Annotated in this window: 56 protein-coding genes and 1 tRNA gene (1 of these 57 only partly in view); 34 read left to right on the top strand and 23 right to left on the bottom strand. The window is 61.5% G+C overall.

Annotated elements, in window-relative coordinates:
* The 3 genes from secA to FHT29_RS16320 all read left to right on the top strand — a co-directional run.
* Positions 1-2,256, top strand: partial view of a preprotein translocase subunit SecA gene (gene secA, locus FHT29_RS16330; protein ID WP_037196663.1) — the 3' portion only. 465 nt of this gene lie to the left of the window's left edge; only the last 2,256 of its 2,721 coding nucleotides appear in the window; the start codon falls outside the window, past its left edge; it ends in the stop codon at positions 2,254-2,256.
* Positions 2,257-2,428: 172 nt separating this feature from the next.
* On the top strand, positions 2,429-3,847 hold the full coding sequence (locus FHT29_RS16325) for a lipopolysaccharide biosynthesis protein (protein WP_047554338.1): 1,419 nt from the start codon (positions 2,429-2,431) through the stop codon (positions 3,845-3,847).
* 2 nt (positions 3,848-3,849) lie between these two features.
* Positions 3,850-5,121, top strand: coding sequence for a GNAT family N-acetyltransferase (locus FHT29_RS16320; RefSeq protein ID WP_037196670.1), 1,272 nt, complete (start codon positions 3,850-3,852; stop codon positions 5,119-5,121).
* Between the two features lie 82 nt (positions 5,122-5,203).
* Here FHT29_RS16320 and FHT29_RS16315 read toward each other — a convergent pair whose 3' ends face one another.
* Positions 5,204-6,850 (bottom strand): AMP-binding protein, encoded by a 1,647-nt coding sequence (locus tag FHT29_RS16315; protein ID WP_168599853.1) that lies wholly within the window; start codon positions 6,848-6,850, stop codon positions 5,204-5,206.
* Positions 6,851-6,954: 104 nt separating this feature from the next.
* Positions 6,955-7,908: a signal peptidase I gene (gene lepB, locus FHT29_RS16310; RefSeq protein WP_047553451.1), complete on the bottom strand. Its 954-nt coding sequence runs from the start codon at positions 7,906-7,908 to the stop codon at positions 6,955-6,957.
* Between the two features lie 243 nt (positions 7,909-8,151).
* On the opposite strand from lepB, the gene FHT29_RS16305 reads away from it, so the two are divergent.
* Together FHT29_RS16305 and FHT29_RS16300 are read left to right on the top strand one after the other, a co-directional pair.
* Positions 8,152-9,132, top strand: coding sequence for an aldo/keto reductase (locus FHT29_RS16305; protein ID WP_037196674.1), 981 nt, complete (start codon positions 8,152-8,154; stop codon positions 9,130-9,132).
* 251 nt (positions 9,133-9,383) lie between these two features.
* Positions 9,384-10,178, top strand: coding sequence for a methyltransferase domain-containing protein (locus FHT29_RS16300; protein ID WP_047553454.1), 795 nt, complete (start codon positions 9,384-9,386; stop codon positions 10,176-10,178).
* Between the two features lie 64 nt (positions 10,179-10,242).
* Here the strand turns inward: FHT29_RS16300 and FHT29_RS16295 are convergent, their stop codons facing one another.
* A complete protein-coding gene (locus FHT29_RS16295; protein WP_047553457.1) occupies positions 10,243-10,830 on the bottom strand; it encodes a TetR/AcrR family transcriptional regulator in 588 nt (195 codons plus the stop codon).
* A 233-nt stretch (positions 10,831-11,063) separates the two neighbouring features.
* Here FHT29_RS16295 and FHT29_RS16290 point away from each other — a divergent pair, with 233 nt between their 5' ends.
* The 4 genes from FHT29_RS16290 (at position 11,064) to FHT29_RS16275 (ending at position 14,258) form a co-directional block, all read left to right on the top strand.
* Complete coding sequence (locus FHT29_RS16290) at positions 11,064-12,362, top strand: MFS transporter (protein ID WP_047553461.1); 1,299 nt, start codon at positions 11,064-11,066, stop codon at positions 12,360-12,362.
* A gap of 142 nt (positions 12,363-12,504) precedes the next feature.
* Positions 12,505-12,589 (top strand) — tRNA-Leu (locus FHT29_RS16285).
* Positions 12,590-13,134: 545 nt separating this feature from the next.
* Entirely contained in the window at positions 13,135-13,728 is a 594-nt protein-coding gene (locus FHT29_RS16280; protein ID WP_037196680.1) for a YqaA family protein, read from the top strand.
* A 17-nt stretch (positions 13,729-13,745) separates the two neighbouring features.
* Positions 13,746-14,258: a disulfide bond formation protein B gene (locus FHT29_RS16275; RefSeq protein ID WP_047553464.1), complete on the top strand. Its 513-nt coding sequence runs from the start codon at positions 13,746-13,748 to the stop codon at positions 14,256-14,258.
* Between the two features lie 68 nt (positions 14,259-14,326).
* Here FHT29_RS16275 and FHT29_RS16270 read toward each other — a convergent pair whose 3' ends face one another.
* Together FHT29_RS16270 and FHT29_RS16265 are read right to left on the bottom strand one after the other, a co-directional pair.
* Positions 14,327-14,884: an HNH endonuclease gene (locus tag FHT29_RS16270; protein ID WP_037196682.1), complete on the bottom strand. Its 558-nt coding sequence runs from the start codon at positions 14,882-14,884 to the stop codon at positions 14,327-14,329.
* A gap of 110 nt (positions 14,885-14,994) precedes the next feature.
* Positions 14,995-15,639: a DNA-3-methyladenine glycosylase gene (locus FHT29_RS16265; RefSeq protein ID WP_047553467.1), complete on the bottom strand. Its 645-nt coding sequence runs from the start codon at positions 15,637-15,639 to the stop codon at positions 14,995-14,997.
* A 43-nt stretch (positions 15,640-15,682) separates the two neighbouring features.
* Between FHT29_RS16265 and gluQRS the strand changes: the two genes are divergently transcribed.
* Entirely contained in the window at positions 15,683-16,564 is an 882-nt protein-coding gene (gluQRS, locus tag FHT29_RS16260) for a tRNA glutamyl-Q(34) synthetase GluQRS (protein ID WP_168599852.1), read from the top strand.
* Here gluQRS and FHT29_RS16255 read toward each other — a convergent pair.
* Complete coding sequence (locus FHT29_RS16255; protein ID WP_037196685.1) at positions 16,529-17,449, bottom strand: YihY/virulence factor BrkB family protein; 921 nt, start codon at positions 17,447-17,449, stop codon at positions 16,529-16,531. The genes gluQRS and FHT29_RS16255 overlap by 36 nt on opposite strands.
* A 98-nt stretch (positions 17,450-17,547) precedes the next feature.
* Here FHT29_RS16255 and FHT29_RS16250 point away from each other — a divergent pair, with 98 nt between their 5' ends.
* The 6 genes from FHT29_RS16250 to FHT29_RS16225 all read left to right on the top strand — a co-directional run bounded on the left by FHT29_RS16250 (position 17,548) and on the right by FHT29_RS16225 (position 22,228).
* Complete coding sequence (locus tag FHT29_RS16250) at positions 17,548-18,381, top strand: SDR family oxidoreductase (RefSeq protein ID WP_168599858.1); 834 nt, start codon at positions 17,548-17,550, stop codon at positions 18,379-18,381.
* A 121-nt stretch (positions 18,382-18,502) separates the two neighbouring features.
* Entirely contained in the window at positions 18,503-18,706 is a 204-nt protein-coding gene (locus tag FHT29_RS16245; RefSeq protein WP_037196687.1) for a twin transmembrane helix small protein, read from the top strand.
* A gap of 13 nt (positions 18,707-18,719) precedes the next feature.
* Positions 18,720-19,298 carry a cob(I)yrinic acid a,c-diamide adenosyltransferase gene (locus FHT29_RS16240; RefSeq protein ID WP_047553474.1) on the top strand — a complete coding sequence of 193 codons (579 nt, stop codon included), beginning with the start codon at positions 18,720-18,722 and terminating at the stop codon, positions 19,296-19,298.
* Positions 19,299-19,495: 197 nt separating this feature from the next.
* On the top strand, positions 19,496-20,245 hold the full coding sequence (locus FHT29_RS16235) for an electron transfer flavoprotein subunit beta/FixA family protein (RefSeq protein ID WP_047553476.1): 750 nt from the start codon (positions 19,496-19,498) through the stop codon (positions 20,243-20,245).
* Positions 20,246-20,272: 27 nt separating this feature from the next.
* Complete coding sequence (locus tag FHT29_RS16230; RefSeq protein WP_037196690.1) at positions 20,273-21,202, top strand: electron transfer flavoprotein subunit alpha/FixB family protein; 930 nt, start codon at positions 20,273-20,275, stop codon at positions 21,200-21,202.
* Between the two features lie 147 nt (positions 21,203-21,349).
* Entirely contained in the window at positions 21,350-22,228 is an 879-nt protein-coding gene (locus FHT29_RS16225; protein WP_034511539.1) for a 3-hydroxybutyryl-CoA dehydrogenase, read from the top strand.
* Positions 22,229-22,389: 161 nt separating this feature from the next.
* On the opposite strand, the gene FHT29_RS16220 is transcribed toward FHT29_RS16225, so the two are convergent.
* The gene (locus FHT29_RS16220) at positions 22,390-23,055 is read right to left on the bottom strand and encodes a TlpA disulfide reductase family protein (RefSeq protein WP_047553479.1); all 666 of its coding nucleotides are present in this window, start codon (positions 23,053-23,055) and stop codon (positions 22,390-22,392) included.
* A gap of 23 nt (positions 23,056-23,078) precedes the next feature.
* Between FHT29_RS16220 and argH the strand changes: the two genes are divergently transcribed.
* From argH to FHT29_RS16200, 4 genes are all read left to right on the top strand, one after another.
* Positions 23,079-24,479, top strand: a complete 1,401-nt coding sequence (gene argH, locus FHT29_RS16215; protein ID WP_047553481.1) for an argininosuccinate lyase — start codon at positions 23,079-23,081, stop codon at positions 24,477-24,479.
* 99 nt (positions 24,480-24,578) lie between these two features.
* Positions 24,579-24,770 (top strand): lipoprotein, encoded by a 192-nt coding sequence (locus FHT29_RS16210; protein WP_037196915.1) that lies wholly within the window; start codon positions 24,579-24,581, stop codon positions 24,768-24,770.
* 13 nt (positions 24,771-24,783) lie between these two features.
* Positions 24,784-26,055, top strand: coding sequence for a diaminopimelate decarboxylase (gene lysA, locus FHT29_RS16205; protein ID WP_168599851.1), 1,272 nt, complete (start codon positions 24,784-24,786; stop codon positions 26,053-26,055).
* A gap of 247 nt (positions 26,056-26,302) precedes the next feature.
* A complete protein-coding gene (locus FHT29_RS16200) occupies positions 26,303-29,047 on the top strand; it encodes a TIGR02302 family protein (RefSeq protein WP_168599850.1) in 2,745 nt (914 codons plus the stop codon).
* A 15-nt stretch (positions 29,048-29,062) separates the two neighbouring features.
* Here the strand turns inward: FHT29_RS16200 and FHT29_RS16195 are convergent, their stop codons facing one another.
* From FHT29_RS16195 to FHT29_RS16185, 3 genes are all read right to left on the bottom strand, one after another.
* On the bottom strand, positions 29,063-29,422 hold the full coding sequence (locus tag FHT29_RS16195) for a response regulator (protein WP_037196697.1): 360 nt from the start codon (positions 29,420-29,422) through the stop codon (positions 29,063-29,065).
* Positions 29,423-29,580: 158 nt separating this feature from the next.
* Positions 29,581-30,129, bottom strand: a complete 549-nt coding sequence (hpt, locus tag FHT29_RS16190; protein WP_037196699.1) for a hypoxanthine phosphoribosyltransferase — start codon at positions 30,127-30,129, stop codon at positions 29,581-29,583.
* Between the two features lie 199 nt (positions 30,130-30,328).
* Positions 30,329-30,997 (bottom strand): hypothetical protein, encoded by a 669-nt coding sequence (locus FHT29_RS16185; RefSeq protein WP_047637903.1) that lies wholly within the window; start codon positions 30,995-30,997, stop codon positions 30,329-30,331.
* 210 nt (positions 30,998-31,207) lie between these two features.
* On the opposite strand from FHT29_RS16185, the gene ftsE reads away from it, so the two are divergent.
* From ftsE to FHT29_RS16165, 4 genes are all read left to right on the top strand, one after another.
* Positions 31,208-31,867: a cell division ATP-binding protein FtsE gene (gene ftsE / locus FHT29_RS16180; RefSeq protein ID WP_034511554.1), complete on the top strand. Its 660-nt coding sequence runs from the start codon at positions 31,208-31,210 to the stop codon at positions 31,865-31,867.
* Positions 31,860-32,906 (top strand): ABC transporter permease, encoded by a 1,047-nt coding sequence (locus FHT29_RS16175; protein ID WP_037196701.1) that lies wholly within the window; start codon positions 31,860-31,862, stop codon positions 32,904-32,906. The genes ftsE and FHT29_RS16175 overlap by 8 nt, the downstream gene beginning before the upstream one ends.
* Positions 32,907-33,020: 114 nt before the next feature.
* Complete coding sequence (locus FHT29_RS16170; protein WP_047554341.1) at positions 33,021-33,698, top strand: YdcF family protein; 678 nt, start codon at positions 33,021-33,023, stop codon at positions 33,696-33,698.
* 98 nt (positions 33,699-33,796) lie between these two features.
* Entirely contained in the window at positions 33,797-34,600 is an 804-nt protein-coding gene (locus FHT29_RS16165; RefSeq protein WP_168599849.1) for a 1-acyl-sn-glycerol-3-phosphate acyltransferase, read from the top strand.
* Between the two features lie 36 nt (positions 34,601-34,636).
* Here the strand turns inward: FHT29_RS16165 and FHT29_RS16160 are convergent, their stop codons facing one another.
* The gene (locus FHT29_RS16160; protein WP_092573227.1) at positions 34,637-35,170 is read right to left on the bottom strand and encodes a gamma-glutamylcyclotransferase; all 534 of its coding nucleotides are present in this window, start codon (positions 35,168-35,170) and stop codon (positions 34,637-34,639) included.
* A gap of 50 nt (positions 35,171-35,220) precedes the next feature.
* Between FHT29_RS16160 and FHT29_RS16155 the strand changes: the two genes are divergently transcribed.
* Positions 35,221-36,234, top strand: a complete 1,014-nt coding sequence (locus FHT29_RS16155) for a DUF2125 domain-containing protein (RefSeq protein ID WP_168599848.1) — start codon at positions 35,221-35,223, stop codon at positions 36,232-36,234.
* 39 nt (positions 36,235-36,273) lie between these two features.
* On the opposite strand, the gene FHT29_RS16150 is transcribed toward FHT29_RS16155, so the two are convergent.
* The 3 genes from FHT29_RS16150 to FHT29_RS16140 form a co-directional block, all read right to left on the bottom strand.
* Positions 36,274-37,203 (bottom strand): prephenate/arogenate dehydrogenase family protein, encoded by a 930-nt coding sequence (locus FHT29_RS16150; RefSeq protein WP_168599847.1) that lies wholly within the window; start codon positions 37,201-37,203, stop codon positions 36,274-36,276.
* Positions 37,200-38,309, bottom strand: coding sequence for a histidinol-phosphate transaminase (hisC, locus tag FHT29_RS16145; RefSeq protein ID WP_168599846.1), 1,110 nt, complete (start codon positions 38,307-38,309; stop codon positions 37,200-37,202). Before hisC ends, FHT29_RS16150 begins: the two co-directional genes overlap by 4 nt.
* A 103-nt stretch (positions 38,310-38,412) precedes the next feature.
* Complete coding sequence (locus FHT29_RS16140) at positions 38,413-39,192, bottom strand: class I SAM-dependent methyltransferase (protein ID WP_037196708.1); 780 nt, start codon at positions 39,190-39,192, stop codon at positions 38,413-38,415.
* 53 nt (positions 39,193-39,245) lie between these two features.
* Between FHT29_RS16140 and gloB the strand changes: the two genes are divergently transcribed.
* The 3 genes from gloB to FHT29_RS16125 all read left to right on the top strand — a co-directional run bounded on the left by gloB (position 39,246) and on the right by FHT29_RS16125 (position 41,733).
* Positions 39,246-40,016 (top strand): hydroxyacylglutathione hydrolase, encoded by a 771-nt coding sequence (gloB, locus tag FHT29_RS16135; RefSeq protein ID WP_037196709.1) that lies wholly within the window; start codon positions 39,246-39,248, stop codon positions 40,014-40,016.
* The gene (locus FHT29_RS16130) at positions 40,016-40,441 is read left to right on the top strand and encodes a cupin domain-containing protein (RefSeq protein WP_037196710.1); all 426 of its coding nucleotides are present in this window, start codon (positions 40,016-40,018) and stop codon (positions 40,439-40,441) included. Before gloB ends, FHT29_RS16130 begins: the two co-directional genes overlap by 1 nt.
* A gap of 176 nt (positions 40,442-40,617) precedes the next feature.
* A complete protein-coding gene (locus tag FHT29_RS16125; RefSeq protein ID WP_210255466.1) occupies positions 40,618-41,733 on the top strand; it encodes an esterase in 1,116 nt (371 codons plus the stop codon).
* Between the two features lie 22 nt (positions 41,734-41,755).
* Here the strand turns inward: FHT29_RS16125 and FHT29_RS16120 are convergent, their stop codons facing one another.
* Both FHT29_RS16120 and FHT29_RS16115 read right to left on the bottom strand, forming a co-directional pair.
* Positions 41,756-42,655 (bottom strand): EamA family transporter, encoded by a 900-nt coding sequence (locus FHT29_RS16120; protein WP_047553504.1) that lies wholly within the window; start codon positions 42,653-42,655, stop codon positions 41,756-41,758.
* A gap of 141 nt (positions 42,656-42,796) precedes the next feature.
* A complete protein-coding gene (locus FHT29_RS16115; protein ID WP_047554345.1) occupies positions 42,797-43,573 on the bottom strand; it encodes a DUF3108 domain-containing protein in 777 nt (258 codons plus the stop codon).
* A 237-nt stretch (positions 43,574-43,810) separates the two neighbouring features.
* Between FHT29_RS16115 and rpmB the strand changes: the two genes are divergently transcribed.
* Positions 43,811-44,110, top strand: a complete 300-nt coding sequence (rpmB, locus tag FHT29_RS16110; RefSeq protein ID WP_037196918.1) for a 50S ribosomal protein L28 — start codon at positions 43,811-43,813, stop codon at positions 44,108-44,110.
* 114 nt (positions 44,111-44,224) lie between these two features.
* The gene (locus tag FHT29_RS16105; protein WP_037196717.1) at positions 44,225-44,860 is read left to right on the top strand and encodes a queuosine precursor transporter; all 636 of its coding nucleotides are present in this window, start codon (positions 44,225-44,227) and stop codon (positions 44,858-44,860) included.
* A gap of 29 nt (positions 44,861-44,889) precedes the next feature.
* Here the strand turns inward: FHT29_RS16105 and FHT29_RS16100 are convergent, their stop codons facing one another.
* The 4 genes from FHT29_RS16100 to FHT29_RS16085 all read right to left on the bottom strand — a co-directional run bounded on the left by FHT29_RS16100 (position 44,890) and on the right by FHT29_RS16085 (position 49,822).
* Positions 44,890-45,945 (bottom strand): esterase-like activity of phytase family protein, encoded by a 1,056-nt coding sequence (locus FHT29_RS16100; protein ID WP_047637891.1) that lies wholly within the window; start codon positions 45,943-45,945, stop codon positions 44,890-44,892.
* Positions 45,946-45,983: 38 nt separating this feature from the next.
* Entirely contained in the window at positions 45,984-47,885 is a 1,902-nt protein-coding gene (cobT, locus tag FHT29_RS16095) for a cobaltochelatase subunit CobT (RefSeq protein ID WP_168599845.1), read from the bottom strand.
* A gap of 17 nt (positions 47,886-47,902) precedes the next feature.
* On the bottom strand, positions 47,903-48,892 hold the full coding sequence (gene cobS / locus FHT29_RS16090) for a cobaltochelatase subunit CobS (RefSeq protein WP_034511583.1): 990 nt from the start codon (positions 48,890-48,892) through the stop codon (positions 47,903-47,905).
* A gap of 309 nt (positions 48,893-49,201) precedes the next feature.
* Positions 49,202-49,822 carry a J domain-containing protein gene (locus tag FHT29_RS16085; RefSeq protein ID WP_037196723.1) on the bottom strand — a complete coding sequence of 207 codons (621 nt, stop codon included), beginning with the start codon at positions 49,820-49,822 and terminating at the stop codon, positions 49,202-49,204.
* Positions 49,823-49,928: 106 nt separating this feature from the next.
* Between FHT29_RS16085 and FHT29_RS16080 the strand changes: the two genes are divergently transcribed.
* Positions 49,929-50,216, top strand: coding sequence for a BolA family protein (locus FHT29_RS16080; protein ID WP_037196724.1), 288 nt, complete (start codon positions 49,929-49,931; stop codon positions 50,214-50,216).
* A gap of 18 nt (positions 50,217-50,234) precedes the next feature.
* On the opposite strand, the gene FHT29_RS16075 is transcribed toward FHT29_RS16080, so the two are convergent.
* Genes FHT29_RS16075 through FHT29_RS16065 form a run of 3 tightly spaced genes read right to left on the bottom strand, consistent with a single transcriptional unit; the run spans position 50,235 to position 53,265 of the window.
* Entirely contained in the window at positions 50,235-51,545 is a 1,311-nt protein-coding gene (locus FHT29_RS16075) for an HlyC/CorC family transporter (RefSeq protein ID WP_047553509.1), read from the bottom strand.
* The gene (aroB, locus tag FHT29_RS16070) at positions 51,545-52,675 is read right to left on the bottom strand and encodes a 3-dehydroquinate synthase (RefSeq protein ID WP_047553515.1); all 1,131 of its coding nucleotides are present in this window, start codon (positions 52,673-52,675) and stop codon (positions 51,545-51,547) included. The genes FHT29_RS16075 and aroB overlap by 1 nt, the downstream gene beginning before the upstream one ends.
* Positions 52,672-53,265 carry a shikimate kinase gene (locus FHT29_RS16065; RefSeq protein ID WP_037196920.1) on the bottom strand — a complete coding sequence of 198 codons (594 nt, stop codon included), beginning with the start codon at positions 53,263-53,265 and terminating at the stop codon, positions 52,672-52,674. The genes aroB and FHT29_RS16065 overlap by 4 nt, the downstream gene beginning before the upstream one ends.
* Positions 53,266-53,423: 158 nt before the next feature.
* Between FHT29_RS16065 and FHT29_RS16060 the strand changes: the two genes are divergently transcribed.
* The 3 genes from FHT29_RS16060 (at position 53,424) to FHT29_RS16050 (ending at position 55,579) form a co-directional block, all read left to right on the top strand.
* Positions 53,424-53,591, top strand: a complete 168-nt coding sequence (locus FHT29_RS16060) for a hypothetical protein (protein ID WP_034511589.1) — start codon at positions 53,424-53,426, stop codon at positions 53,589-53,591.
* A 14-nt stretch (positions 53,592-53,605) separates the two neighbouring features.
* Positions 53,606-54,562, top strand: a complete 957-nt coding sequence (locus FHT29_RS16055) for a site-specific tyrosine recombinase XerD (protein ID WP_047554347.1) — start codon at positions 53,606-53,608, stop codon at positions 54,560-54,562.
* Between the two features lie 63 nt (positions 54,563-54,625).
* A complete protein-coding gene (locus tag FHT29_RS16050; protein WP_037196727.1) occupies positions 54,626-55,579 on the top strand; it encodes an acetyl-CoA carboxylase carboxyltransferase subunit alpha in 954 nt (317 codons plus the stop codon).
* The last annotated feature ends 13 nt before the right edge of the window (positions 55,580-55,592 follow it).

Here is a 55,592-nt window from a genome sequence, read left to right as displayed (position 1 = left end):
ACGGGCGTCATCGTCCACGGCATGTCCGACGACGAGCGGCGCGACGCCTATGCCTGCGACATCACCTACGGCACCAACAACGAGCTCGGCTTCGACTATCTTCGCGACAATATGAAATACGAGCGCGGGCAGATGGTCCAGCGCGGCCATCCCTTCGCCATCGTCGACGAAGTGGACTCCATCCTGATCGACGAAGCGCGCACGCCGTTGATCATTTCAGGCCCGCTCGACGACCGTTCCGATCTCTACACGACGATCGACGCCTTCATCCCGCGCCTTTCGAAGGAAGATTACGAAATCGACGAAAAGCAGCGCTCGGCCAACTTCTCCGAAGAAGGCACCGAGAAGCTGGAAAACATGCTGAGCGAGGCCGGCCTGCTCAAGGGTGAATCTCTTTATGACGTCGAGAACGTCGCGATCGTCCACCACATCAACAACGCGCTCAAGGCCCACAAGCTCTTCCAGCGCGACAAGGACTATATCGTGCGCAACGATGAAGTCGTCATCATCGACGAGTTCACCGGCCGCATGATGCCGGGCCGCCGCTATTCGGACGGCCAGCACCAGGCTCTGGAAGCCAAGGAACGGGTGCAGATCCAGCCGGAAAACCAGACGCTGGCGCAGATCACCTTCCAGAACTATTTCCGCATGTACGGCAAGCTCGCCGGTATGACCGGCACGGCGTCGACGGAAGCGGAAGAATTCGGCAACATCTACGGCCTCGACGTGATCGAAGTGCCGACCAACCTGCCGATCCAGCGTATCGACGAGGACGACGAGGTCTATCGTACGCATGAAGAGAAATTCAAGGCAATCATCGCCGAGATCCTGGATGCGCACAAGCGCGACCAGCCGGTGCTCGTCGGTACCACATCGATCGAAAAGTCGGAACTTCTCGCCGACCTCATGCGCAAGCAGGGCTTCAACAACTTCCAGGTCCTGAACGCCCGCTACCATGAGCAGGAAGCCTACATCGTCGCCCAGGCCGGCGTTCCCGGCGCGGTGACGATCGCCACCAACATGGCCGGCCGCGGCACCGACATCCAGCTCGGCGGCAACCTCGAAATGCGCGTCGAGCGCGACCTGCACGATGTCGAGCCCGGTCCGGAGCGCGACGCTGCGATCGCCAGGATCGCCGAGGAGATCCAAGTACTCAAGCAGCGGTCGATCGCCGCCGGCGGTCTCTACGTCATCGCCAGCGAGCGCCATGAAAGCCGCCGCATCGACAATCAGCTGCGTGGCCGTTCCGGCCGTCAGGGCGACCCCGGCCGCTCGAAATTCTACCTGTCGCTGCAGGATGACCTGATGCGCATCTTCGGCTCCGACCGCATGGACGGCATGCTGCAGAAGCTCGGCCTCAAGGAAGGCGAAGCCATCGTCCATCCCTGGATCAACAAGGCGCTGGAACGCGCCCAGAAGAAGGTCGAAGCCCGCAACTTCGACATCCGCAAGAACGTTCTGAAGTATGACGACGTGCTGAACGACCAGCGCAAGGTCATCTTCGAGCAGCGCGTCGAGCTGATGGACGCGACGGATCTCACCGAAACCGTCGGCGACATGCGCCACGACGTCATCGAGGATCTCGTCGCCAAGCATATTCCTGAACGCGCCTATGCCGAGCAGTGGGACGCCGATGGCCTGAAGGCGGCGGTCGCCAACTTTTTCGACATCGACCTCCCGATCCACGACTGGGTCAAGGAAGAGGGTATCGCCGAGGACGACATTCGCGCACGCCTGACGGAAATCACCGAAAAGGCGGCCACCGAAAAGGCTGAGCGTTTCGGCCCCGAGATCATGACCTATGTCGAGCGCTCCATCGTCCTGCAGACGCTGGACAATCTTTGGCGTGAGCATATCGTCAACCTCGACCATCTGCGTTCGGTCATCGGCTTCCGCGGCTATGCCCAGCGCGACCCGCTGCAGGAATACAAGGCCGAGGCTTTCGAGCTGTTCCAGGCACTCTTGAACAACCTGCGCCAGGCCGTGACAGCCCAGCTCTCACGCGTCGAGCTCGTGCAGCAGCCGGCCGAACCGCAGACCCCGCCGATGCAGGCACGCCATATCGACGCCACGACAGGCGAAGACGAGTTCGCGCCGTTTAGCCTCGCAAGCGAAAGCTTCGTGTCTCCGGAAAGTCGCGACCCGCAAAACCCGGCAACCTGGGGCCGCGTCGGCCGCAACGAGGCATGCCCCTGCGGCTCCGGCAAGAAATACAAGCATTGCCATGGCGCCTTCGAGAGCACCGAAGTCGTCTGACATATCGTTGCTTTTGAAAATCAACAGGATGCCGCCTTCGGGCGGCATTTTTTGTTGCGGTGAGCCGCCATCGCTTATGTCGCTTTCAAAGGTTATAAAGAACTGATTCTTAACTCTCCTCTGCCAAGACTATCGCAGGTTGATGTCATATTTAAAGTATTGCGTATCGATGATGGCGGTCTTTCAAACAGCAGAGAGAATGCTGCCGTCCGCATTGCGGACTGCGCTATCGCCATATCTGCATAAACTTGCCGACCTTCTCACGGGCCACGACGAAAAGTCCGTTTCGCAGCGCATGGCACTGATCGCCTTCGCCATCCGCATTGCCGGCGCAGCACTCGCCTTCGTCTCGCAGATCGTCCTCGCCCGCCTGATGGGCAGATTCGAGTATGGCGTCTTCGTCTTCGTCTGGGTGCTGATGATCCTCTTCGGCAACCTCGCCTGCTTGGGCTTCCCCACCGCCGTCATCCGTTTCCTGCCGCAATATGAAGCCAGCGGCAATCATGACGCCGTCCGCGGCCTGAATGCGACGGCGCGCCTGTTCGTCGTCGCGGTCTCCGGCGCCCTGGCGCTGATCGGCGCGATCCTGCTTTATGCCTTCAGCGGCAAGATCGAGCACTACTACGTCATGCCTGTTTTCCTCGGGCTGATTGCCGTGCCGATGATCGCGCTCGGTGACGTTCTGGATGGCACGGCGCGCGCCAAACACTGGCCGATCATGGCCTTGAGCCCGACCTTCCTGATCCGTCCGACGCTGATCCTGCTCTTCATGCTCGCCGCTGTCCTTGCAGGCGCACCTCACGATGCGGTCACGGCCATGGCAGCGGCGCTGGCAGGCGCGTTTACGAGCGTCCTCCTGCAATACCTCGCCGTGACTTTGCGCCTGCGCCGCCATTATCCGAGCGGCGCGAAAGCCACCGAGTTCAATGCCTGGCTGGCGGTCGCCTTTCCGATATTCCTGGTCGAAGGCGTCGGCTATCTCCTTACCAATTCGGACGTCATCGTCGTCGGGATCTTTCTTGATCCGGAGGAGGTCGCCGTCTATTTCGCCGCCGCCAAGACCATGGCTCTGGTTCATTTCGTCTATTTCGCCGTCAAGGCAGCCATCGGCCCGCGCTTTGCCGCCATCATCGCCGAAAACGACCGGTCCAAGCTCGCCGCCTTCGCCACCGAAGCGACGCGCTGGACCTTCTTCCCGGCGCTGGCCGTCGGCCTTGCCGTCCTGGCGGCCGGGCAGTTCCTTCTGTCGCTTTTCGGCGCTGCCTTCGCCGAAGGCCAGGTGGTGATGGCCATCCTGCTTGCCGGCATCCTCGTCAAGGCACTGGTCGGTCCCGCCGAAGTGCTGCTGACGATGGCGGACAAGCAGATGCTCTGCGTCTATCTCTATGCTGCCGCGCTCGTCGCCAATATCAGCCTCAACGTCATCCTCATTCCGCATTTCGGCATCGAGGGTGCGGCCATTGCCGGTGCCGCCGCCATGGCGGTCGAGGCCCTGCTTCTGCATCTTGCCGTGCGCCATGCGCTCGGCATCACGCTATTCGCGCTCATCCGCCGCCCGGCGGCACTCGCAACGACGAACGGGGCTCTCTGATCATGGCGCGCCCTCCCTTTACCGAAAGTACCGACAGCCAAGTGAATGCCCTGACGCATACGCTTGCATCGCTGCATTTCGAAACGCCGAAGGCCGAGGCCCGCGCCGAAGTCGGCCGGGCCGGGCGTGAACTCTGCCTCTATCCCGGCAAGCTCGGTTATGAGCTGCAGGACGAGTTGGACTTCCTGTCCAATCGCGCCATGGAGCCGAACGTCTTCTTCTCCGGACGCTTCCTGGCGCCTGCCATGCCGCGGCTCGAAGACCGGCAGGTACGGCTCGCCCTGATGCGCGACAACAGCAGTACGCGCAGCCGCATGCGCCTGCTGATGCCCTTTACGGTCGACAAGCCGGGCTTTGCGCTCGGCCCCTCGATCATCCGCGTCTGGTCGAATTCGTTCGGCCCGCTCGGCACACCGCTGGTCGATGCGGAGGATGCCGGCGAAACGCTCGACAATCTCTTCGAAGCGCTGGCCCGACAGGAACTGCACCTGCCGACCACGCTCGTACTTCCTGATATCCGCCTGAACGGCCGTTTCGCGCAGATGGCAAAGGTTATTGCCATCGGCCGAAATCTGCCCATTGCGGTCGCAAACCCCTTCCAGCGCCCGATACTCGACAGCAAGGACGATGCGCTCGCCTATCTGAAGCGGACGATCTCGAACGCGCATCTGCGCGAAATGCGCCGGCAGTGGCGTCTCTTGGAAAACCAGGGCGAGGTCACCTATAGCGTCGCCCGCCAGCCTCGCGACGTTCACCAGCGCATGGAAGAATACCTGGCGCTCGAGGCAAGCGGCTGGAAGGGCAAAAAACGTTCGGCTCTGGTCACCGATCGCCATCATGCCGCCTTTGCCCGCGAAGCGATCTCCAACCTCGCGGCCGTCGACGCCGTGCGTATCCACACCATCGATCTCAACGGCAAGGCCATCGCCTCGATGATCGTGCTGATCATGGGCGGCGAGGCCTATACCTGGAAGACGGCCTATGACGAGGCCTATGCCCGCTATTCGCCGGGCAAGCTGCTGATGGCCGAGTTGACGGAGTGGCATCTCGACGATGCCAACGTCGTCCGCTCCGATTCCTGCGCGGTGCCGGATCATCCGATCATGAGCCGTTTCTGGCATGAGCGCGAAGAGATGGGCACGCTGATCATCGGCCTCGCCCAAAACGGCGACCGCGACGTCCGGCAGGTGGCCACGCAATTGCACATGTATCGCAGCACCCGCAACATGGCGAAACTGCTGCGCGAAAAGATCCTGTCGCTTACGAAGCGCTAAAGCAATTCCAGCAGAAGTGCGCAGCGGTTCTGCGTCCGGAATTGCTTGAAAACAAAGAGATAGGGCATTTCCGTGACTCCGTCTAAGACGGAAATGCTCCATCTTCGGCGGTCGCCCGCTCGCGCAGCAGGCGACGGATCACCTTGCCCGAGGTCGTCAGCGGCAGCGCGTCGACGAACTCGATCTCGCGCGGATATTCATGCATGGAAAGCCGCGTCTTCACCCACTCGCGGATCTCCACTGCCAGCGCCTCGCTCGGCTCGCGGCCGGGCACCAGGACGACATAGGCCTTGACGATCTCGGTCCGCACCGCATCCGGCTTGCCGACGGCCGCGGCAAGCTGCACCGCCGGATGGCCGCCAAGGCAATCCTCGATCTCGCTTGGGCCGATACGATAGCCGGAAGAGGTGATGACATCGTCGTCGCGGCCGACGAAGGAAACATAGCCCTCGGTATCCTGCCGGCCGATATCGCCGGTCAGCAGCCAGTCACCGGCGAACTTCGCTTCCGTCGCCTTCTCATCCCGCCAATAGCCAAGAAACATCACCGGATCAGGTCGCCTTATCGCGATCTGCCCGCTTTCGCCCAAGGCGACCTCGACGCCATCGGCATCGACGACCGCAATCCGATGTCCGGGCACCGGCTTTCCCGTCGCGCCGGGGCGGCTGACACCGAAGGCCGCACTGGACGACAGCACGAAATTGCACTCCGTCTGGCCGAAGAATTCGTTGACGCTGATGCCGAGCGCCGAGCGCGCCCATTCGAAGGTCTCGCGGCCGAGCGCCTCGCCGGCCGAGCCGATGGTGCGCAGCTTGAGATCGTAATGCGCCCGGGGATCATCGACGGCTTTCAGCAGTCTTAGCGCCGTCGGCGGGATGAAGGCGTTGCGCACGCCCATTTCGGCCATGATGCGGAAAGCCGTGTGCGGGTCGAACTTCTGAGCCGGAGAGGAGACGACGGGCACGCCGAGCATCAGGCTCGGCAGCAGGGCGTTCAACAGGCCGCCGGCCCAGGCCCAGTCGGATGGCGTCCAGAGCTTGTCGCCGGCTTGCGGAAAGCCCTCATGAGCGAACTGCATGCCGGGAATATGCCCCGGCAGGACGCGATGGCCGTGCAGCGCGCCCTTCGGCGGCCCGGTCGTGCCCGACGTGAAGATCATCAATGCCGGATCGTCCGGGCCTGTATCGGCCAGCTCGAAGAGCGGCGGATGTGCGGCCACCAGATCGGCAAAGCCTGCGACATCTTTCTCCGCACCGTCGATGCTGATCACCTGAACCAGCTCCGGCAGCCGGTCGCGAATCGGCCGTAGCCGCTCGAGGCCGAACTGGTTGGTGACGATCGCGGATGCACCCGAGACCTTCAGCCGATATTCCAGCGCCTCGGCACCGAACAGCAGCGCCAGCGGCAGGGCGATCGCCCCCATCTTGTAGATCGCCACATGCGCCACGACCGTCTCGAAACTTTGCGGCAAGAGCAGCGCCACCCGGTCGCCGGCGCGGACCCCGAGTGCCGAAAGCGCATTGGCGAACGCGGCGGAGCGATCCCGCAACGCGCCATAGGTCATGGAGAGATGATCGCCGTCCGGATTGAAATGCTGCAGGCAGATCCGATCCGGCTCGCCTTCGGCCCAGGCATCGCAAACGGCGTGCCCAATGTTGAACTTCGCCGGAATTTCCCAACGAAAATCGCGATAGAGGGCTTCGTAAGTATCACGCGGGGGCAATTTCATGCGGAATTCCGAAAAATGGTGCGGTGCAGCTAACACCTCCGGAGCAGGCTATTCAAGAAAACAATTGGAATCGCCGCCATCCACACGGGAACGCGACCGCCAGCCTAGTGTACGAGGAACCAGCCAGTCTTCACTCCATCGCGGCGAAATAGCCACCAAACCTTGCCATAGATGTTCGCCTCCGGCACAAACCCGACCTCGAACCGGCTGTCATTTGAATTATCGCGATTGTCACCCATGACGAAATAATGTCCCTCGGGCACGATATATTCACGCGTATTGTCTCCCCGCGAATCTCGTGAGATATCGAGCGTCTGGTAGCGGGCGCCGTTGTCCAGCACCTCGCCGAAAACGGGGAACTCGCCAGGCTGCATATCGTAGTTCGACACGATTGTACCCTCGGCGTCGCGAGGCATCGCCTTTCCGTTAATGAAGACGACCCCATCCTTCATCTGAATATGATCGCCAGGCAGTCCTATGACGCGTTCCACGTAACTGATCTCCGGCTGCAGAGGGAGTGCCAACACGACGACATCTCCCCGCTTCGGCTGCGTCCCGAACATTTTCAGCGGCATCCGTTCGGAACGGTATGGGAAAGAGTAACGCCCATAGCCATAGTTGAATTTAGTCACAACCGCGTAGTCGCCGGGTATCAACGTCGGCATCATGGAACCGGACGGTATGGTGAAAGGCTGGACGACGAATGTGCGAATAATGATAGCGAAGAGCAGAGGAGCGAACCAAAAAAGAAGCGCAACATTGTACCAACGCGCAAACCACGGATATCGCCCTCCAGCGAGGCCGGCATTGGCAGAAATATAACCGTGAAAACACCCGATCAGATTGAGGCCAACCACAGCAATTCCAACAGTCTGCGCCGGCGTGAAATGGGGAAACAAGATGTTCAAGGGAACGACGGCGAGACTGCCGATTAACAAGTAGCCAACAGCCAAACGACCTCTACCGAGATAGGCCATGACGATAGCAGGCCCGAATACAAGACCGAGGATAGCAGCAGCGAAGGGGCGACGGTTACGAAAGAATTGGAAAAAGCGCATAAGAACTCGCCGATTGATTTGGCTTTCAGTCTTACACAACCTATCGTTACCATTGAATGAGCTGCCGCCAAAATCCCCACAAATCGCCGCTCGATTTATTTGGTACCGACCTCAAACCTATTGTAAATTATCGATCTACTCGACAGCATTTTGCTCCGTTACGCCGCTGTCGATCACACATTCGCTCACCCCTCGGCGGCAGAGCGTTGTTGCGCCGGATACTTGGACGGACGGAGAATATCGATGGAATACGTAAAGCTTGGCAGGACCGGTCTTGAAGTCTCGCGCATCTGCCTGGGTTGCATGACCTATGGCGACCCTGACAAGGGCACGCACGCCTGGTCCCTGAACGAGGAACACAGCCGTCCGCTGCTGCGGCAGGCGATCGAGGCCGGCATCAATTTCCTCGATACGGCCAACACCTATTCCAACGGCTCGTCCGAGGAAATCGTCGGCCGCGCCATCAAGGATTTCGCGCGCCGCGACGACATCGTGCTCGCCACCAAGGTCTTCAACCGCATGCGCCCGGGTCCGAACGGCGCCGGCCTTTCACGCAAGGCCATCTTCGACGAGATCGACAACAGCCTGCGCCGCCTCGGCACCGACTATGTCGACCTCTACCAGATCCATCGCTGGGACTATACGACGCCGATCGAGGAAACGCTGGAAGCGCTGCACGACGTCGTCAAGGCCGGCAAGGCTCGCTATATCGGCGCCTCCTCCATGTATTCCTGGCAGTTCGCCAAGGCGATCTACACCTCGCGCCTCAACGGCTGGACCGAATTCGTCAGCATGCAGAACCATCTGAACCTGCTCTATCGCGAGGAGGAGCGCGAGATGCTGCCCTTTTGCGAGGACCAGAAGATCGCCGTCGTCCCCTGGAGCCCGCTTGCCCGCGGCCGCCTCACCCGCGATTGGGACGAAGCGACGGCACGCACGGAATCGGACGAATTCGGCAAGACGCTCTACACCCAGGCTGTCGACGCCGATCACAAGATCGTCGACGCCGTCGGCGCCATCGCCAAGGCCCGCGGCATCGCCCGCGCGCAGGTCGCCACCGCCTGGATCCTGCAGAAGAGCGCCGTCACCGCGCCGATCATCGGCGCTTCCAAGCCCGGCCACATCACGGACGCCGTCGCTTCGCTGGCCGTCAAATTGACGCCGGAAGAGATCGAGGCACTGGAATCGCCCTATATCCCGCATGGTGTTGCCGGGTTTAAGTGACCGGAGATTTTGGAGCTGGCCAGGCGCATGCACCGGTGCAGCATCGGACTTGCCTGGCCCCTCTGCCCGCATATGCGCGCAATCGCCTACGGGTATGCTGGTGCAGCAAGCTCCTTCTCCCCTCGGGGAGAAGGGGTTCCGCCGCAACGGTACCGATAAGCCCGCGGCAAATCGCGCAAAAGTTATTTCACGCGCCGGTCACAGTTGAGTCATAACGGGATGAGGTTCCCCTTGCCCCCCGAGGACCGCTCATGACCACAGTTCCCTTCATAGCGCGGCGCTTTCAATCGACCGCGGCCTATTACCTGCGCTATCGCATCCCCTATCCTGACAGGCTGATTGACCGCGTCGCCGAGCGCAGCGGCCTGAAGCCCGGCGACCATGTGCTCGACCTCGGCTGCGGCCCCGGCCAACTCGGCATCGCTTTCGCGCGGCTGCAGGGCGCCGCTGTCACCGCAATGGATCCAGAACCGGAAATGCTCGCCGCCGCCGAAGCCGGCGCTCAGGATGCCGGCGTCGAAATCACCGTACGCCAGGGCTCCTCCTACGATCTCGGACCTGATATCGGCAAGCTGCATCTCTGCGTCATGGGCCGCTCCTTCCACTGGATGGACAGGCCGGCAACGCTTGCCGCGCTGGACAAGCTGATCGAGCCTGATGGTGCGGTCGTCCTGTTCCACGATAAAAGCATCCTCGCGGAACCGGACTGGCGCGGGATCGTCGAGCCGCTGGCGGAAGCCTATTCGCCCGAACGCAACGCCGACCGCCTGCTGCGCAAGAGCAAGGCCTGGGCGCCGCATGAAGCCATGCTGCTGGCCTCGCCCTTCCGCAATCTCGAACGCATCGGCATCGTCACGGAATATACTCGGGATATCGAAGACATCGTCGGCCGCGTCTTCTCGATGTCGTCTACCTCGCCGCAGGCGCTGGGCGACAAGGCGGCGGAATTCGAAGCGGCGCTCCGCGCGGAACTGCTTGCGGCCGCACCCGACGGCAAGTTCAAGGAGATCGTCGAGGCGAACGGGCTGCTCGCCTTCCGCGACTAGAGCAATTCCGGGAAAAGTGCGTAGCGGTTTTCCGTCCGGAATTGCGTAAAAACGCTCGCTATAGTCAGCCCTCGTCTTTACCCGGCGGAGGCGTCAGCTCCTGCCGGGTTGCCGACAGGAATTCCTGCGACAGCGCCGGATCGTCCATCGCCCGCGCCAGGATGACGGCGCCGACCATGGCCGAAAGGCTGGCAAAGGCCTTGCGGCGACGGTCCTCCGGCGCTTCGCCGGGAACAATCTGCTCGAGGACATCAACCAGTCCCATCAGGCCGCCGGTAAAGGTCGATTGCATTTCGGGGCCATGACGGCTGACCTCCTGCGTCAGTGCCGCGAAGACACAGCCGGTCGCATGCTCGACGACGTTGCGATGCGAGAGGTAATGGGCAAGCAGCGCTTCGAGCGGCTGCTCCGGCGAGCTTGCCGCCACTTCCTTCCAGCGCTCGAGCGAGCGCGACACCAGCGCCTTGCTCGCCTCGCAGGCCAGCTCGTCCTTCGATTCGAAATGACCGTAGAAGCCGCCATGCGTCAGGCCGGCGGCCTTCATGATCTCGGCGACACCGATGCCGTCAAAGCCCTTTTCGCGAAAAAGCTCTCCCGCGACCGCAAGAATCTTCTCGCGGTTCTCGGCGAATTTTTCCCGGCTCACTCTCATCAAAAAACTCCATCAGAGCTTCAATAAATATGAATTGACAATTTATATGATGGCCATCATCAATACGCAACAAATATGATTGCAATCATGTAAATGCCTTTACACGAACGTTCAAGCCGGGAGAGCGGCATGGCGCTACAAGCGAAAACGGCCCCCCCGGTCTTTCGCGGAAAAGCGCTTCCACCGCTCGCCCAACCTGACGCCAAGACACGAAACTTTATTGGAACGCACTCATGGTCTCCACCGCTCTTGCTTCGACGCTCGCCCGGCGCAACATCCATTATGGATGGGTGGTCGTCGGCGCCACCTTCCTCACCATGCTCGTCACGGCCGGCGCCATGGGCGCGCCCGGCGTGCTCATCAAGCCGCTGCAGGACGAGTTCGGCTGGAGCACGTCGTCGATCTCCTCGGCGCTCGCCGTCCGGCTGTTGCTGTTCGGCCTGATGGGGCCTTTCGCCGCCGCCTTCATGAATTATTTCGGCGTTCGCAAGGTCATCGTTTTCGCGCTTGCGACCATCAGCGTCGGCTTCATCGGCTCGCTGTTCATGACGCAGGTCTGGCAGCTGCTGCTCTGCTGGGGCATCATCGTCGGCTTCGGCACCGGGCTGACCGCCATGGTGTTGGCGGCGACCGTCTCGACCCGCTGGTTCACCAAGCATCGCGGCCTGGTCATCGGCATGCTGTCGGCGAGCTCCGCCACGGGACAGCTCGTCTTCCTGCCGCTGATGGCCGAGCTGACGACGCGCTACGGCTGGCGCGCGACCGTGATCTTCGTCTGCGGCATGATCGTCGTTGCCGCCTTCATCGTGCTGCTTTTGATGCGTGACCGCCCCTCGGACGTCAATCTGCCGCTGGTTGGCGAGATCCACGTCACCCCCGCACCGCCCGCCACCAAGAACCTGAAGGCCGCACTCGCCTCGCCCCTGTCGGTCCTGAGGGAGGTATCCACGACCTCCACCTTCTGGATCCTGTTCGCCACCTTCTTCATCTGCGGCCTGTCAACCAACGGCCTGATCCAGACGCATTTCGTCACGCTCTGCGGCGATTTCGGCATCGTCCCGGTCGCAGCCGCCAGCATGCTCGCCGTCATGGGCATCTTCGATTTCTTCGGCACGATCGGCTCGGGCTGGCTGTCCGACCGCTTCGACAATCGCTGGCTGCTCTTCTGGTATTACGGGTTGCGCGGCCTGTCGCTGGTCTACCTGCCCTTCAGCAACTTCACCTTCTATGGCCTGTCGATCTTCGCCGTCTTCTATGGCCTCGACTGGATCGCCACCGTGCCGCCGACCGTCAAGATCGCCGCCGATCGCTTCGGCCGCGAAAAGGCCGGCCTCGTCTTCGGCTGGGTCTTTACCGGCCACCAGCTCGGTGCCGCCACCGCCGCCTATGGCGCCGGCCTCACCCGCACCGAACTCAACACCTATCTGCCAGCCTTCTTCGTCGCCGGCGCCTTCTGCCTGCTCGCCGCGATCCTGGCAATCACGCTGCAAAAGTCCGGCTCCGCCACCAAGGGCCCGGCCCTGGCCCACTAGGCTCCGCAACGCAAAAGCCCATGGCGTCCACCCACGCCATGGGCCAAACCGCAACCCTGCGGAAACACTCGCAATATCTGCCCCACCCGGCTTGCGCGCCCCGCCGATCACATGCTAGACAGCCGCCTCGTCAGGATCCGTTGCCCCATTGGCGGAATTGGTAGACGCGCTCGACTCAAAATCGAGTTTCGAAAGAAGTGCTGGTTCGACTCCGGCATGGGGCACCATCTTTCAGGCAATACAAGCTGCCTTCACACTGGTACACGCGCAGCGTTTCAACAAAAACTCCCGTTCGGCTGTCCAGATTACTGCACGAACCCTTGTTCGGCCATGCATCCTTTAAATGTCTCGTTTGAGGCAAAAGCACCGGCAATCCAGTACCTGCCGGCAATTACCTGCGTGTCGGAAGCTCGACCACTACAGATTGCTTTCGCCCGCTCAATTTGCCCTTGCTCTGTAGATGAAACGCGGTGCAACCATTAGATGCGCTGCCGTTGCATCCGGCGAAGATCGCCCCATAATTACGATATAAATTGCGCGCATTGATACCTCCCGAGATTCTTGACCTGAGGTTTCTATTCATTCTCTCTAAAACATGCAAAACGGGAGATTCGCGCAGTCTTCCCACGAAAGCAAGATGGCGGTATCTTTGAACGCCAAACTCCCCACCATCACGAAAAATTTTGATTTTGTGCGGCTTCCGTCACCCGGCGACCATTTACAGCCATAATCCTGCCCCCTAAAGGTTTGCAACGCAGCAACAGGGGACCTCATGCTTCGAAGACTTTACGACTGGACCATGTCGCTCGCCGGCCGCAAATCGGCGGAAATCTGGTTGGCTGTTATCGCCTTCGTCGAGAGCTCCATCTTTCTCGTTCCCGCGGACGTGCTGTTCCTACCGATGTCGCTCGCCAAGCCCGAGCGCGCCTGGCGTTATGCGCTGACGGCAACGGTCGCCTCCGTGCTTGGCGGCATTGCCGGCTGGGCGCTCGGCTATTTTGCCTTCGAGGCCATCGCCAAGCCGATCCTGGAATTCTACGGCAAGCTCGACGCCTTCAACCAGATGAGCGCCGGCGTCACCTATGGATGGGTGGTGCTGCTGCTGATCACCTCTGGCCTTGCGCATCTGCCGCCGATCAAGGTGGTGACCATCCTGTCCGGCGTCGCCCATATCGATCTCGGCCTGTTCATCGTCTCGGCGATCGTTGCCCGCGGCGCGCGCTTCTTCTTCCTGGCCTTCCTGCTGCGCCGCTATGGCGAATCCATCCGCCATTTCATCGAGAAGCGCCTCGGTCAGATCACCATGGCCGCAGCTGCCGTGCTGATCATCCTCTACCTCATCTTCCATTATGCCCTGGCGCGCTGACCAAGGAGCCCCCACGCATGTCCACGACCTCGCCTTCCCGACGCGCCGGCCTTAGCTATAGCGTGCTGCTGACGCTCGGCATGATCGTCGTCATCGGTTCGGCCCTCGGCTTCCAGCATATCGGCGGCTACATTCCCTGCGCCCTCTGCCTGGACCAACGCCAGCCCTATTACTACGGCATTCCGGTCGCCATCGCCGCCGCGCTGTCGGCCGTCGCCGGCATGCCCTCCTGGATCACGCGGGGGCTGCTGGCCATCGCCGGCCTGATGATGATTGTCGGCGGCGGTATCGGCGTCTATCACGCGGGCGTCGAATGGCATTTCTGGGCAGGACCGACGACCTGCTCGACGACGGCCAGCAGCATGACGCAGAATGCCGGCGACCTCTTGAACGAGCTCAGCACCGTCAAGGGGCCGTCCTGCACGGAAGCCGCCCTGCGCATCCTCGGCCTGTCGATGGCCGGATGGAATGTGATCGCCAGCATCATCCTGGCCGCAATCGCCTTCGTCGGCGTGAAGAAGGCGGCATAGCCCTTCCCTCCAGCGGAGAGAAGGGTGGGCGCGCTCCGCGAACACGGCCACGAAAGAGGCGCCATCCCTTACGGCTGCAGTTCCGAATCCCAGTAGAGATAGTCGAGCCAGCTGTCGTGCAGGTAGTTCGGCGGGAACAGGCGGCCGTTGTTGTGCAGGTCCTGAACGGTCGGCTGATAGGGCTTCTGCGCCGGGAACATGCCGGCCTGCTTCGGCAGCTTGCTGCCCTTGCGCAGGTTGCACGGCGAGCAGGCGGCCACCACGTTCTCCCAGGTCGTCTCGCCGCCATGGGCGCGCGGGATGACGTGATCGAAGGTCAGGTCGTCATGCGAGCCGCAATACTGACATTCGAACCGGTCACGCAGGAAAACGTTGAACCGGGTGAAGGCGGGATTGCGGGATGGCTGCACGTATGTCTTGAGGCAGACGACGCTCGGCACCCGCATCGAGAAGCTCGGCGACGATACGCAGTGGTCGTACTCAGCAATGATATTCACACGGTCAAGGAAAACCGCCTTGATCGCGTCCTGCCAGGACCAGAGCGACAAGGGGTAATAACTCAGCGGCCTATAGTCAGCGTTCAGGACGAGCGCCGGTAAGGACTGCGGGGAGACTGCAATCGTCAAGGAACCCTCCTGATCGATTCGGCATCTGCACCTGTATATTAGGCCGGTTGTTACAGGATTGTGAAGTCCAATAAATTCAGTGCATAAAGGCAAAACCAAGGAAACGCTGGTTAAACGATAGGCAGCGCATCCCGCCGGGTTTTCGCGGCGTAATAGGCCCAGAAAAGCCGGGCCGCGACCGAGCGCCAGGGCGCCCAAACCGCCGCTTCCAGGGCCAGAGCCTTGGCCGGCGGCCGTTCTTCATAGCCGAAGGCCATGCCGACGGCGGCCTGCAGCGCCACATCGCCGGCCGGAAACACATCTGCGTGACCAGCACAAAACATCAGGTAGACCCCGGCCGTCCAGGGACCGATTCCCTTGATGGCCATCAGCTCGGAGAGCGCCTTTTCAGGTGATTCGTCGCAGAGCGCATGCAGATCCAGGCCGCCTCCAACGACGGCATCGGCCACGCGCGCCAAGGTATCATGCTTGATTCGCGACAGGCCGAAGGCTCGCCAGGCGTCCGGCTCAAGGCCGACATAGCCATCGGCTGTCACGCTTCCCAGCCGTGCCGTCATCCGCCCCCAGATCGCATCGGCGCTGGCGCGCGACACGACCTGCGAGACGATGATATGGGCAAGCCCCTCGAAGCCCGGCTCGCGCAGCCGCAGCGGCACCGCGCCCGCCTCTGCGGCAACGGGCCGCAGGCGCGGATCGAGCTCCAGCAGGGCGGCCAATCCCCGTTCAATATCGCCATCGTCGCGAATGATCTGCATGGCGTCTCGTAGTCTCCGGTTCAAATTCGTGGCAGAAGAAAGCATGATCGAGATATCCCGTCAAAAGCCGAGATTCCGTTTTGCCCCGAGCCCGAACGGCCCGCTGCACCTCGGTCATGCGCTGTCGGCCATCCTCAATCACGAGATGGCGGCCAAGGCCGGCGGCGATTTCCTGCTGCGTATCGAAGACATAGATCAGGCCCGCTGCACACCCGATTTCGAAGCCGGCATCTTCGCCGATCTCGCCTGGCTCGGTCTTCGCTGGCAGGAGCGGGTGCGCCGGCAGTCCGAACATTTTCCGGCTTACCAGGAGGCCCTGCAGGCACTCATCGAGCGCGGCCTCGTCTATCCCGCCTTTCTGACGCGCGGCGAAGTCAAGGCCAGGGTGACAGCCTTCGAGGCGGGCGGCAGGCCTTGGCCCCGCGATCCGGACGGCACGCCGCTCTATCCCCCTGACGATCGCGAGCGCGACGATGCGGAGCGGCAGCGCCTGCTGGATGCCGGCCTCAGGCATGCCTGGCGTCTCGATATGGAAAAGGCCATGGCGACGACGAATGGGCCGCTCCACTGGCGGGAAAGCGGCGATGGCGAGAGAGGCGATATAGCAGCCGATCCGGCCGCCTGGGGCGACGTCGTGCTGTCACGTTCCGACGCGCCGTCGAGCTACCATCTTTCCGTTGTCGTCGATGACGCCGTGCAGGGCATTACCCATGTCGTGCGCGGTCTCGACCTTTTCCACGCCACATCGATCCACCGCCTGTTGCAGACCCTGCTCGGCCTGCCCGAACCGCTCTATCATCATCATCGCCTGGTCCTCGACAGCGACGGCCGGAAGCTTTCCAAGAGCATGGGCGATACCGGCATTGCCGAATGGCGCAGGCAGGGCCTGTCACCGGCGGAGCTTCGCCGCCGCATCGGCCTCTGACGACGCCTTTTCCGCTGCGCGGCTTGCTGCCGCCTTGCCGAAGAGCAGGCGCCGCACCCGGAACTTCATCAGCGCGGCGTTGATCTCCGCCCCCATGATGAAGATCACGGCGAGCATATAGAGGAAGATCAGCACGATCATGACAGATGCCAGACCGGCATAGGTGGCGGTATAGTTGGCGAAGGTCGAAAGATAATAGGCAAAGAGCAACGCGCCGATCGACCAGAAAACCATCGTCAGCACCACGCCGGGAATGACGTCGAGCAGGCGGCGCCGACCGGCCGCCAGCCACAGATGCAAGATCAGCAACCCGGCCAGCAGCAGGAAAATGGTGCCGTAGATTCGCCAACTGAAGACGATATCAAGGATATCGGCCAGCGCCGGCACCCATTGCCTGGCATAGTTGACCGCCAGCGGCACGGCGACGAGCAGGATGCTCAGGATCGCAAAGATCAGCACCGCGATCAGCACATAACCAAGACTGGCAAGACGATTGAAATACCAGGGTCGCGTCTCCAGCACGCGGTACGCACGGTTAAGGGATATGCGCAGCGCCTCGACGCCGTTCGAGGCGAAATAGGCGGCCGCAAGCACCGAGATCGTCAAAAGGCCGCCGCGCGGGATCGTCAGCACCTGCACCACCTGATCCGCCACGGGCTTGGCGATCGCCTCCGGCCAGGTATCGAAGATGAGATGCACGGCCGTGGACGAAAACTGGCTCGCGCCGAGAAAGCTTGCCAGCGCCGTGCCGAAGATCAGAAAGGGGAAAACCGCCAGCAGCGTCGAAAGCGCCACATGGCTTGCCATGGCGAAGCCGTCATCCTCGACGAAATGAAACACCGCATCGTAAACCACCTTGTAAACCGTCCGCAGGACTGTCGGCATTCCAACTCCACTTGACCTCGGCATTCACCCGCCGGTTGTCGATTGTGTCGGCCCCCCAAATATGGGAAACGAGTTTCTGTTTGTACAGGAAACATCCTATGACAGAACAACGCATTATCCTGCTAACTGGTTGCTCGTCCGGAATCGGCGCTCACTGTGCCCGGGCGTTGCAGACCAACGGATGGCGCGTTTTTGCAACCGTGCGCAGAGAGGAAGACCTCGGCCCGCTCGAAGCCGACGGCATTGAAGCGCTGCTCATGGATTATACGCGACCCGAGACGATTTCGTCCGTCGTGGCAACGCTGCGTGAACGGACGGGCGACCGCATCGACGCTCTCTTCAACAACGGCGCCTACGGTCAGCCAGGGGCCGTCGAGGATCTCACAACCGAAGTTCTGCGCGAGCAGTTCGAGACCAACTTCTTCGGCTGGCACGAACTGACGCGCCAGGTCATTCCGCTGATGCGCAGGCAGGGGCATGGCCGCATCGTCAACTGCTCGTCCATTCTCGGGCTCATTCCCTATCGCTTCCGTGGTGCCTACACGGCCTCGAAATTCGCGCTGGAAGGTCTGACGATCACGCTCCGGATGGAGCTGCAGGACAGCGGCACCCATGTCAGCCTGATCGAACCCGGCCCGATCGCGACGCGCTTCACCGCCAATGCGCTCGCAAAGATCCGCGAGCATATCGACCTCGAAGGCTCGGCTCATGCCGCTGAATACCGCCGGCAGCTGCGGCGGCTTGATGGCTCGGGTCCGATCAGTAAACATAAATTGGGGCCCGAAGCGGTCTACGATGTGTTAAAATTGGCTTTGAATGTGAAAAATCCTCGTCCACATTATCTTGTAACCACCCCTGCCAAGCAGGGCGTCCTCTTGAAAAGGCTATTGCCGGCTAACCTTTTCTATCGTCTGATGCGCCGGCTGGATTAGAGCAATCCCAGGAAAAGCGCTGAGCGGTTTTCCGTCCGGAATTGCGGAAGAATAATGAGAAAGAGCGGATCGGAGAGCCCAGGAAAGGCTGAACTGCTCTGAAGACAAGGATGGAGGAGCCATGTCGACCGTTACTTATATCGCCGCCGTCATCGTCATGGGCCTCGTCGCGATCGTTCTCGTTCGCGGCCTGCTGAACATGATGAAAGGCGATAATCCCAACCGTTCGAACCGGCTGATGCAGCTGCGCGTCCTGCTACAGGCGATCGCAGTCATTCTGATCATGCTCACGCTCTGGCTGACGGGCGGCGGGCGGCCCGCCTGACAACAGGAAGACGATGGTCAAGCTCAACAAGATCTACACCAAGACCGGCGATGACGGCACGACTGGCCTCGTCGCCGGCCCGAGGCGGCTGAAGCACGATCTGCGCGTCGAAAGCTACGGCACCGTCGACGAAACCAATTCCGCGATCGGCGTCGCCCGGCTGCACACGGCCGCTATGCCCGATCTCGACGCCATGCTGATGCGCATCCAGAACGATCTCTTCGATCTCGGCGCCGATCTTTCGACGCCGGAAACGGATGAGCCGCCGGCCTACGAACCGCTGCGCATTGTCGATCGTCAGGTCGAACGCCTCGAACACGACATAGATGCACTCAACGCCGATCTCGAGCCGCTGAAGTCCTTCGTTCTTCCCGCCGGCAGCCCTGCGTCCGCCCATCTGCACCTCGCCCGCACAATCGCGCGGCGCGCCGAACGCCTCATGGTAGAGCTGTCCCGCAGCGAGGGCGAGCGCGTCAGCCCGGCGGCGCTGAAATATGTCAACCGGCTGTCCGATTTCCTCTTCGTCGCCGCGCGTCATGCCAACGACCATGGGCGGGCCGATGTGCTCTGGGTTCCCGGCAAGAATCGGTAGCGGGACGTTTCCCACACTCGGGGCGCATTTTTATTGACGTTAACGTAAACGTTATTTACACCCCTAAAGCAATTTGCCTGTCTGCGGCATGGAAGCGTTGTAATTGGGAAAAAAACGCGTATCCATGTCGCCATTCGACAAACGGAGCGGCGCTGAACAGGCCATGGTCTGGAGCGCAGTGTTGAAGGAAGGACCTCATGAAGATTCTCGTCCCCGTGAAGCGGGTAGTTGATTACAACGTCAAGATCCGCGTGAAGCCGGATGGTTCGGGCGTTGAGCTTACCAACGTCAAGATGTCGATGAACCCGTTCGACGAGATATCGGTTGAAGAAGCGTTGCGGCTGAAGGAAGCCGGCAAGGCCGAAGAAGTGGTGGTCGTGTCGATCGGGCCTGCCAAGGCTGAAGAGACGCTGCGCACGGCGCTTGCCATGGGTGCCGACCGCGCCATCCTGGTCGAGACCGACGATGCCGTCGAGCCGCTCGCCGTTGCCAAGATCCTGAAAGGTGTCGCGGATGCGGAGCAGCCCGGCCTGATCATCGTCGGCAAGCAGGCGATCGATGACGATTCGAACCAGACCGGCCAAATGCTGGCTGCCCTTCTCGGCACGGCGCAGGCGACCTTCGCCTCGAAGATCGAGATCGGCGACGGCAAGGCCCAGGTCACCCGCGAAGTCGATGGCGGCCTGCAGACCATCGAGATCAAGCTTCCGGCTGTTGTCACCACGGACCTGCGCCTCAATGAGCCGCGCTATGCCTCGCTGCCGAACATCATGAAGGCCAAGAAGAAGCCGCTCGACAAGAAGTCGCCGGCCGATTTCGGCGTGTCGACCGAGCCGCGCCTGAAGGTGCTGAAGACGGAAGAGCCTGGTGGCCGCAAGGCGGGCGTCAAGGTCAAGTCGGTCGCCGAGCTCGTCGAGAAGCTCAAGACCGAAGCCGGCGTCCTGTAAACCAGTCCGAACGAGGAGTTAGACATCATGGCCATTCTTCTTCTGGCTGATCACGACAATGCACACCTCTCCGACCAGACCGCCAAGACACTGACGGCAGCGACCAAGATCGGCGGTGACGTCCACGTGCTCGTCGCCGGCTCGGGCGCCAAGGCTGCCGGCGAGCAGGCTGCCAAGCTTTCAGGCGTCTCCAAGGTACTGGTTGCCGAGGATGCGTCGCTTGCCAACAATCTCGCCGAACCTCTGGCAGCGCTGATCGTTTCGCTGGCCGGTTCCTACGACACCATCATCGGTGCGGCCACCTCGGTCGGCAAGAACGTCCTGCCGCGCGTTGCCGCCCTGCTCGATGTCGCCCAGGTCTCCGAGATCATCGAAGTGGTCTCTTCCGATACCTTCAAGCGGCCGATCTATGCCGGCAATGCCATCCAGACCGTGCAGTCGACCGACGCGAAGAAGGTGATCACCGTGCGCACGGCCTCCTTTGCCGCAGCTGACGCAAGCGGCAATGCCGCGATCGAAAGCATTTCGGCAGCTGCAAACCCCGGTCTTTCCAGCTTCGTCGGCGACGCGCTGTCGAGTTCCGACCGTCCGGAGCTGACCTCTGCCAAGATCATCATCTCCGGCGGCCGCGCGCTCGGCTCGGCCGAGAAGTTCCGCGAAGTCATCCTGCCGGTTGCCGACAAGCTCGGTGCCGCCGTCGGCGCATCGCGCGCCGCCGTCGATGCCGGCTACGCGCCGAATGACTGGCAGGTGGGCCAGACGGGCAAGGTGGTTGCGCCGCAGCTCTACATCGCCTGCGGCATTTCCGGCGCCATCCAGCATCTGGCCGGCATGAAGGACTCGAAGGTCATCGTCGCCATCAACAAGGACGAGGAAGCCCCGATCTTCCAGATCGCCGACTACGGCCTCGTCGCCGACCTCTTCGAAGCACTGCCGGAACTCGAAAAGGCGCTTTGAACGCGCCTATCGGTCTTCTCGCAGTTGCGAGAGACTGGAAAATCGTCTCTTATAGGTCTATCAATCTTGCCGGGCTAGAAATAGCCCGGCAAATTTGTGATGTAAAACATAGCGCACCGCCAAGAGCGCGCCGCCGGGGAGTTGGCAATGAGTTCGCTGAAGACGATCGGTATTATCGGCGCCGGCCAGATGGGTTGCGGCATCGCCCACGTATCCGCCATGGCCGGCTACAAGGTCCATATTTACGATCTGTCGCAGGATCGCATCGAAAGCGGACTTGCCACCATCAACGGCAATCTTGCCCGACAGGTCACCTCCGGCAAGACCAGCGATGAGGACCGTAAGGCCGCACTTGCCCGCATCACCGGATCGAACGACCTCAACGATCTCGCCCAGGTCGATCTCGCCATAGAGGCTGCGACCGAGGACGAAAGCGTCAAGCGCAAGATCTACGCGCAGATCTGCCCAATCCTGAAGCCCGAGGCACTCCTCGCCACCAACACCTCGTCGCTGTCGATCACACGCCTCGCCTCCGCCACCGACCGGCCCGAACGCTTCATGGGCATTCACTTCATGAACCCGGTTCCGGTGATGAAGCTGGTGGAATTGGTGCGCGGTATCGCCACCGACGAATCGACGTTCTCCGCCGCCAGGGAATATGTCACCTCGCTGGAAAAGACGATCACCGTTGCCGAAGACTTCCCGGCCTTCATCGTCAACCGCATCCTGCTGCCGATGATCAACGAGGCGATCTACACGCTCTATGAAGGCGTCGGCACCGTCGATGCCATCGACACCGCCATGCGGCTCGGCGCCAACCACCCGATGGGGCCGCTGCAGCTCGCCGACTTCATCGGCCTCGACACCTGCCTTTCGATCATGCAGGTGCTGCACGACGGTCTCGCCGATTCGAAATACCGCCCCTGCCCGCTGCTGGTGAAATATGTCGAAGCCGGCTGGCTCGGGCGCAAATCCGGCCGCGGCTTCTACGACTATCGCGGCGAAGTGCCGGTTCCGACGCGGTAAAACACCCTCGCCCCAACGGGGAGAGGGTCGCGGGACAGCGCGGGGTGAGGGGGCGTTACCGGGAATGCCACGTTCCCCCAGTAGATGAATATGAATGCGACGCACGGCCCCTCATCCGCCTTTACGGGAACCTTCTCCCCGAGGGGAGAAGGGAGGAAATATCAAATTCCGGCCGCCGCCTTCACCAGCTTCTTCGCATCGTCGCTATCCCATACCGCCGGCCCGTTCATCGCCGATAGCAGGCAGCCCTTGTCGTCGATCAGCAACGTCACCGGCAGGCCGAAGGCCAATCCCTGCTTCTTCAGCACATTGAACACGCCCATCGTGTTGTCACGGTAATAGCCGAGCTTGTCGATGGCATATTCCGTGCGGAACGCTTTCGGCTTTTCCTCGTCGCCCGTGTCGATGTTGACGGCGACCACCTCGAACTTGTCGTTGCCGACGCTCTTCTCCAGCGCATTCAGCGCCGGCATCTCCTCGCGGCACGGCACGCACCAGGTCGCCCACACGTTCAACAGCACGGTCTTGCCGGCAAAACTGCCGATCGAAAGCGGCTGCCCGTCGGAACCCTTGAAGGACACATCCTTCAGCGAGATCGGCGCCGGCGGCACGCTCATGGCGGCAACCTGCCCCCTGGTGAAGGGTGTCAGAGCGGCGGCGCGATCCTTGGCAGTCCCGCATTGATCGGCTGCGGCCGTTTCACCAATGCCATTGCCATACCCTGCCTCCTTCACGTATACCGCTGCCGCACCGGCGATAACCCCAGCGACGGCGGCAAGCATAACGAGTTTCATGGACGGCAGACCGAACGGCTTCTTTGCTGTCATTTCATTCTCCAGGTGGGCATCTCATGACTGACGGCACGGACACCAAATCCTCCAACCAGATGTGGGGCGGGCGTTTCGCCTCCGGCCCCGCGGCAATCATGGAGGAGATAAATGCCTCGATCGGTTTCGACAAGAAGCTGTTTGCACAGGATATCCGCGGCTCAATCGCGCATGCCGGCATGCTCGCCCATCAAGGCATCATTTCCACCGAGGATAAAGACAAGATCGTTCACGGTCTGAACACGATCCTGTCAGAGATTGAAAGCGGCAATTTCGAATTCTCCCGCCGCCTCGAAGACATCCACATGAACGTCGAGGCACGGCTTGCCACCTTGATCGGCCCGGCTGCCGGCCGGCTGCACACGGCCCGTTCGCGCAACGACCAGGTGGCGCTCGATTTCCGCCTCTGGGTGAAGGAAGAGCTGCAGAAGTGCGAGCAGGCGCTGACTGGTTTGATCGCAGCCTTCCTCGACCGCGCCGAAGAACACGCCGATAGTGTCATGCCCGGCTTCACGCATCTGCAGACGGCGCAGCCCGTCACCTTCGGCCATCACTGCATGGCCTATGTGGAAATGTTCGGCCGCGACCGCTCGCGCGTGCGCCACGCCATCGAACACATGGACGAATCGCCGATCGGCGCCGCAGCGCTTGCCGGCACCGGCTTCCCGATCGATCGCCACATGACGGCCAAGGCGCTCGGCTTCCGCGAGCCCACCCGCAACTCGATCGACACCGTCTCCGACCGCGATTTCGCCATCGAATTCCTGTCGATCGCCGCCATATCAGGCATGCACCTGTCGCGCCTTGCCGAAGAGATCGTCATCTGGTCGACGCCGCAATTCGGCTTCGTGCGCCTGTCCGACGCCTTCTCCACCGGCTCGTCCATCATGCCGCAGAAGAAGAACCCGGATGCGGCGGAGCTGGTGCGCGCCAAGACCGGCCGCATCAACGGCTCGCTGGTAGCGCTGCTCACCATCATGAAGGGTCTGCCGCTCGCCTATTCCAAGGACATGCAGGAAGACAAGGAACAGGTCTTCGACGCCGCCGAAAGCCTGGAACTGGCGATCGCCGCCATGACCGGCATGGTGCGCGACCTGACGATCAATACGGCCCGCATGAAGGCTGCCGCCGGTTCCGGCTATTCGACCGCGACCGACCTTGCCGATTGGCTGGTGCGCGAAGCAGGCCTGCCTTTCCGCGATGCCCATCATGTGACGGGACGCGCCGTGGCGCTTGCCGAAAGCAAATCCTGCGAACTCGCCGAACTGTCGCTGGAGGAACTGCAAGGAATCCATCCCTCGATCACCGACAAGATCTTCGACGTGCTGACGGTCGAAGCCTCGGTTGCCAGCCGCAAGAGCTTCGGCGGCACGGCGCCTTCGGAAGTGCGCAAGCAGATCGCCTTCTGGCGTGCCCGCAACTGAAAAGACTGACGAAAACGCACCCAAACAATCAGGGTGCACAAACGCGGGAAACTTCGCTAAGAAGGGTGACTTTCGCGTTTGTCGCCCAAGAGGATTTCGATGCAGATCAACATGCCGCATATCATCCGCCTGACCGTCGTGCTTTCGGTCGTCGGCCTTGCCGTCGTCGGATGTGGCCGCAAAGGCGATCTCGACCCGCCGAGTGCTCACGCGACCAAGGGCGGCGACGTCTCCAAGCCGACCAAAGAGCCCAGCCCGGACAAGAAGTTCTTCCTTGATCCGCTTCTCTAAATAGGCATCGATCGTGAACCATTTTCAGTATCGCGACGGCATCCTCTATGCCGAGAATGTTCCGGTTCCCGAGATCGCCAACGCGGTCGGCACCCCTTTCTATGTCTATTCGACGGCGACGCTCGAGCGCCACTATCGCGTCTTCTCCGAAGCCTTCAGCGATGTCGATGCCATGGTGTGCTACGCCATGAAGGCCAATTCCAACCAGGCGGTGCTGAAGACGCTCGGCCGCCTCGGCGCCGGTGTTGACGTCGTCTCCGTCGGCGAGCTGCGCCGCGCCCTGGCTGCGGGAATCCCGGCAAACCGCATCATGTTCTCCGGCGTCGGCAAGACGGCGCAGGAAATGGACGTCGCGCTCGAAGCCGGCATCTACTGCTTCAACGTCGAGTCCGAGCCCGAGCTGGAGGTTTTGAACCAGCGCGCCGTCCGCGCCGGCAAGATCGCGCCCGTTTCCTTCCGTATCAACCCCGATGTCGATGCCCGCACGCATGCGAAGATCTCGACCGGCAAGAAGGAAAACAAGTTCGGCATCTCCTGGGAGCGCGCCCGCGCCGTCTATGCCCGCGCCGCCAGCCTGCCCGGCATCAATGCCACCGGCATCGACATGCATATCGGCAGCCAGATCACCGAGCTGCAGCCTTTCGACGATGCCTTCAAGCTGCTGCGCGATCTTGTGGAAACGCTGCGCGGCGACGGCCACGATATCCATCATGTCGACATCGGCGGCGGCCTCGGCATCCCCTATCGCGACGACAACGATCCGCCGCCTTTGCCCGATGCCTATGCGCAGATCGTCAAGAACCAGCTGCGCGGCCTCAACTGCAAGATCGTCACCGAGCCTGGCCGCCTGATCGTCGGCAATGCCGGCATTCTGGTGACGGAAGTCATTTATGTGAAGGATGGCGGCAACAAGAGCTTCGTCATCGTCGACGGCGCGATGAACGATCTGATCCGCCCGACGCTTTACGAGGCCTATCACGAGATCCGGCCGGTCGCGATCACCGCTGCCAATGCTCCACGCATCAAGGCCGATGTCGTCGGCCCGGTCTGCGAGACCGGCGATTATCTGGCGCTCGACCGCGAAATGGCGATGCCGAAGCCCGGCGATCTCCTCGCCGTCAGCTCCGGGGGTGCCTATGGCGCCGTGCAGGCCGGCACCTACAACAGCCGGCTTCTGGTTCCCGAAGTGCTGGTCAAGGGCGGCGAATTCCATATCATCCGCCCGCGCGGCACCTATGAGGAGCTGATCGGGCTGGATTCCATCCCGGCCTGGCTCGAGGGATAATCGGCTTTGCTCGCGGATTTCGGGCAGCAAGGGCAGACCCATCCGTCCCTGTCCGATCGATCACGTTTCAGCGAAGTCCGATGAAAAAGCAGCCTTTGGCACCGCTTGCCCTCGTCTTCGCCACAAAGAATGTTATCTTTGTTCGAATGGCGTCTCGCCGGGCGCCGCGAGCGCGGGCGTGTGGGATGCCCGGCCATTTCCAACGGGCAACTAGCCATCAACGTCAGATCGGGAGAAAACCGGACCGATGACCAGCCCCAGCAACCCTAAGAAGGGCGCTTTCGCCACCCGCCCGGCGCTGGCGCGCATGGTTGCGGTCAAGCGTCTGTTTGCTCGGCTCGTGCTGGTTTCCGAGCAGCTGCTGCCGGGGCTGCTGCTGCCGGCGTCCATTATTGCTCTCTTCCTTTCAGCCGCCTGGTTCGGCATTTTCCGCATCGCGCCCGATGTCCTGCGCTTCCTGCTGCTCGCCGTCTTCGCCGTCGGTTTCGCCATCTCCCTCTATCCGCTGCGCCGCCTGCGCTGGCCGAGTGTCAGAGAGGCCGACCGCCTGCTGGAGGAACGCAATGGCCTGGCGCACCAGCCGGTCGCCGTGCAGGAGGACGAGCCGGCTTTCGACACGCCCTTTGCCCGTGCACTTTGGCGCGAGCATCAGACCCGCATGGCGCAGCGTATCGCCGCGTTGGATGCGGGCCTGCCGAGGCCGGATATCGCGCGTTACGACCGCTTCGCACTGCGTGCCATTCCGGCCTTGCTGCTGGTGACCGCCTTCAGCTTTTCCGGATCCAATGGCGGCGGCTCGCTGAGCGATGCCTTCACGGCATCGGCCTCCACATCAAGCAATCCGGATGTCCGCGTCGACGCCTGGGTCACTCCGCCCTATTACACCGGCCAGGCGCCGGTCTATCTCACAGGCAACGTCGCCAATGCCAGTGACAATCTCAACGTGCCGCAATTCTCCGAACTCACGGTGCGGGTTACGGGCGCCTCCACGGATGAAAAAGTGTTGTTCCAGGCAACTGGCGCCGACAAGGGCACCGAGGTTCCGGAACAGGTCGCCGATGCCGGCAATCAAGCCCCTGCCGGTAGCGGACCGGCGGCCCCGCCCGTCGCGCAGCCGGTGGTCAATAACGCCGCCAACGCGTCCAGCACCGATGCAATGATTGCGCGCACCCATGTTCTCAAGCTCGAAAAGGGTGGCGAACTGACGGTCAACGGCAAGTCCTGGTCGTTCAAGGTGATCTCCGACAAGCCGCCGGAAATCACGTTTGACGGCATTCCGCACGCGACCGCCAACGGCGCGTTGGAACTCGGCTTCAGGGTCAAGGACGATTACGGCGTCGAGGAAGCCCATGCGGAGATCGTGCCCGTCGATTCCGATCCCTCGGCGACGCCGCTCTATGACCTGCCGGAATTCAAGCTGGACATTCCGCGCCGAGACCGCCGAAACGGCAAGGGTCTGGCGAGCCACGATCTGACGCAGGATCCCCTTGCCGGCAAGCGTGTTCGCATCGCCCTGGTCGCCAAGGACGGCGCCGGGCAGACCGGGCGCAGCGCGCCCTATGAGATGGTGCTGCCGCCGCGCAATTTCAGCCAGCCGCTTGCCGCTGCCGTCGCCGAGGAACGCCAGGTCTTCGCGCTCGATACCCGCAAGATGCCGGAGGCGATCGAGCTCAATAAATCGCTGACCGTCAGGCCGGAAGAAACCATTTCCGATCTCGGCAACTATCTGGCGATCAGATCGGCCCTGACGCGCATGAAGCTCGCCAGCAGCGAAGCCTCGCTGAAGGATACGGCCGACTATCTCTGGCAGATCGCGCTCGGCATGGAAGACGCGCAGCTGACCGATGCGGAAAAAGCGCTGCGGGATGCCCAGCAGAAGCTCTCCGACGCTTTGCAGCGCAATGCCTCCGATGACGAGATCAAGAAGCTGACGGCCGAGCTGCGCAAGGCGATGGACGCCTACATGAAGGAACTGGCCGAACGCATGCGCAACATGCCCGCCCAGCCCAACCAGCGTTCAGCCAATATTCTGCGCCAGCAGGACCTGCAGCGCATGATGGACCAGATCGAAAACCTCGCCCGCTCCGGCAATCGCCAGGCAGCGCAGCAGATGCTATCCGAGCTGCAGCAGCTGATGAACAGCCTCCAGGCCGGCAAGCCGCAACCTGGGCAGCAGCAACAGAACCAAGCAAATGACAAGATGCGAGAGCAGATGGACAAGCTCGGCCGCATCATGCGCGATCAACAGAAGCTGATGGATCAGACCTTCAAGTTCGATCAGGCTATGCGCGACCGCATGCAGCGCGGCGACTCCAACGAGGACGGCGATGGCCTGATGGACCAGCCACTGCCCAATCTCGGTGACCAGATGCGCCCGGACATGGGGCAGCGAAATCAGGGGCAGCAGGATCAGCAACAGGGCCAGAACCAGCAAGGCAAGAAGGACAGCGACCCCACCGACGGCATGACGGCCGACCAACTGCGCGATGCCTTGAAGCAGCTGCGCCAGCAGCAGGACGACCTCGCCAAGCAACTCGGCGAACTCCAGAAAAACTTGGGTTCAATGGGGATGAAGCCGAACCAGAATTATGGCAAGGCACAGCAGGAGATGAAGGGCGCATCCGGCCAGCTGACCGAAGGCAACGGCGAAGGCGCCGTGCAGGGCCAAGCCCGTGCGCTGGACGCCTTGCGCAAGGGCACCCGTGACATGATGAACCAGCTTATGGCGCAGATGCAGCAACAGGGGCAGGGCCAAGGCCAATTGCAGGGGCAACCGGGCCAGGGTAATCAGAACGGCCGCGATCCGCTTGGCCGATCGCGCAACAACGACGGCAACTTTATGGACAATCCGGACGGAGACATGGTGCCGAAGATTATCGACGCCCAACGCGCCCGCGAAATTCTGGACGCCATTCGCGAGCGGCTGAGCAACAATCCTTCGTTAAGCGAGGAACGGCGTTATCTGGAGCGTTTGCTGAATCTGGGGCAATAAGACAGGCAGCGCAGATCAAGCAGCCAATGCGCGGGCGACGGCCTTGCGGATATCCGGCAGCGCAAAGGGCTTGGCCACGACATCGACGATCTTTTCCATAAGGTCGTCGGCGCGCTCGCGCTGCTCGGCATATCCGGTCATCAGCAGGATCTTCATTCCAGGCCAGGTCGAATGCGCCTGATGCGCGAGCTCGATGCCGTCCATGACCGGCATGCGGATATCCGAGAGAAGCAGGTCGAAACCGCCCTGCTTGAGCTTTTCCAGACCTTCGGCGCCGTCGGCCGCCTCTTCGGTCTCGTGGCCGTCCAAGCGCAAGGCTCGGGCGACAAAGGTGCGAAGAGAGTCCTCGTCTTCCGTAATCAGAATTTTTGCCATGGTCTGTGCTCCGTGGTCCATCATGTTCCGCGACAGAAATCACCAGAATTCCGTTTGCGATAGGTAAACGACGGGGGGACGATTAGGCTCCGTGGTTAATGAGTCGTCATCGCCGGAGCAGAATGGGACAGCCGGGCCGACTGCCCCATTAACGCAGATTACGGGGTGGCGTCGCCGAGGACCACGCCGACGAAGGGCAGTTCGCGGAAGGCATAGGCAACGTCCATACCGTAACCGACAACGAAATAATCGGGGCATTCGAAGCCGACATAATCGGCCTCCAGCTCCTCCTGGCGCTTGACGCTCTTGTCCAGCAGGACGGCGAGCGTCACATTGCGGGCGCCGCGCTCATAGAGCAGTTCCTTGGCAAAACGCAGCGTACGGCCCGATTCCAGAATATCGTCGATCAGCAGCACGTCGCGATCCCTCACATCGCTGTCGATGTCCTTCACGATGCGCACGCCCTGGGAGACCGTGCCCGCGCCATAGCTCGAAAGGGTGATGAACTCGACCTCCGGCGCCAGCCCCGTCTCGTGCAGCGCGCGCAACAGGTCGGCGGCAAAGATGAACGAACCCTTGAGGATGGCGATGACGAGGAGATCCTTCGTCGGTCCGCTGGCGATTTCCTTCGCCATGGCATGATTGCGCTCGGCAATCTGCTCGGCAGTGAAAAGCGGCTCGATGTTCTTCCCGCGTACGACAGGCATTGATTGGCATGCTCCATGGCTGCTGCGGCGCTCGGCCGCCGATCAAGCACAAGCCCGTAGCACAATCGGCAAGCCTGACACACCCCCTAGAGCCGGATGATTTTAGGTCGAATCGACCTAAAATCTGAATCCGCTCTCGAATCAAACAGGTAGAGCGTGATGTCGCCCGAAAGCAGCTTACACTTTTCGACATCACGCCCTAGGGCATGAAGGAAAGACGAACATCCGGCGTTTTTCCACCAGGATGCTGCAATCGTGTGGAAAATCCGCGGCTTTCATGCGGCCCGAGACGGTTCATCGGCGCATTGACGACGACGCTTCGCACCAGCTGGTCGCCGGCAAAGAGATCGGCGCGCATCGACGGTATCGACAGGGTGGCTCCGCTCGCATTCTCGATGATGCCATTCAGTGTCAGGACGCGCATGCCGTTCTCGTCGCGCGGCGTCAGCGTCACATGCGAGAATTGCAGCGGTTCGCCCGCCGCCTCGTTCGGTGCGCTGGACAATCCGGAAAATCCACCGGCAAGTCCGAAGACGAGCACGGCAAGGGCGACGATGAGCGCCACGAAGCAGCGCCGCGATGCCTGCTGCAAAACGCCTTCGGCAAAACGCAAAGCGGATAGGGTTCGCGAGAGGACATTCCCACGCTTCGGCCGTGACGGCGCTTTCGATCCGGAGGGACCGTCGTGGCGCATGTTGACGCCCGAAGCGCTCCTGCCGCGGCCGCCAATGACGGTCACGAATTCGGCATCGATGATATCCTGCTTCGGCACGAAACGGTGCGACTGACCCGAACCGGACCCAGGTTCGGGCGGAATGAGGTCATAAACCAGCCCCGCCTGCTGCTGCCGGTGGCGAAAAGCGCCCATGATGACCTCCCTTTGCGGTGATCCACATGGTTTCGACGCCCATTGCTAATCTGGGCATTGAAACGAATCCTGCCCAGTCGTAAATTTTAATGGTTAATGCTTCGCAAAGATCGCCATGAATGGGGCGCCTTTCCAGAAAAATTTACCGGCTGTTAATGCCATTGGTTAACAAGTCGCCTGATTGAACCCTGCGGAAGACTGGACTGCCCGTTGATTCACTTTGAGAACGTCGGTTTGCGCTACGGCATGGGTCCGGAAATCCTCCGCGACCTGAGCTTCGACATTCCGAGAAAATCGTTCCAGTTCCTGACCGGACCTTCCGGCGCCGGTAAGACGACTCTGCTGCGGCTGCTCTTCATGTCGCTGCAGCCGACCCGTGGACTTATCCGCATGTTCGACCGGGAGATTTCCTCGATCCCGCGCAACGAGCTGCCGCTCCTGCGCCGGCGCGTCGGCATCGTCTTTCAGGATTTCCGGCTGCTCGACCATCTGACGACCTACGAGAATGTCGCCCTTCCGCTGCGTGTGCGCGGCAAGGATGAAAGTTCCTATCGTACCGATGTGTTGGAACTGCTGAAATGGGTCGGCCTCGGCGAGCGCATCAACGTACTGCCGCCGGTTCTGTCAGGCGGCGAAAAGCAACGCGCCGCCATTGCGCGCGCCCTCATCGACCGCCCGGAAATCCTGCTCGCCGACGAGCCGACAGGCAATGTCGATCCGCCGATGGCACGACGGCTGCTCAACCTGTTCCTGGAGCTCAATCGCCTCGGCACTGCGGTCGTCATCGCCACGCACGACCTCGGCCTGATGGACCAGATCGAGGCTAGGCGCATGATTCTGTCGGGAGGGCATCTCGATATCTATGACTGAGCCCGCGCCCCGCAGGAAAGCCCCGAATGCCAAAGCTGCGCAGTCGCAGCAAACACCCCCCGCTCCTCCGCCGGAGCGGAAGCGGCCGGAAATGCGCGTGCGCCCCACCGGGCCGATCGTGCCGTCCTCCAATATTCAGGGCAACGCGCTGATCGTCGTCATCGCCATCATGGCCTTCCTCGCCTGCCTCACGCTCGGCGCCGTCAGCATGGTGCGCGCGACGGCGGCAAGCTGGGAGAGCCAGATTTCCCGCGAGATCACCATCCAGATCAAGCCGGACGACAATCTCGACATGGAGAAGGCGCTGGTCAGCGCCCGCGACATCGCGCTGAGCTTCGTCGGCACCAAGTCCGGCCAGATCGTCGACGAGGCGGCAACTGCGCGTCTTCTCGAGCCATGGCTCGGCGCCGGCCTGGACATCAAGGAATTGCCTGTCCCCCGCCTCGTCATCATCACCATCGACGAGACGCACCCGCCGGATTTCGAGGCGATGCGCGCCCTGCTCAAGGCGCAGATCTCGCAAGCGACGCTGGACGACCACCGCACCTGGGTCGACCGGCTGGTGTCGATGGCGCACACAACAGTCCTCATCGGCACCGGCGTCCTGCTGCTGGTCTTCACGGCCATGGTGCTGACCGTAGTCTTCGCCACCCGCGGCGCGCTCTCGGGCAATCGCCACATCGTCGAGGTATTGCACTTCGTCGGTGCCGAGAGCACCTTCGTCGCAACCGAATTTCAAAAGCACTTCCTGAAGATCAGCCTGAAGGGGTCGGCAGCCGGCAGCGGCCTCGCCGCCCTGTTCTTCGCAAGCGCCGGCATCCTGCAGAGCCGCACGATCGCCACGCCGCAGACCGACCAGGCAACCGCCCTTTTCGGCACTTTTTCCGTAGGCGCGCTCGGCTATGTCGGTATTCTCGCAACCATGATCGTCATCGCCCTGCTCACGACTCTCACGGCGCGCTTCACCGTCATGCGCACGATCTACGAGATCGATCTGATCCGTTCCGATCCCGGCAGGGCCGACGGTGTGCAGAATTGACGCCGCGGTGAGTATTTTTTGCTGTCCGTCAGCCCGTTCCTTGCCGCAATTGTCGTATAGTACCGAATCATGAGCATGGATCTGTCGACTCGCAAGACCGTGAGTTCGCAGTCGATGCGGGAGCAATCCCGCAGCGATAGACCTGTGCGTCGCAGCTTGTTCCGGCGCCTCCTGCGCTGGGGCGGCTTCGCCTTCATCTTTCTCGCCGCCATCATTTTCGGCGGCTTTCTGCATTTTGCCGATTCGATCACCACGCTGAAACCACCGCTCGAGCCCAAGGCAGACGCCATCGTCGTGTTGACGGGCGGCTATCAGCGGATCGACCAGGCCGTCGAATTGCTGCGCTCCGGCGCGGGCCACCGGCTGCTGATATCTGGCGCACATCCGACCACGACGCCGTCGCAGATCCGCAGGCTGACGCAGAGCTCGGTCGGTCTCTTCAATTGCTGCGTCGACATCGGCTATGACGCCATCGATACGATCGGCAATGCACGCGAAGCGGCAAAGTGGATCCACGCTAAGGGCTATAAGAGCGTCCTGGTGGTGACGAACAACTACCACATGCCCCGCAGCCTCGCGGAACTGAAATATGTCGATCCCGCGACGGATTTCATTCCCTATCCGGTTGTCAATTCCGATTTGAAGACCAAGAACTGGTTCACCGACCCGAATGCGCTGCGCACGATGATCTCCGAATATGCCAAGGTTCTCCTCACCGGCGCCCGCAATCTGACTGGCCTGGGGCGTCCGGTCGGTCTGCGCTCGCAGGAACAGAGCGACGATCCGGACTGAGATCTCCGGCCGCACACACACCGACTTTTTATTGACGCCGTAATCGTGTAGGCAAGCCTTAGGATGCCGGCGCAAGCCGGTGCATTGGGAAAGCCTTGATGATTATCTTGCGTTCGATCCTGTTTAACACAGTCTTCTATGCCAATCTGATCATTCGCATGATCGTGCTGTCACCGATCTATTTTCTGATGCCGCGCAAGGCCGCATATGCAATCCCCAAGGCATGGGCGAAATCCAGCACCTGGCTGATGGAAAAGATCGTCGGCACCACCTTCGAGATCGAGGGCCTCGAGAATATCCCCAAGGGCAGCTACATCTTCGCGCCCAAGCATCAGTCCTTCTGGGACACGTTCGCGCTGCTGCCCTATCTCGACGATCCGGTCTATATCCTGAAGCGCGAGCTGATGTGGATTCCGTTGTTCGGCTGGTATGCGGGGAAGCAGCGCATGATCCCGGTGGACCGAGGCGCCCGCGGCAAGGTGATGTTCGACGTATTGAAGCGCACGCGGGAGGAGCTCGCCACCGGCCGCCAGCTCATCATCTACCCCGAGGGCACCCGCCGCCCGCCGGGCGCCGAACCGGTCTATAAATACGGCATCGCCCGCATGTATCGCGATCTCGGAATCCCTGTCGTCGCCGTCGCCATGCATCCCGGCCTGTTCTGGCCGCGCCGCACCTTCCGCAAATATCCAGGCCACCTCAAGGTGCGCATCCTGCCGCCGATCCAGCCCGGCATGGATCCCGACGCCTTCTTTGCGCGGCTGATGGAGGAGACGGAAAAGGCGAGCGACGAACTGCTGGTCGAAACGATCGCCAACAATCCGCATCTCCCCGTCCCGCCGACCGCAGCACAGCGTCTGGCGGAAATCAGCAAGGCAAAAGTGACCACTGCGGCGGTTTAAACCGAAGGCGGCCGCATCACGTTGAAGAACGGCCTGTCAGGACGCTTCCCGCATACGCTCGATTTCACCGGCGACATGCTCGAGCCACTGATCGCGAATCCCCATCTCGCGCAAATGCGTCAGCGTGTTGAAGACATAGGCATCGTTCGGGCCGGACTGGCCGCTGGCGGATTCGACGATATGAGCGGCCTCTATGGCGTCCAGCGCGCCGGCATATTGCCTGTGATCGCGGTCGACGACATAGGCGACGGAGATCACGCGCCGGCCATCGGCGAGCCGGATCGGCGCTATCCTTTCCAGATAGACATTGGTGACCAGTTCACGCTCGCGCAAATAGGCCAATACCTCGTCCCACGCAGCCGTCGAGACGCGAAACGCCATGCCGCGGCAGGAGCCGCCACGATCGAGACCGAGGACCAGGCCGGGACTGGCCTCTGTGCCGCGATGGACCCAGGAACGAACGCAAAGCGAGCGGCGGTAGCCGAAAATAATGGCCTCCGCCTTTTCCTCATAGTCGAAGCCCGGATTCCACATGAGCGATCCGTAGCCAAACACCCAAAATTCGTCCATATCCAACGCCAAATCAGTGTGAAACTTCAGTCCAACCATTGGAGAACAACATGGCAGCGTCAAGCCAGAGCGTAGCGACCGGTCGAGGTAAACGTCTATCGCTCATCCTGATAGGACTGTTGGTGGTCTTGGCCGGGCTCTATACCGGCGGGTGGTATTACGCGACCAATATTGTCAAAACCAATGTGCTGAAGGCGCTCGGCCAGCAGAACAGCGCCGGCATTGCCGGCAAATGCACAAACATGGCCTTCAGCGGCTTCCCCTTCTCCATGGGATTGACCTGCGACACGGTGACCGTCGACAATCAGACCCGAGGTGTCTCGGCCAATTTCCAAACCCTCAATGCCTCGGCGCCGGTCTATCAACCGAACCATGTCAGCTGGAACCTGAAATCACCGGCCGAGTTGCGCACCGCCGAAGGGCTGACGGTATCGGCCGAATGGACGGACCTGCAATCGAACCTCGTTGCCAAGGGGCGTGGCGTCGCGCAGAGCCAGACAGTTATCGAAGGTCTGAAGGCAGCCATCGTCTCCTCCGCCACCGGCCAGAGCGCCGATTTGACCGCCGCCCGCACCGAGATGCACACCAGCCAGAACGGCAGCGACCTGGATTTCGCGATCGGCATCGAGAATGCCAATGCCGTCATCAAGGATTTCCCGCAGACGCTGCCGACCGCCTCGACAAGCGCCAATGTGACGCTGACCGGCAAGGCCGGCCTGCTCGATGGCACCGACCGGGAAGGCCTTCGTGGTGCCGCAGGCGTGCTGCATCAGGCCGTCATCGATATTGGCGACGGCCGCGTCATGACGCTGTCAGGCCCTTTCAATTTCGACGATCAGGGACTTCTATCCGGCCAGTTCAAGCTGGAGATCAATCAGATCGGGCCATGGGGCGATAGTCTGACGGCAACGCTGCCGGCGGCCAAGAATGTCATCAAGACCGCCACTAAGCTGCTGAAGGCGCTTGCAAACGGCGCCGACAAGGTTTCCGTCGACCTGACGGCCGATCGCGGCCGCCTCGCGCTCAGCGGCTTCATCCCGCTCGGGAAGATCCCGCCGATCTGAGGATCAACACCTTCTCCCCAAGGGGAGAAGGAAAAGCCGCTACTTCTTCGCATCCAGAGCATGACGCCCGAAATCCGGTGCGTCGACGTCCTGGCCCGCCTCGACGATCGAGCGGCGGATGGCGCGGGTGCGGGTGAAAAGTTCGAAGATCTTGTCTCCCTCACCCCAGCGGATCGCCCGCTGCAGGGAGGCGAGATCTTCCGAGAAGCGCGACAGCATCTCCAGGATCGCATCGCGATTGTGCAGGCAGACATCGCGCCACATGGTAGGATCAGACGCGGCAAGGCGGGTAAAGTCGCGGAAGCCGGAAGCGGAATATTTGATGACTTCCGATTCGGTCACCGTCTCCAGATCGTCGGCGGTGCCGACGATGTTGTAGGCGATGAGATGCGGCAGGTGCGAGACGATCGCCAGCACCTTGTCGTGATGCTCAGGATCCATTTCGTCGACGCGCGAACCGAGCGTCTCCCAGAAATGCCGGAGTTTCCGGATAGCTGCCTCGTCGGTGCCGGGGATCGGCGTGAAGATGCACCAGCGCCCTTCGAACAGCCCGGCAAAGCCCGCATCCGGCCCGGACTTCTCTGTCCCCGCCAACGGATGGCCGGGAATGAAATGCACGTTGGCGGGCATGTGCGGCTGCATCTGCGCGATGACGGAAGCCTTGGTCGAACCGACGTCGGTGACGATGGCGCCCGGCTTCAGATGCGCCATGATTTCCTTGGCGACGCTTTCCGAGGCTCCTACAGGCACGGAGACGATGACGAGATCGGCGTCCTTAACCGCCTCGGCCGAGGACGGCGTGTAGCGATCGCCGAGTTTCAGCTCCTCGGCGCGCTTCAGCGTCTCGGCGCTGCGCGTCGAGATCACAATTTCCTTGGCAAGGCCCAGCCGCTTGATGTCATGGGCGATGGAAGAGCCGATCAGGCCGATGCCGATCAGCGCGATACGGTCGAACTGAACGCCGCTCATGCCTTGCGCCCCATGAATTCGGTCAGCGTGTCAATGAGGCCGAGATTGGCCTCTTCGGTGCCGATGCTCATGCGCAGCGAATTCGGGAAGCCATAGGCGCGCACGGCCCGGACGATATAGCCGCGGCTGGTGAGGAAATCATCGGCCTCGGCGGCGCGCTTGCCCTCGCTGTCGGGGAAATGAACGAGAATGAAATTCGCGACCGACGGCGTCACCTTGAGGCCGATGGCCTCGAGCGCAGCCGTCATCTTCTCGATCCAGAGCGTGTTGTACGCGACTGCCGTCTCGGTGAAGGCCTGATCGCGAATGGCCGCAGCGCCCGCGGCGATGGCACCGCTGTTCATGTTGAACGGGCTGCGCACACGGTTGACCGCATCGACGATATCGACCGGCGCGTACATCCAGCCGATGCGAAGCGCCGCCAGACCATAGATCTTCGAGAAGGTTCGGGTCATCACGACATTCTGGTTGGCCGAGACGAGTTCGAGACCGGCCTCGTAATCGTTGCGGCGAACATATTCGGCGTAGGCAGCATCCAGCACGAGGATCACATGCTTCGGCAGACGCGCATGCAGGCGGCGAATTTCGCTGACCGCAACATAGGTACCGGTGGGATTGCCGGGATTGGCGATGAAGACCATCTTTGTCTTCTCGGTGACGGCGGCGAGAATGGCGTCGACATCGACGGTGCAATCCTTTTCCCTGACCGTAACCGGCGTCGCGCCGGCAGCCATGATCTGGATCTTGTAGACCAGGAAACCATGCTCGGTGATGATGCCTTCGTCGCCGGTACCGAGATAGGTATGGCAGAGCAGGCTCAGCAGCTCGTCGGAACCGTTGCCGCAGAGAATATTGGCGACGTTCAGCCCATGCACATCGGCGATTGCCTGACGCAATTCCTTGGCCTGCCCGTCCGGATAACGCTCCAGATGCTCGGCCGCGCCGCGGAAGGCCTCGATGGCCTTCGGGCTGGCGCCGAGCGGCGTTTCGTTCGAGGAAAGCTTGAACACGCGCGCAACGCCCGGTGCATGCTCCTTGCCCGGCACATAGGCGGCGATATCGAGAATGCCGGAACGCGGGACAGGCTTGCTCATTTCCATGCTCATGGGTTCGACCTTGGGAAGGGCCGGAAACGTCCGGCTTTAGACACCCCGTCGCATTAATGCGGATTGACAAATTTGTCGAGTGTTTGCGCCGCCGGCGGTCCTGTCAGGCGCCGTCGCGCGTCGTCGGTATGCCGCGCGGCGCAAGAACAGGCACGAAGACGCGGCGCGAGGCGCGGACGGCGACGGGCAGGCCCTGATAAAGCCGCTTCTGCGCCTCGACGATGATGACGCCGGAGAAAGCGGGCCACAGCGTGCGCCCTACCCTTTCGAAGGCGCGGCGCAGCCGCAGCACCGTGCGCAGCTTGGAGGGCGGGAAGAACAGCGCTTCGGCCGTCGCTCCCGGCGTGAAGTTGGTTTCCCGCAGCAGCGAGGTGAGCTGGCCGCGCGAATAGGGCCGGCCGGAACCGAACGGCGTGTGCTCCATGCGCGCCCAGACGCCCCGGCGGTTCGGCACGGCGATCACAAGCCGTCCACCGGGCGCCAATACCCGCCACAGTTCCTTCAGCGTCTCGCGCGGGCTCTCGGCGAATTCGAGCGAATGCACCATCAGCACGCGATCGATCGAACTGTCAGGCAGCGGCAGCTCTTCATCGAAGATCAATGCCGTCGACGATGCGGAGCCCATCGGCCAGTTCACCGCGCCCTGCCCCGCCGGCATGAAGGCGAAGGTGCGCTCGGTATCGGTGCGGAAGCGATCAAGATAAGGAACGGCATAGCCCAGGCCGACGAGGCGCTCCTCCGGCATGCGCGCCCAGATGGAGGAAAGCGCCATGGCAATCGACTGCTCCGCCAAGCGTCCGAGCTCGGAATGATAGAACTGACGGAGATCGACAATATCGGCGTGCATCGAAACAAATGTTATCAGCCGAGCGTTGGACTTCAAGGCCGAACAGCTTACATTCTGTCTCAACGGAAAAGACGAGGACGATTTCGATCATGAAACCATTGGAATTAGAGGTATTTATCTGCCGGTCCGACAATTTTGGCGTGTTGGTCCATGACCCTGAAACCGGATTGACGGCATCGATCGACGCCCCGGAGGCGGATCCCATTCTGAAGGCGGCAGATCGTCGCGGCTGGACGATCAGCCACATCCTGACAACCCATCATCATACCGATCACGTCGAGGGCAATCTGGCGCTGAAAGAGCAATTCGGCTGCGAGATCATCGGCCCGATCAACGAGGCCGTCGCCATTCCCGGCCTCGACCGGGCCGTGGGCGATGGCGATACGTTCGAATTCGCCGGTCACACGGTCAACGTCATCGAGACACCGGGCCACACGGCCGGCCATGTCTGCTATCACTTCGTGGACGACAAGCTGCTTTTTGCCGCCGACACGCTGTTTGCGCTCGGCTGCGGTCGGCTGTTCGAGCGCATAGCGGCCGACATGTGGGCCTCGCTTCAAAAGCTTGCCGTATTGCCGGATGAGACCGCAATCTATTTCGGCCACGAATATACGCTTTCCAACGCCCGCTTCGCGCTCACCATCGATCCCGACAACGAGCGGCTGAAGGCGCGGGCTGCCGATATTGAAGCGCTGAGAGCTGCGGGCAAGTTCACCATTCCGACGACTTTAGCTCTGGAGAAGGAAACCAACCCCTTCCTGCGCGCCGCCGATCCCTCGATCCGCCGTCACCTGCTGATGGAAAGCCGCAGCAACGAAGAGGTTTTCGCGGAAATCCGCAAGCGCAAGGACAATTTTTGATGCAGGTGACAGCGATCATCGAAACGCTTTCCATGCAGCGGCATCCGGAGGGCGGCTGGTACGTGCAGACCTTCCGTGACGAACAAGGCGGCGCGCGCGGCCACTCCACCGCAATCTACTATCTGCTGGAGGCGGGCGACCGCTCGCATTGGCACCGGGTCCGCGATGCCGCCGAGGTCTGGCACTATTATGCCGGTGCGCCGCTCGCTTTGCATCGATCCGCCGATGGCGAGGCGAGCGAAACGCTGGTGCTCGGCACCGATCTGGCAAGAGGCGAGCGTCCGCAGGCGATCATTCCCGCCAACTGGTGGCAATCTGCCGAAAGCCTGGGCGAATTCACGCTCGTAGGTTGCACGGTTGCTCCCGGTTTCGAATTTTCGAGCTTCGAGATGGCTGCGCCCGACTGGAAGCCCGCCTCCGCCTGAAAACCCTTTACCATTCGTTGACATCGCGCAGGCCCAAAGCGCCGGTGCGATGCCGACCGTCTTGAAAAAGCGTCACGCTGCGTCAGCTTTACACGGGGAGAGAGAATATTGTTTCATCTGGAGGAGGCTTTTTCGTGCGTTTGTTGTTCCCTTTATTCATCGTGGCGGGTTGCGTCATGAGCGTTCCCGCCCTTGCCCTTGACGCGCCCGCCTCACCGCCGGCCGATCGCCCGCTGAAAAACTTCGTCACCTCGGTCGAAAAGGATGGATCAATCACCTTCCGCCTCTATGCGCCGGCGGCAAAAGCGGTCTCCGTCGTCCTTGGATCGTACGATCCGATGGCCATGCAACGGGGTGACGATGGCACCTGGAGCGTGAAGACCGAGGTACTGAAACCCGATCTCTATGAATATTATTTCAATATTGACGGCTTTCGCAGCATCGACACGGGCACCAATGCACCCAAGCCGCAGCGGCAGGTCAATACCAGCCTCATTCTGGTGCCCGGCAGCATTCTCGATACCCGCAATGTGCCGCATGGCGACCTGCGGCTGGTGACCCTGCATTCCAAGGCACTCAAGTCGGAGCGGCAGATGTATGTCTATACGCCGCCCGGCTACACCGATTCATCGAAACCGCTGCCGGTGCTCTATCTCTACCACGGCTTCGGCGACACGGTGGGATCCTGGGTGGCGCAAGGCCGCGCTCCGCAGATCCTCGATAACCTTCTTGCCGAAAAGAAAATCGAGCCGATGATCGTGGTCATTCCTGACACGGAAACCGACGTGCCCGAAGCGATTGCCGAGAATTTCCCCGGAGCCGACCGTCGTAAGGATTTCTATCCCGCCAACGCTGAAGCGGCCGATCGGGAGCTTGTCGAAGATCTCATTCCCTACATGAAAAATCACTACCGGGTGCGCAGCGATGCGGACGGACGCGCCGTGGTGGGTCTGTCGCAGGGCGGATACCAGGCGCTCGTCTCCGGCCTGTCGCATCTCGGCACTTTCGGCTGGGTCGCGACCTTCAGCGGCGTCAGCACGACGACCGTGCCGAACAAGGCCGTCGATGCCGCGCTGAACGAACCGGCCAAGATCAACAAGGCGCTGCGCAATTTCACAGTAACGGTTGGAAGCAAGGATCAGGTCGTCGGCAAGGATGTCGCCGGCCTCAAGGCGACGCTCGAGGAAAAGAAGATCGCCCACGAATACCATGAGTATCCGGATCTCCAGCATGAGATGGACGTCTGGCGTCCGTCGCTCGCCGCGTTCCTGGAGAAGGTCTTCAAGAAATAGCCGACACCGGTTGCGGCGAAAATTACTCCGCCGCTTCCGCCTGCGCCGAACCGGCATTGTCTCGGCGCAGGATCATGCGGTGCGCCGCGAGCACAGCCCCGCCGGTCACGAGCAGGCAGGCAAATGCGATGCCCCAGCTCGGTTCCGCGAAGCCGAAAAGGGTGAGGATCAGCGTCGACAGCAATGGCGCGGCATAGCTTGCCGCGCCGAGAATCTGGATGTCGCCGTTCTTGATGCCGAAATCCCAGGCATAGAATGCCGCACCGACCGGAAAGAGGCCGAGGCCGAGCACGGCGATCCATTGCGTCGGGCTCTCGGGCCAGAGCGTCTCTTCCAGGCCGAGGTGGCAGAGGAACGAGAGAATTGATGTCACGAGGCAGAATATGGTGACGACATCGGTCGACACCGCCTCGAAACGGCGGGTGATCAGGGAATAGCCGGACCATGTGAAGGCACAGAGCAAAGCCGCGCCGTAACCGATTGCATAGGCGCCTTCGAAATGAAAGCCGTTGCGGCCGACGATCAGAACCGTACCCGCCAACCCCATCAGCGCGCCGAGGATGTGATACCAGCGCAGCCGCTCACCTGGCAGCAGCGCCGAACCGACGACGATCAGCAGCGGCCAGAGATAGGCAATGAGGCCCGCTTCCACCGCTGGCGCATGACGCAGCGCAGTGAAATAGAGGAAGTGATAGCCGAACAGCCCTACGATGCCTGTTATCCAGACTTTGGCCGGCTGACGCAGCAGCTGCAGGCGCTCGGGCCTCAGCGCCAAGACGACGATGCCGGGAGTGCTGCCGATGGCGAAGCAGATGGCAAGCAGCTGAAACGGCTGCATCTTGCCAGATGCCACCGTCAGCAGCGCCAGAAACGACCACATCACGATGGCCGAGAAACCTGTCAATGTCGCACGAAATTTCAACTCTGCCCCCAGCCTGGTGCCACCGACGTCCCCAGGCCCGCTAGAGCAATACCAGGAAAAGTGCGCAGCGGTTTTCCGTCCGGAATTGCGTAGAAATAACGGCTGAGGCGGTCAAGCGATTCTGTGAAGCGTTTGACGACCTCAGCTACCGTATTTCACGGCGGTTATCGTCACCGTCCCGTATTGCGTCGGGATGCGGACGTAGACCGGAGCATATACATTCATGGTATCGGCCTTGGCAAACCAGATCTCCATATTGTCGCTCTTGGCAAGATAGAGATAGTCTTTGCGGGTGCTCTTGTAGCCGCTCTTCGGCGTGAAGCGGACACCGCAGGCGATGGTCTTGCCCTTGAATCCGTCGGTCGAGAACGGGTGCGATCCCTTCGGCGACAATTTCAGATCCATGCGCATCTCACCATCGAAGACGGCCAGGGTCTGGTTGCAGAGATTGAGGCTGGGCGTGATCGGAAAGATCATGCCGGAAATGGGATCGAGCACCGACTTCAGATCGCTCACACTCAGCGGGATCCAGCTGTCCGACCGCTTCGGCTCCGGCACGATCGTATTCGATGTCACATTGCCGTTGGTGTAGGCGACATCATAGGTGCGTTCTTTTTTGCCGTTTTTGTAGAAGAGCGAGTAATGCGTGGCCTGCAATTTATTATCGCTGACGACGCCGGCTACATCAGTCTTCGCATCGATCGAGGTAACGAGATCCGCGAGGCCCGCGGATGTGATATCGCCGCGGATCGTGAATTGGTTGCCTGTAACTTCGGTCTTGAAATCCGCCCTGGCAATCGGCAGGCCGGCGAGTGAAACGCGATACTGTGTTTCATGCCGTAGCATATCGGCCGACGCCAGGGATGGCATCGACGCGACGACGGCCGAAATAATAAGGCACTTCAGAATTTGAACCATGATCAGGGCCTTCAACGAGGATCAAGCAGGATATATAGATACTTTACCTGCTTGGTGCGACCGCAAGAGAACAGCAGCTTTTTGACGGAATTGCGGGAAAACACAAGGTTTGGCTTGACGCGGCCGGTCGCTCTGACTATAGAAACGCAACTTTCCAATTATGGCCTGTTGGATTGCGCGTCGGGTGTTGCCCGGAACGACTATCCGATGGCCAAGAAAAACAAAAGTAGGTGTTTCATGTCCCGCATGTGCGAATTGACCGGCAAGGCCGTCCTCGTGGGCAACAATGTCAGCCACGCCAACAACAAGACCAAGCGTCGGTTCCTGCCGAACCTTTGCCAGGTCACACTGATTTCTGACGTTCTTGGCCAGCGTTACCGTCTGCGCGTTTCCGCTGCAGGGCTTCGTTCGGTCGAGCACCGTGGCGGCCTTGACGCTTTCCTTCTGAAGGCAAACGAAAATGAACTCAGCATGCGCGCCCGCCTGCTGCGTCGTCAGATCATCAAGAAGACCGCTGAAGCCGCAGTCGCTGCCTAAGCTCTAGCGCTTCGAGATTTCATACGGGCTAAAAGGCTTGCACGGATCACATCCGGACAAGCCTTTTTCCATGTCCGGTTTTCTTCAACTGGTGGCATCTCCCAGGATAAAAAAATGCTGACGGCACGTCATACCCTTATCTACGTTCTGCTGATGACGCTGGTCGTCGTCGCCTCTAATATCCTTGTGCAGTATCCGCTGCAGGCTCAGCTTGCCGGCATCAACCTTGCGGATATCCTCACCTGGGGCGCCTTCACCTATCCCGTCGCCTTTCTCATCACCGATCTGACCAACCGCCAGTTCGGCCCGAAGGCCGCACGCAAGGTAGTGTTCGCCGGTTTCGTCGTCGGCGTCGCCCTGTCGTTCTTCACCGCACAGCCCCGCATCGCGATCGCCTCAGGCTCGGCCTATCTCGCCGGCCAGCTTCTCGACATCTCGGTCTTCAATCGCCTGCGCCGCATGGCCTGGTGGCGCGCGCCCCTGTTCGGCTCGCTGATCGGCTCGATGCTGGACACGCTGATATTCTTCTCCTTTGCCTTCGCGCCCTTCTTCGTCTTCTTCGGACCGAACGATCCCTTCGCGATCGAATGGGCGCCGATCCTCGGCGCGTTCTCCACCTCGGCGCCGCGCTGGATTTCCTGGGCGATCGGCGATTTCTCGGTCAAGGTAACCGTTGGCCTCGTCATGCTGCTGCCCTATGGCGCGCTGATGAACATGCTGAAGCCGATGCCGCAAGCCCCGACCGCGTGAACGGGCGATAATTCACGTCCGAACCGCTTCTAGTTCTGACTGACGACGCTTTCGTCGCTCAGGCGGAATTCCAGCATCAGGCTGCGCTGCAGGATCGAGTGATTGTCGTCCGAAACCAGAATAAGGTGCAGGGTGCCATCGGCCGCGCGGAACACGTCGATCCCTTCCATATTGTCGATCTGTTCTCTGGAATTGGCCTCGAAAATCACCTTGCCGTCCACGACCGCATCCGGCCTGATATCCGCGCCGGCAATACGGCGGATGCGCATACCGAGACCATGGGCCAGTCCGAAGCGCCGCTCCAGCAGCAGCAAATCCCCGTCGGGCAGAAACACGCCGTCGCTGACATCGAAGCTATCGTAATGCCGCACGGTGAAGCGGCCCTGCAGCGGTCCGTCAAGGATGGCCGCAAGCATGTTGCCCTGATCATCCAGGCTATCCTCCGCAACGATGACGGCTGCTCCGGCAAGCGGGCTCGACTGTGGCGCGATCATCAGGGCTTCGAGGCTGCGATTGGCGCGCAGCTGGCGCCTCGGAATGAGGATGGGGATGGTGTCGTCCGGCGGCGAGGTCTCGAAACCCGGGTCGGGATAGGTATCGACGCGATGATGCTGCTCGTAGCTCACGAGGACATGGTCGCCGCGCAAGGCCAGCCCCTCGGCATCCATCGCCCCCTTGCCAGCGTCGGTGTCCCCATAGCGGTCGATCATCGGCATGATGCGCGCCTCGGTGATACCCTTCAGCCGACCCTTGTCGTCGCGCTCGATGGCGCCGGTCAGCCAGTGGCCGGTATCCAGTACCGAGATGAAATGACGTTGATCGGGACGAAAGCGGATGGCTGAGATCGCACCGAGGAGCGCATTGTCCGAACTGAGTTCAAGACCGCCGACGAATTCCAGCGCCCCGAACTGCGTTTCCTGCGAACCCGGCCTCAAGGTGGAGATGACAGTGGCGCGAATATCGGCCGGAGCGCTCTCGTCGCCGGAGCTGCAGCCGACGAGCAGCGCCAGCACGGCTATCAGGCCGACGCATCTCATTGCGACCGGCCGGCCCTTGGAATCGGTATTGTCGAAAGGAAACGGCATCGGCCGCGAGGCCGATGCGACAGAAAGCCTGAGCGGGCTCAGCTTGCGCGGCGCATGCGCGACCGCGGCATGCTTGTCTTATCCTCGAACAGCGATGCGAGCTGCTCGGTCATGGCACCAGCCAGTTCGTCGGCATCGACGATGGTGACGGCGCGGCGATAGTAGCGCGTCACGTCGTGACCGATACCGATCGCCAGCAACTCCACAGGCGAGCGCGTCTCGATCTGGTCGATGACCGCGCGCAGATGCCGCTCCAGATAATTGCCCGGATTGACCGACAGCGTCGAATCGTCGACCGGCGCGCCGTCCGAGATCATCATCAGGATACGACGTTGCTCGCGGCGGCCGAGAAGGCGGTTATGCGCCCAGATCAGCGCCTCGCCGTCAATATTCTCCTTGAGCAGGCCTTCGCGCATCATCAGGCCGAGATTGGCGCGTGACCGCCGATAGGGTTCGTCCGCCGACTTATAGATGATGTGGCGCAGGTCGTTCAGTCGGCCCGGCGTCTGCGGCTTGCCGCCGGCCAGCCATTTCTCACGCGCCTGTCCGCCCTTCCAGGCCTTGGTGGTGAAGCCGAGGATCTCGACCTTGACGCCGCAGCGCTCCAGCGTGCGCGCCAGAATGTCGGCGCAGGAGGCGGCAACCGTGATCGGCCGTCCGCGCATGGAGCCGGAATTGTCGATCAGCAGCGTCACGACAGTATCGCGGAATTGCGTGTCGCGCTCCATCTTGAAGGACAGCGCCTGCATCGGGTCGATGATCAGGCGCGTCAGGCGTGCCGGATCAAGATACCCTTCTTCCAGGTCGAAGTCCCAGGAGCGGTTCTGCTGCGCCATCAGACGGCGCTGCAAACGGTTGGCAAGCCGCCCCACCGCGCCCTGCAGATGAGCAAGCTGCTTGTCGAGGAAGGCGCGCAGGCGCTCGAGCTCGGCCACGTCGCAGAGCTCCTGCGCCGTCGTGGTCTCATCGAACTCTTCCGTGTAGACGTGATAGTCGACTTTCTCGTTGAAGTCGGCGAAGGGCGTGTTCGGACGACGGGTCTCGCCCGGCGTTTCCGAATCCTCCTCGCCTTCCTCGCTCATATCGTCGTCGGAGATCTCACCGCCGTCCTCGGTGGCGCCGTCGTCCATCTGCTCGTCGGAGGCTTCGCTGTCCTCGGCCGGGGCCGCGTCCGAGCCTTCGTCTTCCTTGACGTCGTCGTTATCCTGGTCTTCGCCGTTCGGCTTGTCCTCTTCGCTCTGCTGCTCGTCGCTGTCCGGCTCCGACTGTTCGTCGCCATATTCCTCGGCCATTTCCATGGCCGTCAGAATATTGCGGACGACGCGGGCAAAGCTTTGCTGGTCGTTGATGGTCGAAAGCAGATTGTCGAGCTCGCCGCCGGTCTTGTCCTCGATGAAGGATCGCCAGAGGTCGAGCACCTTGCCGGCGCTCTCCGGCGGCTTCTGGCCGGTCAGCTTCTCGCGCACGATCATCGCCATGGCTTCGCCGATCGGCGCATCCTCACGCCGCTCGATACCCGAGAAATTCGCCTTGGCGTATTTCTCCGAATTCATCGAGCCGATGTTGGCCGCGACACCGCTCATTCGCAGCGAACCGATCGATTCGACGCGCGCCTGCTCCACGGCATCGAAGATAGCGCGCGCATCGGCGCCCTTCGGCGCCATGACGGCGTGGACGCGCGCGTCGTGACAAGCCAGCCGCAGCGCCATCGAATCGCCGAGGCCACGCGTCACCGCCAGCTCATGCATCGTCGGCCGCTTCGAGAGCTCCGGCAGGCGGATGCGCTCGCCGGTCATCCCCGGGCGTTCGTTGGCGAATGCCACCTCGACTTCGGCATCGCCCGCGATCGAGCGTACGCAGCCGGTGATCGCACGGCGCAACGGCTCCATGTCCACCGGAGCACCCGGCTTCGCTTTGGAATTGTCTCCGCGACCTGACATGATGTGTGGGTTCTTCCCTAGGCTTCGAGCACGATGTTGGCAGCACTTTCCTTCAGCTCGATGCCGAAGGCGCGCTGATAATGCTCGGCGACCAACGGCCGCTCCAGCTCATCGCACTTGTTGAGGAAGGTGACACGGAAGGCAAAGGCGACATCGCCGAAGATCTCCGCATTCTCAGCCCAGGTGATAACGGTACGCGGGCTCATGACGGTCGACAGATCGCCGTTCATGAAGGCCGCACGCGTGAGGTCGGCGACGCGCACCATCTTGGAGACCGTGTCGCGGCCCTTGTCGGTGCGGAAGGACTTCACCTTCGCGAGCACGATGGCGACTTCGTTGTTGTGCGGCAGATAGTTCAGCGTCGTTACGATCGACCAGCGGTCCATCTGCGCCTGGTTGATCTGCTGCGTGCCGTGATAGAGGCCGGTCGTATCGCCGAGACCGATGGTGTTGGCGGTCGCGAACAGGCGGAAGGCCGGGTGAGGACGAATGACGCGGCTCTGGTCGAGCAGCGTCAGGCGGCCCGACGATTCCAGCACGCGCTGAATGACGAACATCACGTCCGGGCGGCCGGCATCATATTCGTCGAAGACGAGAGCGACGTTGTGCTGATAGGCCCAGGGCAGGATGCCGTCCTTGAATTCGGTGATCTGCAGCCCGTCCTTGACGACGATCGCGTCCTTGCCGACGAGATCGATACGGCTGACATGGCTGTCGAGGTTGATACGCACGCAAGGCCAGTTGAGACGCGCGGCAACCTGCTCGATGTGCGAGGATTTGCCGGTGCCGTGGTAGCCCGAGATCATCACGCGGCGGTTATGGGCGAAACCGGCGAGGATGGCGAGCGTGGTCTCACGGTCGAAGAGGTAGTCGGTATCCAGATCGGGCACATAGGCGCCGCCCTTGCTGTAGGCGGGAACGCGAATGTCGGAATCAATACCGAAAACGTCACGGACCGAAACGGTGGTGTCGGGAATCTCGGAAATATCAAGGTCAATCTTGCTCATCATGTCTCCAGGGCGGGTGGCTCTCACCCAGCCATATCAATCTCAGCCGCTTTATCCGAAACGCCGCAGCTTTATTGCTCGCATCCGTTCGGTCGGAACAGCGGCGATACTTCTCCGGGACTAAAGCAAAATCTCGGCACGATGAAATGATCGTTTGCGAGCATCCTTGAACAGAGTCCCGGACAAGAAACGCCGCGTCCGGAAAGTTGGCCGAGGTGCAGCCAGCCAAATGCGCACCCTGCCGCGGTTGCCCACGGCTTCAGCCGATTTGGACCATACCTGATTGAAGGCGGAGAGCAAGGACAGGAATTAACAAAAACCGTTCTGTTTCAATAATTGATAGGCCTGTATGACCGCGCGGAAACGCTCCTCGGAGCCGCGGTCGCCGCCATTGGCATCCGGGTGGTGCATTTTCACCAGCTCCTTGTACCGGCGCTTGATGTCCGGCGCAGACGCATTGGCGCCGAGCCCCATCGTATCGAATGCTTTCGCCTCCAGCGTTTTCAGCTTGCGCTGCTCCGGGAAACGCGGACCGCTGCCGCGGCCATCGCCATCCTTGACGAAGCCAAAGGGATCACGAACCCGGGTATAGGCGCCAGAGCGGACCTCCGACTGCAGGGGGCTGTGCTTCGCCGCCTTGTTGACGCCGACGGTCCAGGTCGGACGATGGCCGGTAACGGCTTCCTTCTGATAGCGCGCGATCTCCCCGTCCGAGAGGCCCGAGAAATAATTGTAGCCCTTGTTGTATTCCTTGACATGCTCGAAGCAGAACAAAAAGAACTGCCCTTCCGCATTGCGCCCGACGGGTGCGCGATGCGTGCCGTGCTTGTCACAGCCGTCCCATTGGCACGTCGGCGGACCCTGCTCGGGTTCCTGCGGGCGTTTGCGGCGGGTTCGAATGCGATCGAAGTATTTTGAATCAAGTCCCATAGTGCCCTAATTATGGGGCCTGGATTAGCCCACAACAAGAATTGACAAATGGGAATGTTGCAGGCTTTGTGGGAACCTTTTTCGCGAAGAAGGACGAAGCGGGAACATGGAAACGACACTGCAATCCCGCATTGAGAAGAAACTCAACGAAGCCTTCGCGCCAGAGCGCCTCGTCGTCATCAACGAAAGCCACCTGCACGCGGGCCACCAGCCCGACATGACCGGAACCGGCGAGACCCATATAAGAGTTCGCATCGTCTCCGCCAAGTTCGCGGGCATGCCGCGCCTCGCACGCCACAGGGCGATCAACGATCTTCTGAAGCCGGAACTGGATGCCGGATTGCATGCGCTTGCCGTGGAGCCGGCTGCACCCGGAGAGGCGGTGCGCTGGTAATCCCGCAGGAGATGGCTCTTATTCGGGCTTGTTCTCTTCCATCTCCGCGGGGCGAATGCGCAGCTTGGTGATGCGGTTTTTTTCCCGCTTCATGACGATGAAGCGTTTTCCGTAGAAGGTGAAGGCTTGCCGCTCTTCGGGAATGGTCATCGATTCATGGATGACGAGGCCGGCAATCGTCGTTGCTTCCTCGTCAGGCAGATTCCAGTCAAGCGCGCGGTTGAGGTCGCGGATAGGCACGACGCCATCGACCACAATCGAGCCGTCGGCCTCCTGCCGCACACCCTGGATGTCGATATCGTGCTCGTCGGCGATATCGCCGACGATCTCCTCCAGAATATCCTCCAGCGTCACGATGCCCTGCACCTCGCCATATTCGTCGACGACGACAGCGAAATGCTGCTTGCGGCGCAGGAAGGCGTTGAGCTGATCCTCCAGATTGGTGCTGTCGGGCACGAACCAGGGTTTCTGCGCGATCTTGACGACATCGAGGTTCTCCGGCTCGACATTCCGCTCGGCCAGCGCCCTCAGCAGATCCTTGGCGTGAATGACGCCGATGATGTTGTCGATCGTGCCGCGCCAGAGCGGCATGCGCGTGTACGGGCTGTCGAGGATGGCGCGCACCACGACTTCGGACGGGTCGTCGGCATTGATGGCGCGCATCGCCGTGCGGTGCACCATGATATCGGAGAGTTCGAGTTCGCCGAGGTCGAGCACCCCGCCCAGGCGGTCGCGGTCGGCCTTGACCACCGACCCTTCCCGGTGCAGCAGATCCACCGCGCCGCGCAGCTCGTCATGCGCCGACAGCATCGACACCTCCTTCGAAAGGTTGATGCCGAAAATGCCAAGGATCCATCGGACGATGGCATTGACGAAGCTCGATACCGGACCGACGACGGCGACGAAGAGCCGCACCGTGCCGGCGACATTGAGCGCAAAGCGATCCGGCGTCGAAATGGCCCAGCTTTTCGGCAGCACTTCGGCGAATATGACGAGGATGACGGTCATGGCGACCGTCGCGAGCGCCACGCCCGAGTTGCCGAACAGGCCTAGGAAGACGCTGGTCGCCAGCGACGACGACAGGATGTTGGCAAGATTGTTGCCGATGAGCAGCGCGCCGATGAGCCGGTCCCGGCGCTCGATCAGCCGACGCACGATCCCGGCGTCCTCGTCGCCGTTTGCCTCCAGCGTATGAATGCGGCTGCGCGAGACGGCGGTAAGCGCCGTTTCCGAACCGGAGAAGAAGGCCGACAGCAGCACAAGCACGAGGATCGAGATGATCTCGGGCCAATATTCGAACAGTACAGCCAGCGTGCCCTCGACCGTCATCAGGGATGCTTTTCCTTCAGGAAACTCAGGACTTCGGAGGACGGCACGTCGTCGGCGACAAAGGACTGGCCGATGCCATGGGTCAAAATGAACGTCAGCTTGCCGCTCTTGACCTTCTTGTCCTGTGCGATCGCATCCATCAGCGTTTCCGCCGGCGGCAGCCCGCCCGGGATATCGCCCATCCGGGTCGGCAGGCCCACGGCCTTCAGATGCGCTTCGACGCGTTTCGCGTCGTCGGCGCTCGCCAGGTTGAGACGCGTGGAAAATTCGTGCGCCAGCACCATGCCGATGGCAACGCCTTCGCCATGCACCAGCCGACGGCTGTCGTAAGCGGTAGCGGCTTCCAGCGCGTGACCGAACGTATGACCGAGATTGAGTAGGGCGCGCGGCCCGTTTTCGCGCTCGTCGGCAACGACGACATCGGATTTCGCCTGGCAACTCCTGGCGATCGCCTCGATGCGCGCCGCGCCGCCGGCAAAGACATCCTTCCAGCTGGCCTCGAGCCAGGCGAAGAAGTCGGGCTTGTCGATCAGTCCATATTTTGCGACTTCGGCATAGCCGGCGCGGAATTCACGCTCGCTCAGCGTATTCAGCACGTCGATATCGGCAAGCACGAGATCCGGCTGATGGAAGACGCCGATGAGGTTCTTGCCGTGATGGGTATTGATGCCGGTCTTGCCGCCGACGGAAGAATCCACCTGCGACAAAAGCGAGGTCGGAACCTGAACGAAGCGAACGCCGCGACGCACGATGCCGGCTGCAAAACCGGCGAGATCGCCGATGACTCCACCGCCAAGCGCAATCACGGCATCGTTGCGCTCGACACGCGCGGTCAGCACCGCGTCGCAGACCGTCATGAGATGTTCGAAGCTCTTGGTCTTCTCGCCGGCCGGCAACACGAGGCTGGATGCCTGGATGCCCTCAGCCTGCAGGCCCGCGACCAAGGCGTCGAGATAGAGCGGCGCGACGTTTTCGTCCGTGATGATGGCAGCCTTGCGGCCCTTCAGCCGTGCGGCGATCTCGCGCCCTGCTCGGGCGATCAGGCCGGGGCCGATCAGGATGTCATAGGCGCGCTCGCCGAGAGGCACGCGCACGAGGCGTTCTGCGGAAGCCGCCGTGATCGCATTCATGGTGTTTTGCTTTCTGCTTTCTTTCCCTCGGCAATGGCGGCAAGGACTTCCTTGACCATGGTCTCCTTGCCCACATCAAGGGACAGAACCGTGAGATCGGCTTCCGCATAGATCGGATAGCGCGCATTCATCAGGTCCTCGAGGGTCTGTTTTGGATTCTCGGTTTTGAGCAGGGGACGCGTGTCCCGCTTGTTGATCCGTTCCCAGAGCACGTCGAGATCGGCCTTCAGCCAGACGGAAAGACTGCCGCGTTTGACATGAAACCGCGTGCTCTCGTTGATGAAGGCGCCGCCGCCGGTCGAGACGACACGCGGCCCGCCCTTAAGAAGACGCTTGATCACGCGCGTTTCCAGCGCCCGGAACTCCTGTTCGCCATAGGCCGCAAAGAGCTCCGTGATCGTCATGCGCGATACGCGCTCGATCTCTGCATCGGTATCGACGAAGGGGATGCCGAGTTGCTGCGCGACCAGCCGGCCGATCGAGGACTTCCCCGCCCCCATCAATCCCACGAGGACAAGATTGCGCTGACCTAGCGCGGCGCGCGCCCTGTCTTTGAGGCTCTCTGCAAGGGTCAGGACTTGTTCACTCATCGGCCCATTCACAATTTCTTTGGAAACGGTATCGTCAAATGCGCCTGTAGCGTCAAGACGCCGCGGCGTAAACATGTCTGCAATATCCTTCAGCTAACGCTTGGTGGGTATAATTGTTACGTCGCCGGACTTATGACTGGGACGAGGAGAGTTTCCGAATGCCAACCCTGTTTCGCTTCCTTGTCATCTGCGCGGTCATCGGCGGATCGATATATGGGGCAATGTGGGCGCTCGTGCTCTTCGTCGATCCGCAGCCGCGCGAGGTGACGATCCGTATTCCGCCGGAGCGCATCAATCCGCCGGTCACCGGTTCGTTGAAGCCATGAATGCGAGGGCTGGGGTGAGAGATCTGAGCCGAGCGCATCTGGAAGCCTTCCTGGAGATGATGAGCGCCGAACGCGGCGCCGCAGTCAACACGCTGCAATCCTATGAGCGCGATCTCGAGGACCTCCACGGCTTCCTGTCCGAGCGCAGCGTCCGCCTGACCGAGGCGGGGCCGAACGATCTCGGCGCCTATCTCTCCGGCCTCTCGATCCAGGGCTTCAAGCCTTCGTCACAGGCGCGGCGGCTTTCCGCCATGCGCCAATTCTACAAATTCCTCTATGCGGAAGGCCTGCGCACGGACGACCCCACAGGCATCCTCGACGCGCCGAAAAAGGGCCGTCCCCTTCCGAAGACCATGGGCGTCGACCAGGTGACGCGTCTTCTGACCCAGGCAGAAGTGGAAGCGGCAGCCGAAGGCCCCGACCAGCTGCAGCGCCTGCGCATGCTTGTGCTGCTGGAACTGCTTTACGCCACTGGCATGCGCGTGAGCGAGCTCGTTACATTGCCGGCCAAGGTGCTGGACCACGAAGGGCGCTTCCTCATCATTCGCGGCAAGGGAAACAAGGAACGGCTGGTGCCGCTGTCGCAGTCGGCCATATCAGCGCTGAAGGCCTATGGACGGCTGCAGGCCGACCTGGCGGCGAACGCCAAGCAGCCTGCGCCTGAAAGCCCGTGGCTCTTTCCCGCGGCGTCCAGGCAGGGCTACTTGCCGCGCCAGGTCTTTGCGCGCGATCTGAAGGATCTCGCCATTCGCGCCGGGCTGACGCCCTCGATGATCTCGCCGCACGTCATGCGCCATGCCTTTGCAAGCCACCTCCTCGCCAACGGCGCGGACCTGCGCGTGGTGCAGGAACTTCTCGGCCATTCGGACATTTCGACCACGCAAATCTATACGCATGTGTTGGAAGAACGCCTTCATCAGCTCGTGCAAACGCATCACCCCCTTGCCAAACAGGCCAAAAAACAGGAATAGGACCGGCACAAGGGTTAAACCTGCCGTCGCTCGTCACGCGCAAAAGGATCGGAAACGCACCTCATGCACAATTATCTGGACTTCGAAAAGCCCATCTCGGATCTCGAAGGCAAGATTCACGAGCTCAAGAAACTGGCCAGCGAAGACGAGAGCATCGACACGTCAGACGAAGTGGGCCGGCTTGAAATCCGTGTCCGCGAGGCGATGGCCGACATTTATTCCAAGCTCAATGCCTGGCAGAAGACGCAGGTCGCCCGTCATCCGCAGCGTCCGCATTTCGTCGACTATGCCGAGGCACTCTTCACGGAATTCACGCCGCTGGCCGGCGACCGCAAATTCTCCGAGGATGCCGCCATCCAGGCGGGCTTCGCCCGCTTTCGCGGCCAGCCGATCGCCATCATCGGCCAGGAAAAGGGCAACGACACCAAGAGCCGCCTGAAGCACAATTTCGGCAGTGCCCGCCCCGAAGGCTACCGCAAGGCGATCCGCATCCTTGAAATGGCCGACCGTTTCCAGCTGCCGGTCATCACCCTGGTCGATACCGCAGGCGCCTATCCCGGCGTCGGAGCGGAAGAGCGCGGCCAGGCCGAGGCGATCGCCCGCTCCACTGAAATGTGTCTTGGCGTCAAAGTGCCGATCATCTCCGTCGTCATCGGCGAAGGCGGCTCAGGCGGCGCCATCGCGATCGCCACCGGCAACCGCGTCTATATGCTCGAGCATTCGATCTACAGCGTGATTTCGCCCGAAGGGGCGGCCTCGATCCTGTGGCGCGATTCCACCCGCGCCAAGGAAGCCGCCACCAACATGAAAATCACCGCCGAAGACCTGAAAAGCCTCGGCGTGATCGACGGCATCATTCCCGAGCCGCTCGGCGGCGCGCATCGTGATCCGCAGACGGTGATCGCCGCTGCGGGAGACGTGATTTCCAACGCGCTTGGCGAACTTTCCAGCCGTTCGGGCGAGCAGCTGCGCAGCGACCGCCGCCAGAAATTCCTCAACATCGGTCGCAATCTCTAAAGCGCATTCTGAA

Origin of the sequence: Rhizobium sp. SG741 (assembly GCF_012275435.1) — a bacterium.
Lineage (GTDB): Bacteria > Pseudomonadota > Alphaproteobacteria > Rhizobiales > Rhizobiaceae > Rhizobium > Rhizobium lusitanum.
Note: the sequence above shows the minus strand (reverse complement) of the source record. Positions and strands in the feature narration are given on the sequence as shown.

Coding starts and splice junctions, on each gene's coding strand:
- FHT29_RS16325 (WP_047554338.1), top strand. CDS start 2,429: ATGGCGGTCTTTCAAACAGCAGAGAGAATGCTGCCGTCCGCATTGCGG.
- FHT29_RS16320 (WP_037196670.1), top strand. CDS start 3,850: ATGGCGCGCCCTCCCTTTACCGAAAGTACCGACAGCCAAGTGAATGCC.
- FHT29_RS16315 (WP_168599853.1), bottom strand. CDS start 6,850: ATGAAATTGCCCCCGCGTGATACTTACGAAGCCCTCTATCGCGATTTT.
- lepB (WP_047553451.1), bottom strand. CDS start 7,908: ATGCGCTTTTTCCAATTCTTTCGTAACCGTCGCCCCTTCGCTGCTGCT.
- FHT29_RS16305 (WP_037196674.1), top strand. CDS start 8,152: ATGGAATACGTAAAGCTTGGCAGGACCGGTCTTGAAGTCTCGCGCATC.
- FHT29_RS16300 (WP_047553454.1), top strand. CDS start 9,384: ATGACCACAGTTCCCTTCATAGCGCGGCGCTTTCAATCGACCGCGGCC.
- FHT29_RS16295 (WP_047553457.1), bottom strand. CDS start 10,830: ATGAGAGTGAGCCGGGAAAAATTCGCCGAGAACCGCGAGAAGATTCTT.
- FHT29_RS16290 (WP_047553461.1), top strand. CDS start 11,064: ATGGTCTCCACCGCTCTTGCTTCGACGCTCGCCCGGCGCAACATCCAT.
- FHT29_RS16280 (WP_037196680.1), top strand. CDS start 13,135: ATGCTTCGAAGACTTTACGACTGGACCATGTCGCTCGCCGGCCGCAAA.
- FHT29_RS16275 (WP_047553464.1), top strand. CDS start 13,746: ATGTCCACGACCTCGCCTTCCCGACGCGCCGGCCTTAGCTATAGCGTG.
- FHT29_RS16265 (WP_047553467.1), bottom strand. CDS start 15,639: ATGCAGATCATTCGCGACGATGGCGATATTGAACGGGGATTGGCCGCC.
- gluQRS (WP_168599852.1), top strand. CDS start 15,683: ATGATCGAGATATCCCGTCAAAAGCCGAGATTCCGTTTTGCCCCGAGC.
- FHT29_RS16255 (WP_037196685.1), bottom strand. CDS start 17,449: ATGCCGACAGTCCTGCGGACGGTTTACAAGGTGGTTTACGATGCGGTG.
- FHT29_RS16250 (WP_168599858.1), top strand. CDS start 17,548: ATGACAGAACAACGCATTATCCTGCTAACTGGTTGCTCGTCCGGAATC.
- FHT29_RS16245 (WP_037196687.1), top strand. CDS start 18,503: ATGTCGACCGTTACTTATATCGCCGCCGTCATCGTCATGGGCCTCGTC.
- FHT29_RS16240 (WP_047553474.1), top strand. CDS start 18,720: ATGGTCAAGCTCAACAAGATCTACACCAAGACCGGCGATGACGGCACG.
- FHT29_RS16235 (WP_047553476.1), top strand. CDS start 19,496: ATGAAGATTCTCGTCCCCGTGAAGCGGGTAGTTGATTACAACGTCAAG.
- FHT29_RS16230 (WP_037196690.1), top strand. CDS start 20,273: ATGGCCATTCTTCTTCTGGCTGATCACGACAATGCACACCTCTCCGAC.
- FHT29_RS16225 (WP_034511539.1), top strand. CDS start 21,350: ATGAGTTCGCTGAAGACGATCGGTATTATCGGCGCCGGCCAGATGGGT.
- FHT29_RS16220 (WP_047553479.1), bottom strand. CDS start 23,055: ATGACAGCAAAGAAGCCGTTCGGTCTGCCGTCCATGAAACTCGTTATG.
- argH (WP_047553481.1), top strand. CDS start 23,079: ATGACTGACGGCACGGACACCAAATCCTCCAACCAGATGTGGGGCGGG.
- FHT29_RS16210 (WP_037196915.1), top strand. CDS start 24,579: ATGCAGATCAACATGCCGCATATCATCCGCCTGACCGTCGTGCTTTCG.
- FHT29_RS16200 (WP_168599850.1), top strand. CDS start 26,303: ATGACCAGCCCCAGCAACCCTAAGAAGGGCGCTTTCGCCACCCGCCCG.
- FHT29_RS16195 (WP_037196697.1), bottom strand. CDS start 29,422: ATGGCAAAAATTCTGATTACGGAAGACGAGGACTCTCTTCGCACCTTT.
- hpt (WP_037196699.1), bottom strand. CDS start 30,129: ATGCCTGTCGTACGCGGGAAGAACATCGAGCCGCTTTTCACTGCCGAG.
- FHT29_RS16185 (WP_047637903.1), bottom strand. CDS start 30,997: ATGGGCGCTTTTCGCCACCGGCAGCAGCAGGCGGGGCTGGTTTATGAC.
- FHT29_RS16175 (WP_037196701.1), top strand. CDS start 31,860: ATGACTGAGCCCGCGCCCCGCAGGAAAGCCCCGAATGCCAAAGCTGCG.
- FHT29_RS16170 (WP_047554341.1), top strand. CDS start 33,021: ATGCGGGAGCAATCCCGCAGCGATAGACCTGTGCGTCGCAGCTTGTTC.
- FHT29_RS16165 (WP_168599849.1), top strand. CDS start 33,797: ATGATTATCTTGCGTTCGATCCTGTTTAACACAGTCTTCTATGCCAAT.
- FHT29_RS16160 (WP_092573227.1), bottom strand. CDS start 35,170: ATGGACGAATTTTGGGTGTTTGGCTACGGATCGCTCATGTGGAATCCG.
- FHT29_RS16155 (WP_168599848.1), top strand. CDS start 35,221: ATGGCAGCGTCAAGCCAGAGCGTAGCGACCGGTCGAGGTAAACGTCTA.
- FHT29_RS16150 (WP_168599847.1), bottom strand. CDS start 37,203: ATGAGCGGCGTTCAGTTCGACCGTATCGCGCTGATCGGCATCGGCCTG.
- hisC (WP_168599846.1), bottom strand. CDS start 38,309: ATGAGCATGGAAATGAGCAAGCCTGTCCCGCGTTCCGGCATTCTCGAT.
- gloB (WP_037196709.1), top strand. CDS start 39,246: ATGAAACCATTGGAATTAGAGGTATTTATCTGCCGGTCCGACAATTTT.
- FHT29_RS16130 (WP_037196710.1), top strand. CDS start 40,016: ATGCAGGTGACAGCGATCATCGAAACGCTTTCCATGCAGCGGCATCCG.
- FHT29_RS16125 (WP_210255466.1), top strand. CDS start 40,618: ATGAGCGTTCCCGCCCTTGCCCTTGACGCGCCCGCCTCACCGCCGGCC.
- FHT29_RS16115 (WP_047554345.1), bottom strand. CDS start 43,573: ATGGTTCAAATTCTGAAGTGCCTTATTATTTCGGCCGTCGTCGCGTCG.
- rpmB (WP_037196918.1), top strand. CDS start 43,811: ATGTCCCGCATGTGCGAATTGACCGGCAAGGCCGTCCTCGTGGGCAAC.
- FHT29_RS16105 (WP_037196717.1), top strand. CDS start 44,225: ATGCTGACGGCACGTCATACCCTTATCTACGTTCTGCTGATGACGCTG.
- FHT29_RS16100 (WP_047637891.1), bottom strand. CDS start 45,945: ATGCCGTTTCCTTTCGACAATACCGATTCCAAGGGCCGGCCGGTCGCA.
- cobT (WP_168599845.1), bottom strand. CDS start 47,885: ATGTCAGGTCGCGGAGACAATTCCAAAGCGAAGCCGGGTGCTCCGGTG.
- cobS (WP_034511583.1), bottom strand. CDS start 48,892: ATGAGCAAGATTGACCTTGATATTTCCGAGATTCCCGACACCACCGTT.
- FHT29_RS16085 (WP_037196723.1), bottom strand. CDS start 49,822: ATGGGACTTGATTCAAAATACTTCGATCGCATTCGAACCCGCCGCAAA.
- FHT29_RS16080 (WP_037196724.1), top strand. CDS start 49,929: ATGGAAACGACACTGCAATCCCGCATTGAGAAGAAACTCAACGAAGCC.
- FHT29_RS16075 (WP_047553509.1), bottom strand. CDS start 51,545: ATGACGGTCGAGGGCACGCTGGCTGTACTGTTCGAATATTGGCCCGAG.
- aroB (WP_047553515.1), bottom strand. CDS start 52,675: ATGAATGCGATCACGGCGGCTTCCGCAGAACGCCTCGTGCGCGTGCCT.
- FHT29_RS16065 (WP_037196920.1), bottom strand. CDS start 53,265: ATGAGTGAACAAGTCCTGACCCTTGCAGAGAGCCTCAAAGACAGGGCG.
- FHT29_RS16060 (WP_034511589.1), top strand. CDS start 53,424: ATGCCAACCCTGTTTCGCTTCCTTGTCATCTGCGCGGTCATCGGCGGA.
- FHT29_RS16050 (WP_037196727.1), top strand. CDS start 54,626: ATGCACAATTATCTGGACTTCGAAAAGCCCATCTCGGATCTCGAAGGC.